Consider the following 55,374-nt stretch of genomic DNA (forward strand, 5'->3'; position numbering starts at 1 on the left):
GCCCGGATCCGTGTGATCCCGGGCGACACACCAGCCCCGAATCCGCTGCCGCAGACACTTACCGCTTAACCTGCAGAAACAGGATCACGCGGAGATCGACTCATACACCACGTGCGTGGACGCGACCCTACAGGATCATCCGCTCTTCCCGGAGCTTCGGTGCACCCCCACCCTGAGGTCATTTGAGGCTGCCCAGGGTGACGCCCGATTGCCAGTAGCGGCGCATCGCGATCATGAAGAAGGCGAGCGGGATGACGGCGAGCAGGGAGCCGGTGAGCACGAGGGCGGTCAGGTCGGTCTCGGCCTCGGTGCGCTGCAGGTTCCAGGCGTACAGGCCGAGGCTGAGCGGCCATTTGTCCTCGCCGCGCAGCATGGTGAGCGGCAGGTAGAAGCCGTTCCAGTTGCTGACGAACGCAAGCAAGAAGACGGTGGCCGCGCCGGTCTTCATCAGCCGGGTGACGATCTTGAAGAAGATCCGCAGCTCGCCGGCACCGTCCACCCTGGCGGCCTCCAGCAGTTCGGGGGGTACAGCGCCATCGACGTAGACCTTGGACAGGTAGACCGAGAACGGGCTGATGAAGGCGGGCAAGAGCACGGCCCACACGGTGTCGACGAGGCCGAGCTTGGCGAACAGCAGGTAGAGCGGCATGGTCAGCATCGCGCCGGGGATCAGGAACGAGCCGATCACCAGCGCCAGCCCCGTGCCCCGGCCGCGGAAGGTGAACCGGGACAGCGAGTAACCCGCGGCCAGCGAGATCAGCGTGCACACGACCGCCCCGACGCCCGCGTACAGGAAGGAGTTGAGCACCCAGCGCAGGAAGATGCCGTCGCCGTAGGTGAAGACCTGTTCCAGGTTGCGGCCCAGGTTGAACTCGCCGAACCACAGGCCGTTCGTGTAGAGCATGTCGGTCTGCGACTTGGTGGCCGCCACGATCAGCCACCAGACCGGGGCGACGGAGTAGAGGGCGAACAGGCCGAGGCCGAACAGGACGAGCACCTGCGAGGTGCGCGACTGGGTGGCGCCGACGGGCAGCCCCTCCGCGGCCCGATCCGCCTTCCGTGCCGATGCGATTGCGGTCATGGTTGCTGGGCCCTGTTCGTGACGCGGTAGAAGAGCATGGAGATGATGCCGACGACGACGGCCAGGATGATCGACAGAGCGGCGGCGTAGTTGTAGTCGTTGCTGTCGAACGCCTCGTAGTAGATCATCATGATCGGGGTGAAGTCCTTGGTGACGACCTCGGGCACGACGTTGCGGAAGAGCAGCGGCTCGTTGAAGATCTGCAGCATGTGGATGATCGACAACATGCCGGTCAGCACGAGCGCGCCCCGCACGTACGGGATCTTGATGGAGAGCGCGATGCGCAGCTCGGAGGCGCCGTCCACGCGGGCCGCGTCGAAGATCTCGCGCGGCACCGACTGCAGCGCGCCATAGACGATGAGCATGTTGAACCCGGCGCCTACCCAGGTGAGCAGATTGCCCATCGACACCCAGATCAGCTCCGAGGCGAAGAAGTTGATCCCGGTCAGCTCGGTGAGCGGGCCCAGCCGAGGACTGTAGATGTACATCCACATGAGCGCCGCCACGATCCCGGGAATCATGTATGGCACCAGGAACGCCAGCCGATAGCGGTGCGCCACGTGCTTGGTGACCGAGTCCAGCAGCAACGCCATCGTGAGCGACAACACCAGCATGACCGGAATCTGCACCGCCGCGAAGGCGCTCACCCTGGCCACAGACGCCCAGAAGGTGCTGTCGGACAGACCGCGGGCGAAGTTGCCGAACCCGGTGAACACCTCCTGACGCGGTCCGATGCCGAGCCCCGAGGTGCGCATAGTGAACAGGCTCTGGTAGACGGCGTACAGGAGCGGGATGACGAAGAGGCAGGCGAAACCGATGAAGAACGGGGCGGAGAAGGCCGCGCCCTTGCGTTGCGTGACAGTAGACATGAGGAGTTTCCCTAATCAGGCGTGAGGGAGGCTGCTGCGGCCTCCCTCACGGCGATCACTCGGCGACCTTGACGCCCTTCTGCTTCAGGTCGTCGACCGTCCACCGCTGCATGTGAGTCAGCACGTCCTCGACCTTCATCTCGCCGTTCATGGCCTTGCCCCACTTGTCGGCCAGTTCCTCGTACATGGCGGTGGAGTTGGGCCCGTAGATCCAGCCGGAGGCGAAGTTGTCCGACTCGGCGATGACCTGCTTGCCCGCCTCGGCGTGCCCGCCCCAGAGCTGCTTGGGCACCACGGCGTCCAGGTACGGGGCCGGGTCGGCGACGGCCGGGTACCAGCCGGAGCCGGCCACCGGGTCGGCCATCGCCGCAACCGGAACGCTCTCGGTAGCCAGCCAGATCGCCGCCTGCGCCGCCTTGGCAGGGTCCTTGCACAGCGACGGCACCGACAGCGCACCGGTGTCGGACGCCGAGACCGGCGTGTTCTGGCCCTTGACCAGCAGGTTCGGCCCGGCCTCCCATTCGCCCACAGAGTCCTTCATGTTGCGCTGGTGGCCGGCGAGCTGCCAGGTGGAGACCTGCCGCATGGCGATCTTGCCTTGGTCATACTCCTGCATCATGGCGGCGTACTCGGCGTAGGAGATTTTCTCCACGAGGTCGTTGTCGAGCAGCTGCTGCATGATGCCCGCCGACCATTTCGACGCGTCGTCGGTGAAGTTGATCTTCCAGGCGTCGCCCTGCACGGTGTACCAACGGGCGCCGGCCTGCCAGGCCAGCCCCATCATGGTCGAGGGGTCCTCACCGGCGAGGTTGAAGATCGCGATGCCGTCCTTCTTCAGGTCCTTCTTGCCGATCTCGATGAGCTCCTCCCACGTCGTGGGGTACTTCAGCCCGCGCGTTTCGAAGATCGGCTTGTAGTACATGCTGAACAGCGGGTCCCGCTTGTCCGGCACGCCATAGGTGATCCCGGCCAGGGTGAGTTCCTCGACGCCGCCCGGGGAGAACTTGGCCGCGCTGCCGCTCACCTCCTGGGTGATGTCCTTGATCACGCCCTCGGCCAGGAGCTGGCCGCCGTTGCGGTTATCCGTCTGGGCGAGGCACGGCATCGTCGCCTTGTCGCCGGCCTTGTGCGCGTTACGCAGGTTCTTGACCAGGTCGGCGGCGGGCACCTTGACATATTTGAGCTGCACGTCCTTGTGGGCGGCGTTGAAGGCGGCGACCGCCGCCTCCGAGCCCTGCTTGTCGGTCCAGTAGTCCAGCGTGACCGGGCCCGCGGCCGCCTGCCCGACCGGCGGGGACGACGTCGCGGGGTCACCACCGCACGCGGCCAGGGTGAGTACCCCGGCCAGGGCGAGCCATCGCAGACTTCTCATGCGTTTCTCCTCGGGGGGTCGTCAGCGCGAAGATCAAAGCGCCTTGTACGTCACGTCGTGGAAGGTGGCCTGGCATCCCTCGCCCGCGAGGTCCTGCACCCACAGGCCGACGAACGCGCCGGTGAAGCCGAAGGAGCGCACCTGGCCGTCGATGATCTCGTCGGCGTTCTCATCGGACAGGATCGTGGCGTCCGGCTCTGCGGGGACGGCCCGGCCGTCGTGGGTGAAGCGCAGGACGGGACCGTCGAACTCGACGCCGAGCCGGCAAGCCGACTCCGCGGTGAAATGCACGGTGCGCACGCCCCGGTCGCTACCGGTCAGGACCAGCCCGTCGGTGGTGAGCGCGAGGTGGTACCAGTTGCGCGAGTTGTAGTAGGCGGTGATCCCGGCGGACTGGTGCACGCTGTCCGGCTCGAACGTGACGCTCGCCTCGAACCTGCACTTCCTGCTGGTCACGGGGCGGCCTACCAGGCTGGGCGCGCGCAGCCCGTAGGGCGACTGTCCGCCCTTGATCGTCAGCCGGCCGTCCTCATCCGCCAGCCAGTCGGGCGAGGCCGGGCGACGCAGGGTGCTCCAGTCGCCGCCGTCCACGGGCTGCCACGGATGCGGCGGCAGGGCGGGCGAGAGCACCTCGACGGCGGGCACTCCCCCGGCCACCCGCGGCCACCCGTCCACCCACTCGACGCGCTGGATCGCGGTCTCCCTGCCCAGCACACACCTTCCCCTCGTGGTGTAGGGGCGGGCGGCCAGGTGCGCGACATACCAGTCGCCGTCCCTGGTCTGCACCAGGCAGCCGTGCCCGGCCTTCTGCAGTTCGAGGTCCGGGTCGTGGCGGGCGGTGAACATCGGCCCGGCCGGGTCGGCCTCGTACGGCCCCTCCAGCGTGGGGGACCGCAGCACCGTGACGCCGTGGTCATAGCCGGTGCCGCCCTCGGCCACCATCAGGTAGTACCAGCCGCCGATCCGGTACAGGTGCGGCCCCTCGGTGACGTGCCGGTTCTCCAGGATGAGTCGAGGCTTCCCGCCACCGAGCGGCTGGATCTCTATTCCGGCGAACCCGTGTCCGGGACGGGAGTCGAAGACCATGTTGAGCAGGTACGTGCTGCCGTCCGCATCGTGAAAGAGCGCAGCGTCGAACCCGCGTCCCGGCAGCCTGACCGGATCGGACCAGGGGCCGTCGATGGAGGGTGCGGTGATCAGGTAGTTCGTGATGTCCTTGAAGCCGTGGGCGTAGTTGTCCATCACCCCGTACACCAGGTGAAACAGCCCGTTCGCGTAGGTCAGGTCCGGCGCCCAGACCCCGCCGGAGTCCGGCACGCCCGTCAGATCGAGCAGCCGGCGCTCTGTGAGGATGCCGCCAAGGGACCGCCAGTGGATCAGATCGCGTGAATGATGAACGCGCACACCCGGATACCACTCGAACGTCGAGGTGGCCAGGTAGTAGTCGTCACCGACCCGCAGGATCGACGGATCGGGGTGGAATCCAGGTAGGACGGGATTAAAGATCATGACCTCGGTCCTGAGAAGTGGCGGCCGTCATTGGATGGAGCCCATGCGGATCCCGCTGCGCCGATACATCTGCAGCGAGAGCATGAACAAGGTCGGCGGGATGATCGAAACTGTGCCCGATGACGACATGTCCCGGGTCGGCAAACCGTCTGCGGCGAAGGTGACCGTGTCATCGCGTCCATGCGGGCTGGGCAGGAGACGTTGCCCGCCTTGATCACCGCGCGCATCGTGTCGCAGACCAGGCTGCCCGCGACGTTCGTATGCGCCACCCGCATCTCGGGATGGGGCGAGCTCCATGCGGCGGCCTGCTTGCCGGCACCCAGTTGTCCGCTTCCCGCGCCGATCTCCACCGGGCCCGCTGGCTTCTGCACGACGGCCGAGGCTTGGTCGGGGTCGGGGTCGGGGTCGGGGTCGGGTCGGGGTCGGAGCAGTCGGCCACAGTGGCCGCCGGGACCACGGCCGCTGTCGTAGCCGTCCGTCTCATTTCTGCCTCCACTTACAGAAACCGATCGCTGCGAACGCTACGGCGGAGAGACGTTCACGACAAGGGCACGTTACATATACGTTACATAAGGCCGATTTTCCTGCACATTTGGCTCAGTTGACCTCAGGCGCACTTCGCTCTTACCGTAGTTACCGGTTTCTACATGTGCCCCGAACGGAGGCTAATGCCTGTGCTAGACCGCCCGAAGGCGCTGTTCGCCATGCGCGCGCGACACCTCGCGTTGCTCTTTCCTGCGCCGCTCATACAGCAGTTGGAGAGGGTCGCCGACATCGATGTGTCGCTGGTCGCCGAGCGCTTCGACGATCCTCGGCTTGCCCAGGTACTCCCCGATGTGGACGTCCTGATCACCGGCTGGGGCTGCCCGCCGCTGGACGAGGCGCTGCTTGTCGCCGCGCCCCGGCTCCGGGCCGTGCTGCACGCGGCGGGTTCGGTGAAGAACCTGCTCGCTCCCGCCTTGTTCGAACGCGGCCTGCTGGTCTCCTCGGCCGCCGATGCCAATGCGGTCCCCGTGGCCGAGTACTCCGTCTCTGCCATCCTGCTGGCCGGCAAGGGGATGTTCACGCTGCGCGAGCGCTACCGGCGGGAGCGGACGTTCACGATCGGCGAGGTCGAGCAAGGAGTGGGGAACTACGGCAGGCGGGTGGGCGTGGTCGGCGCCTCCCGCATCGGGCGCAGGGTGATCGAGCTACTCGCGGCGCACGACCTTGACGTGTGTCTGTATGACCCGTACACACAGGTCGAGGGCGTGCGGCAGGTCGGGCTGGAGGAACTGCTGGGCACGTGCGACGTCGTCAGCCTGCACGCGCCCGGCACCGACGAGACCCGCCACATGCTGGACCGGCGGCGGCTGACGCTGATGCCGGACGGTGCGGTGCTGGTCAACACCGCCAGAGGGTCGCTGGTGGACACCGACGCGCTGGTGGAAGAGTTGCGGACGGGCAGGCTGTCGGCGGTGCTGGACGTGACGGAGCCGGAACCGCTGCCGCGCGACTCGCCGCTGTTCGAGCTGCCGAACGCGTTCCTCACCCCGCACATCGCCGGTTCTCATGGCAACGAGCTGGCGAGAATGGGCGCCGCCGTGCTCGGCGAGTTGGAGCGGCTGACCGCCGGAGTCCCCCTCACCCATCAGGTGAGGCTCGCCGATCTCGACAGGGTGGCGTGACATGGAGATCCATGCCGACGACGTCGGACACCCGCTGGTCCCGTACTGGAACGCCTGCGTGGGCACCGGACGTACCAACGATGGCGGGATGCCCGCCGACGACCGGGCCCTTGCCCTGGGCCGCCCGGAGCCGCTGTCAGGCGAGGACGCCGCCGTCCTGTGCTTCGGAGCACCGCGCCGCGAGGTCGTCCAGGCCTCGCCGGACGGCGGATTGCGCGTTGAACGCCCGATCGAGCCCGGGAGCGTCGTGCTCCTGGAGCAACGGTGAGCGCCCTGCACTGGCGCGGACTGCGCTTCGAGCTCCCCGAGGACGGACCTCCGCGGCTGCTGGCTATCGGCGGGCTCGCGTGCGACGACCGAGCCGCGCTGCCCGTGGTCGAGATCGAGGTCACCGGAATCGGCAGGAGCGGAACCGCGGGCAATCGGCACGTGGACGGTGTCCGCCTTCGTCACGAGGCCCACGAGGCGACCGGCGACCAGCTCGAAATCAGAGCGCGCGGCGACGGCCTGCGGGTCAGCACGTATTACGAAGCCAAGGGCGACGTCGTGCGCTGCTGGTCACGGGTGACCGCCGAACGTGACCTGACCCTCGATCACGTCTCCTCTTTCGCGTTCGCGGGCCTGTCGCACAGCTGCCGCTCGTGGACGGCGAGCAACCCGTGGAGCGGCGAGTTCCGCTGGTCCGGCGGCACTCTACAAGACCTTGGCCTGCCGGACGTCGGCATGACCCGCTATGGCCAGACCGGCACCAAGAATCGTCTCGCCCTCACCAGCACCGGCTCCTGGCCGTCGTCCGAGTACCTGCCCATGGGCTGGATCGACGGCCCGCACGGCACACTGGCCTGGCAGATCGAGCACAACGGTCCCTGGCACGCCGAGCTGGCCGATCGCTACGGTGCGATCTACCTCCTGCTTTCAGGGCCGTCCCAGCGCGAGCACCACTGGTCGGCGCCCTTGGCGCCGGGCCAGTCGTTCACCACCGTCCCTGCCGCCATCGCCCTGGCCGACGACCACGAACAGGCTCTGGCCGCTCTCACCCGGTACCGCCGCGCCATCCGTCGACCGCACCAGGACAATGCCGAATTGCCGGTCGTCTTCAACGACTTCATGAACGGCCTCATGGGAGACCCCACCACCGAACGTCTGCGTCCCCTGATCGCCGCCGCCGCGGAGGCAGGCGCCGAGTACTTCTGCATCGACGCGGGATGGTACGACGACGAGCAGGCGGGCCCTGGGGATGGCGGCGTGCCCGGCTGGTGGGACACCGTGGGCCGGTGGGAGCCCTCGGCGACGCGCTTCCCCGGGGGTCTGGCGGAGATCACCGGCGCGATCAGGGCGGCGGGCATGGTCCCCGGCCTGTGGCTGGAGCCCGAGGTCGTCGGCGTCCGCAGTGACGTCGGTTTCCCCGACGAGGCGTACCTGCGGCGCGACGGCGTGCGCCTGGCCGAATGGGGCCGCCACCAGCTCGACTTCAGTCACCCCAGCGCCACCGCGCACCTGGACACGGTAGTCGACCGGCTGATCTCCGACTTCGGCATCGGCTACTTCAAGCTCGACTACAACATCGACATCGGGCCGGCCGACCGCCTGCTCGAACATAACCGGGCCTACCTGACCTGGGCCGAGCGCGTCATGGAACGCCACCCCGCTCTGGTGCTCGAAGCGTGCGCGGCCGGCGGCATGCGGCTCGACGGCGCGACCCTGCGCACCTTCCCCGTCCAGTCACTCACCGACCAGCAGGACGACCTGCTGCTCCCGGCCATCGCCGCAGCCGCGCCCACGACCGTCCCGCCCGAGCAGGGCGCGGTCTGGGCCTATCCGCACGGCGACCCGACGAGGATCATCTTCGGACTGGTCAACGCGATGCTCGGCCGGATCCACCTCAGCGGCAGGCTCGACCTTCTCGATCCCCCGCGGCTGGCCCTCGTGACCGAGGCGATCGCCATCTACAAGGGCTACCGGAGAGACCTGGCGAGAGGCGTCCCCCGCTGGCCGCTCGGGCTCCCGCGCTGGGATGCTGACACGATCGCGCTGGCCATAGACTGCGATGAGATGGCTTACCTCGCGGTGTGGCGCAGGCACTCCCCCTCGGACATGATCGACGTGCCCTGGCCGGCAGGCTATGATCTCACCCCGCTGCTGCCCGGGACGACGATGGCCCGATGGGAGGCCGGAGTCATCCGCGTCACCCTGCGCGAGCCCTGCTCAGCCGCTCTGCTCCGTCTGTCCAGAACCGTGGAAGGCCAGCCTTGGCGCGAAAAGTGACTATCACCGGAGAGAGCGGCGACGACGAACGCGTCACCGTCCGCGACGTGGCTGCACGGGCCGGGGTGTCGGCCACCACGGTCTCAAGGGTGATCAAGGGTGATTATCCGGTGGCCCAAGCCACCAGGACGCGGGTACTTCGTGCCATGCGCGAGCTCGATTACGTGCTCAATGTGCACGCCCGCGCGCTGTCGGGAGCCAGCACCAAGATGGTGGCGTTCGTGCTCGACGACGTCACCGGGCCTTCCTTCGCCTATGTCGCCAAGGGCGTCGAGCAGCAGGCCACCGCAGAGGGCCGGCTGTGCATGGTGTGCACCACCCACGGCGACCCAGCCCGTGAGCTGGCCGTCGTCGAGGCCATGCGCGAGCAGCGCGCCGACGCGGTCATCCTGGTCGGCGGCGGCTCGCTCGACGACACCTACCGCGAGCGCATGACGCACTTCGCCCACGCCCTCGACAAGGCGGGCTCCAGACTCGTGCTTTGCGGGCGGCCGCCGCTGGGCGACAACGTCCCGACGACCGTGGTGGAGTACGACAACGAGGGCGGTGCGTATGCGATGACCAGCCACCTGCTTTCGCAGGGGCACCGGCGCATCGTCCTACTCGGCGCCGACTGGCAGGGTGACACCAGTACGACCAAACGCGACCGCGTGTACGGATACGTTCGCGCCCACGAGTCCTTCGGCATCACATACGCACCCGACCTGATCATTCCCGCCGGGTTCGGCCGCGCGGACGGTTACGAGCAGACCCGGCGGCTGATCGCGCGCGGTGCCGTTTTCACCGCCGTGTTCGCAGCCACCGATATGGTCGCCATCGGCGTGCTCGCCGCTCTGCGCGAGGCCGGGATCCGGGTGCCGGAGGACGTTTCACTCGCAGGGTACGACGACATCCCGTTCGCCGCCGACTTGGAGCCCGGTCTCACCACGGTGCGCATCCCGACGGAGGAATTGGGCCGAACGGCAGTGCGGCTAGCGCTCAACCGCGGGGAACCCCAGCACGTGGTGCTCGGCACCCACATCGTCGTCCGCGACTCGGTCCGCCCGCCCATCCGCAATCAGGTCAGTTGATCCACGGCATCCGTGTGGCTACAGAGGAACCGCCACGGCAGCGCCAGATGGCGAACGGTTGAGTGTCCGCAGCCCTGAGACAACGCAACAAAGCAGGGGCAATACAAAAGACACTACGAAGCGTCGCCGCTATCCAATGCTGTTATGGCATCGGTGAGCAGGCGACGGGCAGCGGCGCCGTACACGGCGAGATCAATCAAGGCGGTGAAAGCGTTGGTGTATGTGGCGATCTCGCTGGACCGGGTGACCATCAGGTGGCTGGATACAAGTCCTGCAGCGCCTGAACGTCCTCCTCGAATAGGCAACGGACCCGAACGTGGACGAAGAATGATGACCGGGACGGCCGGAACCTCGCTCGGCGGATATCGATCAGGTCAGCGGCCCCACCCGGACAGCACGACGTCGACGAACCTCTCCGGCTGTTCCAGGTGCAGGAAATGCCCGGCCTCCGGCCACACCACGGTCGCGGAGCGGGAGTGTCCGGGCAGGCACGCCTCCCACCGCGCGGCCTCCGGCACGTTGTGGACGGCGAGCACCGGGCAGTTCCGCCTGGCCAGGTAGCGCTCCGACTCCCGGCGCACCCCGAAGGCACCGGGCACCGTGTACATCCCGGCGTAGCACTCGGCCAGCACATGGCCGGGTGTGGCGGCCAGTTGCCCGGCGATCGGCCCGGGCAGCGGCCCGAGCTGCCGCAACGCCGCTCCCGCGCCCTCGGCGCGCAACGCCGCCAGCCGCGCCGGGATGAGCCGCTCCTCCGCCTCGTTCGCGCCGTACGCGGGAGCGATGACCACGAGCGCACGGACCAACTCCGGATACTCGACCGCCAGCGCGGTGACCACCTGGGCGCCCATGGAGTGCCCGATGGCCACCACCGGCCCGTCCAGGAGCGGCACCAGGTCGCGGGCCAGGTCGACGGGCCGGTATCCGCCGTCGGGAGCCGGGGACCTGCCGTGGCCGCGCAGGTCGGGGGCGATCACCCGGTGCTCGCCGAAGTCCAGGGCGCGCCACGTCCGGTGGTCTCCACCCCAGCCGTGCACCAGGAGCAGCGGAGGCCCGTCGTGGCCCCAGGTCTCAACGTGCGGCTTCATACCGGAACCGCTCGAAGTACCGGAACCGCTCGAAGCGCGCCGAGCCAGGCGGGATGGGATTGCGGATCAAGCTCATCCCTCCAGGAAGAGCACTCGCGGGAGTCCGGGGGTTGAGCACGCGGGCGCTCTGGCCCAGTTCCTCCGCCGCGTCGCCGAAGATCACCACGTCCAGTGGCCGACCGGCGCGGGCGGCCGCGGCCGCGGGTCCGGGCGGCAGGTTCCAGCTCGCGACGGCCGCGACGCCGGTGCCGGTCGCGCGCAGCAGGGCACGCCGGACTGGTCAGGCTTCATGAGGGTTGGCCTTTCTCCTATGTACGGCGCCCGAGCCGCCGTCCCGGTGTGCGCTGTCGCCGCTTACTGACCCTTGAGGTACGCGTCGGCCTGCTTGGCCATCTCCGCCTGGAGCTTGGCCAGGCCCGCCCTGTCCAGCGCCTTCTTCAGCTTGTCCAGGCCCTGGTCGACGTCCACCGCGCCGATGAACAGCGGGTAGGCGAACTGCGTCATGGCAGCGGTGAACTGGGTGTTCTCCCGCTTCACCGGCTCAGGGTCGGGGACGAAGCTGGCGTACGGGTCGACAATGAAGTTGTCGATGTCCTGCGCCCAGTCGAACCACTTGGTCTCGGACTCGGTCATGTCCTTGATCCGGCGCTCCAGCTTGGCCCGCCAGGCGAGGGCGAAGCCGGGGAAGGTGTAGGTGGACACCTTCTCGTACTTGTCGTCGCCGACGGGCTTCCAGTCCTTACCGGGGATGCCGTAGTTGAGCAGGTCGTGGTTCTCCTTGATCGACGCCCAGTCCTGCAGTTGCATGGCCTTCTCGTTGCTCTGGCCCTTGGCGTTGAGCACGACGAAGTTGTCGCTCTGGAAAGTCTGGTACGGCTTGGCGTTCTCGCCGCCCTTGAGCGGCATCACGTTCGCGATCATCGCGCCGGGGACGTTCTTGGTCAGCTCGGGCAGGCCCGCGGAGGACAGGCCGTCGGTCATGGCCCAGGCGGTGGCGACGCGGCCGGCCTTGAACTGGGAGTCCAGCGCCTTCGAGTCGAGGGTGAGCGCGTTCTTGTTGAACAGCCCGTCCTGGTAGTACTTCCGGACCAGGCGGAGCGCGTCCATCATGCCCGGGGCCTCCCAGAACGGGATCGGGTTGGACGAGCCGGTCTGCTTGCCGTCGGCGGCCAGCACGAAGTTGAGCGAATCGCCGGTGAAGGAGGCGAGGCTCATGGTGGGGTTGTCCCACATGTAGGGATTGAGCCAGCCGACCGGGTTCCACGCCACCAGCAGCTTGGGCATCCGGGAGCTGAGCCCGATCGGGGTGACGTCCTTGTTCTTCTGCTTGACGTCGTACCAGAACTTCTCCAGCCCGGCGAAGTCCGTGATGTCACTCATGCCGAGCTTCTCGGCCAGGTCCTGGCGGATGCTGAAGTGGTGGAAGCGAGCGACCGAGTTGATCTGGGGGAGGCCGTAGAGCTTGCCGCTCCACCGGTTCAACTCGATGATCTTCGGGTCGATCGTCGCGGTCAGGTTGGGGTACTTGCCGCTGGACAGCAGGCTGCTCAGTTCGACGATCGAGCCGCTGGCCGCGAGCTGGGTCATGTTGAGCCAGCGCGCCTGCAGCGCGGTGTCGAACTTCTCCCCCGCGGTGAACTTCAGCAGCGCCTGCTGGCCGTAGCTGGTCCACGGGATGAACTGCGGCCTGATCGTGAAGCCAAGGTCGGTCTGAAGCTTCTTGTTGACCTCGGCCAGGACAGGGTCCCAGCCGGCCGGCACGTCGCCGGGGAGCAGCAGGCTCAACGCGAGCGCGGCACCGGCCTGGCCACTGGTGGCCTTCGACTGGGGGGAGCCGTCGGAGCAGGCGGCGAGGAAGGCGGCGACAGACAGGCCGCCGCCGGCGGCCAGCAGGCCGCGCCGGGACATGGTGGGGTTGGACACGGAGACTCCAGAAGGTGGGGGGGAGCGGAATCAGCCCTTGGTGGCGCCGAGGGTGATGCCCTTGACGAAATAGCGCTGGGCGAAGGGGTAGGCGAGCAGGATCGGCCCGATGGCGACGGTGGTCAGGGCCAGCCGGAGCTGGTAGACGGGGGTGGCCGACTCGGCCAGCTGCGGCAGCATCGCCGTGAACGAGATGTTGGAGATGAGATTCTGCAGCACCAGCGGGAGCGGGAACTTGTGCACGTCGTCGATGAACAGCAGCGCCATGAACCAGTCGTTCCAGTAGTGCACGGCGTAGAACAGGCCGACGACGGCCAGGATCGGTTTGGACAGCGGCAACGCGATCGTGAAGAACATGCGCAGCTCGCCCGCGCCGTCGATCTTGGCCGATTCGAAGATCGACTCCGGCAGCTGGCGGAAGGCGCTGACCTGGACGAAGACCATGAAGGGCATGACCAGCAGCGGCAGGATGACCGAGAAGTAGCTGTTCTGCAGGTGCAGATACTGCGTGACCAGCAGGTAGAGGGGAACGAGGCCGCCGGAGAACAGCATCGGCAGGTAGGAGAAGATGGTCAGCGGCCGGCTGATGCCGGGCACCCGGCGGGCGATCACCCAGCTCAGGCCCGAGGTCGCCGCCAGGGACAGCGCCGTGCCCACCACGGTGATGAAGACACTGGCGAGGTAGGCGTCCAGCACCGCGGGACCCGTGAAGATCATTTTGTAGGCGGTGAGATCGAAATCGGCCGGGAAAAGGCTGTAGCCGGTCGTGGCCAGCTCGGACTCGCTGGTGAACGATCCCGAGATGATCATCCAGAAGGGGACGGCACAGCCCAGCACGGCCAGGCCGACGCCGATGATGCTGACGACGGTGAACGGTTCCAGCTTTCTGCTGCTCATAGGATGCTGGTCTCCTTGGAGTACTTGCGCTGGATCAGCACCGCGATCACCACGAGGACGAAGCCGACGATCGACTGGAACAGGCCGATCGCGGCGGTGGTGCCGAAGTCGCCGAGCTGACGCAGCGCGCGGAAGACGTAGGTATCGATGACGTCGGTGTTCTCGAACAGGGTGCCGTTGTCCCCGATGATCGCGTAGATGGTGCCGAAGTCGCCGTAGAAGATCCGGCCGACCCCCAGGACCAGCAGCACCGCGGCGGTGGGCTTGAGCAGCGGCAGAGTGATGCGCCAGGCCATCTGGGCCCGCGAGGCTCCATCGATCATCCCGGCCTCGTAGACCTCCTCGGGGATGCCGGTGATCGCGGCCAGGAAGATGACGCTGAGGTAGCCGCCGAGCTGCCAGATCTTCACCACGGTGAGGATCCACGGCCACGGCCCCGGCTCGGTGTACCAGTCCACCGTGGGCAGCCCGAAACCGGCCATGGCGTCGTTGACCGCCCCTCCCCCGCCGGAGGCCCCGGCGAGCAGCACCTGCAGGATGATGCTGATCACGACAGGGGAGACGAAGTAAGGGAAGAAGACCACGGACTGGGAGGCCCGCTTGAAGAAGGTGCCGCGGATCTCGTTCAGCATGATCGCCAGGATGATCCCGGCGGCGAGCGTCGCGCCCAGGAACAGCACGTTGAGGAAGAGCGTGTTGAACAGGATCCGCGCCGCGTCCCCGGACTCCAGGAAGTAGGCGAAGTTCTCCAGCCCGTTCCACGGGCTCCCGAAGATGCCCAGGTTGACGTCGAACTCCTTGAACGCCACCACCAGCCCGGCCATCGGCAGGTAGTTGAAGATCAGGAAGAAGACCACCGCCGGCAGCGCGAGCAGCCCGAGCGACCAACTCGTACGGGCCGCCACCTTGCCACGGGTACGGCGTCTGCGGGCGGGCGGCCCGGAAGGCGGACTCGTCTGAGACTCATGCCTCGTCTGTAGCGTGCTCATCACCTAGGTCCCGTCTGAGGGGCAGCAGCTGACTCTCGAAGTCCGATAGAAACCGATCGCTGCGAACGCTACGACTGAGTGACGCTTGCCTGCAAGGTTGCGTTACAGAGACGTTACATATTGATGGATTTCCTGCTGCAACGTCGCCCGTTGACCGGACGCGGCCGTGCTTCTACGGTAGAAACCGGTAACTATCGAATGGAGGGCTTCCCCCGTGTCCCCACGCCCGAAGGCGCTGTTCGCCATGCGAGAGGAACACCTCGCACTGCTCTTCCCCGCGCCCTTGCTGCGGCGGCTGGACACGCTGGCCGACATCGACGTGACGCTGGTCGCCGAGCATTTCGACGATCCGCCGCCGGCTCTGGCCGACACCGAGATCCTCATCACCGGCTGGGGCTGCCCGCCGCTCGACGAGGCCGTGCTGGCCGCCGCCCCCCGCCTGCGGGCCGTGCTGCACTCCGCCGGCTCGGTGAAGGGTCTGGTCACCCCCGCTTGCTGGGAACGTGGCCTGCTGGTCTCCTCGGCGGCCGCGGCCAACGCCGTCCCGGTGGCGGAGTACACCGTCGGCACGATCCTGCTGGCCGGCAAGGGGGTCTTCGCCCTGGGCGAGCGCTACCGGCGGGCACGCGGCTTCACCCTGGCCAAGATCGAGCCGCTGGTCGGCAACAACGGCCGCAGAGTCGGCATCGTGGGAGCCTCGCAAATCGGGCGCCGGGTGATCGAGCTGCTGGCGCCGTACGATCTGGACCTGTGCCTGTACGACCCGTACACCCAGGTTCCCGGCGTGCGGCGGGCGTCGCTCGAGGAGGTGCTGCGCCGCAGCGACATCGTCAGCCTGCACGCGCCCGCCACCCCGGAGACCCGGCACATGCTGGATCGCACCCGGCTGGCGCTGATGCCGGACGGCGCGGTGCTGATCAACACCGCCCGTGGATCGCTGGTCGACACCGACGCGCTGGTCGCCGAGCTGAAGTCCGGACGGCTGTCGGCGATCCTCGACGTCACCGAGCCCGAGCCACTGCCGCCCGGCTCGCCCCTGTTCGACCTGCCCAACGTCTTTCTCACTCCGCACATCGCCGGCTCGCACGGTAACGAGCTGGCGCGGATGGGGACCTTGGTCCTGGACGAGCTGGAACGCCTGACCGCTGGGCTGCCTCTGGCACACCGGGTGACCGATGACGACCTGGACCGGGTGGCTTGATGGAGTCCGGTCGTGCCACCGTCCGCGATGTGGCCGCGCGGGCCGGCGTATCGGCCACCACCGTGTCCAGGGTGATCAAGGGCGACTACCCGGTCGCCCAGGCCACCAGGACACGGGTGCTGCGGGCCATACGCGAGCTCGACTATGTGCTCAACGCCCACGCCCGCGCCCTGTCCGGGGCCGGCACCAAAATGGTGGCGTTCGTGCTGGACGACGTCACCGGCCCGTCCTTCGCCTACGTGGCCAAGGGCGTGGAGCAGCAGGCCACCGCCGAGGGACGCCTGTGCATGGTGTGCACCACCCACGGCGACCCCGCCCGGGAGCTGGCCGTCGTCGAGGCCATGCGCGAGCAGCGCGCCGACGCGGTCATCCTGGTCGGCGGTGGCACGCTGGACGACGCCTACCGCGAACGCATGTCCCACTTCGCCCACGCCCTGGACAAGGCCGGCTCCCGGCTCGTGCTGTGCGGGCGGCCGCCGCTGGGTGACGACGTGCCCAGCACCGTGGTCGAGTACGACAACGAGGGCGGCGCCTACGCCATGACCAGTCACCTGCTCTCCCAGGGACACCGGCACATCGCCCTGATCGGCGCCGACCATCCCGGCCAGGCGAGCACCACCAAGATCGACCGGCTCCGCGGGTTCGTCCGGGCCCACGAGTCGTTCGGGGTGCCCTACGACCCGGCCCTGATCGTCCCGGCAGGCTTCGGCCGCGCCGACGGACACGCCGCCGCCCGCCGGCTGATCACCCTCGGCGCCCGGTTCACCGCCGTCTTCGCCGCCACCGACATGGTCGCCATCGGTGTGCTCGCCGCGCTGCGCGAGGCCGGACTACGCGTACCCGAGGACGTGTCGCTGGCCGGCTACGACGACATCCCGCTCGCCGCCGACCTCTCCCCCGGTCTCACCACCGTACGCATCCCCACCGACGAGCTGGGCAGGACCGCGGTCAGGCTCGCACTCGACCGCCGGCAACCCCAGCACGTCGTCCTGGGCACCCACATCGTGGTCCGAGACTCGGTCGGGCCCGCCCGTACGCTCAGCGAGCGGTGAGGTCAATGAACGCGCTGCCGCTCTTCGGACCCGCAGAGCGCGAGATGACCTTCGACGAGCTCAGCGAGAAGGTCGAGGAGTTCATGCTGGAGACCGGTGGCGGGGATGGTGGCGGGTACGTCGGTGTCGCCCCCGTCGGTGAGTGGAGCGTGGCCCTGGAACTGTCGGGCTGGAGGACGATGCTGTCCGATACGGCGGCTGGGCTGTCAACAGGGTGCGAGTTGGTGGCCGTAGGGCGGCACGACTACGCCGAGCACGGCTTCGTCTATGCGGTCGACGGCCAGATCGTCACCAGCTTCGCCCCGCACCAGCCGAACATTCGATGGGGCGACGACCCGGATCAAATCAACGAGCTCATGCGGGAAGCCGGCTTCCCGCCGGAAGCACTGGCCGACGATGCGGAACAGGCGGCATGGGATGACCTATACGCCAACGGGATCTCACGGGCGTTCTGTCTGGCAGCCAAGATCACCGGCGTAGTGCTCACCCCTGACATCCTCAGCCGGCCCCTGCTCGTCGGCTCCATCAGTCAGTGAGCACGAGAGGCGTTTGCCACCAGCCCAGCGCCTTTACATTGTAGATCGTGGCCGCAGTCTTCTCCCGACGGGAGCCGATCTCACAGCGTCAAGACCACTTATGGCGGTTCAACTCCACGACCACGCCGATGCCGGAACAACCCGATCCAGCGGCCCCGCTGACGACCCGGGATGGCGAGTGACGTCTGGTCCCGGGGTCAAATGGGGGTCAGATAATCAAGAAGGCCGGACCCGCGACACGCGGTCCGGCCTGTGACCTGGAGATATATGGTGGGCGATACTGGGGATCAAACCAGTGACCTCTTCGGTGTGAAGCAACTCTGAGATCAGCCCGACCATTGGCGCACGCACCTGGCAACGAAGGCCGCAAAAGTCCGCCGTTGTCCGGGCACGTCCACAGTGGGTGTCACCCAGTTAGTCACTCGACATCACCCCGTGTACAGCAAGGCGAGACGACCTGGGACGTCATTCAAGACGACTCGCGCAGGTCCGCCGAATGGGGGAAACACGTGTTGGCCAGCTGACCGCGCGGGAGGTTGTCCATCGCGCGGAGCGCGTAGAGAGCGTGCGAAGCGACCTTCTGAATTGATCCTCACGCCTCTAGGTCTAGACCCTGACGCCTCTAGACCTAGAGGGTTCTCTAGAGCCTGATTCCGTGATTCACCTGCGGTCTAGGGCCTAGAGGCCCGACGGCGATTACTGCCGTGAACGCCCGACGTGGCGCTCTCGTGGGGGGCTGGGGGTGCCACGCGAGGGAGGGTTACAGGTCAGACCGTCGTTGCACCCTCCTGGCACCCCCCTCTGCACCCCTGGCAGCAAGATCAAAAGCTTTAGCGGTTGCATCCCACGCGAACCCTGACCGTCCCGCGCGAGCCTCGCGCGTACACGGCTGCATGGGCCCCCTCCCCCAGCACACGCCGCGCCGGCGGAGTTAGGCCGTCCGATGGGAGTTAGATCCCTAACTCCGGCCGCGAGAGCCCCGTAACCCATGCCGACCTCGGGAAGTGAGCGAGTTACCTGGGTTAGGTCGGGTTCCTCACGCAACTGCGGGCCCCCTGAGGGCGCTGATTTGGGCGGGCTGGGGGGAGATAACTCAGCCGCTACCAGGTAGCGGCGCCGCTACCTCAGCCGCTACCAGAGCGACGACACGGAACCATCCCCTGGCCCTCCTTCGAGTGATGGCGCTCCCGCTACCGCTACCCCACCTGCACGCCCGTGTGCGTGTTCGCGGACGCCTGAGCATGATCATTCGGGGACGCGCGCACGGGCGCAATCCCTCCCGGTCCTGCGGCTGTATGAACGCGGTGTCCAACGGCTTCGACGGGCACACGCAGGGCCCTCGCCTGATACGGAACCAACTTGAGGCGGTGCACTACTGACAAATTTCCCTGCACGAATGACAAAGTCCGAAGCCCACGACGATCCTAAGGTCTATGGGCGAGGCCAGAGAAAGAGGAGTCACATGTTCCCCACTACCGGGTCTCACTGTCAATCAGGGTTGTGAACCAAGCCCAGGTCGGGGCGCTGTTGAAACCAACCGAAACATCTCTGCTGGAGGACTGTTGAAGACACGCATTCTGGGCGCCGTGATGGGAATCGCAGTATTGAGCGGAGGGCTGCTGGTGCCAAGCCCGGCGCAGGCGAGAGACGGAGTGTCCTCCGCCCTCGTCCGCGTGGACACCGGGATCGACGGCGGTGGCGCGCTCGTCCGGACGACCGTCGACTTCGTCAACCGGAAGAAGGTCATCTTTCGGAACTTCACGGTGCGCGACCTCTGTCCCGGCGACAACAGGCCGGTGCAGGCCCGGGCTTGGTGGAACTACGCCGACGGAACCACCGGGGCCAGCGCCGTGAGGAAGGACACCAACGGCTGCGGCGACGACGGCACCAACTTTGGAAACATCACCTACACCGGCTCCAAGGCCATATCGAGCGTCTACCTGGAGGTGTGGCTCTACACCGGATCAGGCTATAAGCGTCGCGACTTCAGCCTGTACCGATACAACCAGTACGTACACCCGGGCCGCTGACGCTCAGGCTTTCAGCTGGTCGGCGTACCAGGACTTGATGACGTTGCCGATGATGGGCAGGCGTTCGTCGAAGGGGATGAAGGCGGAGTTCATCGCGTTGATGGCGAACCCGCGGAAGCCGGGCAGGCCGAAGGCTTCGGCGAGCAGGGCGAGTTCGCGAGTCATCGAGGTTCCGCTCATCAGGCGGTTGTCGGTGTTGACGGTGACCCGGAAGCGAAGCTTGGTGAGCAGGCCGATCGGGTGGTCGGCGATCGACGGGGCGGCCCCGGTCTGGAGGTTGCTGCTCGGGCACATCTCCAGCGAGATCCGGCGGTCGCGGACGTACGCCGCCAACCTGCCGAGCTCGGCCTCGCCGTCGGAGGAGAAGGCGATGTCGTCGATGATCCGGACGCCGTGGCCGAGCCGCTCAAAGTGCCGCTAGACCTAGCACCCCGAACCGCTAGGTCTAGCACCCGCGCTAGCGCCTAAACCGGCCGTTGACCTGGCATCTAGCACCTAGCAGCTCCCCGTCAGGATGGCCCCATAGGGGACTTTCCGCCGCGCTCGCCGATGAAGGTTCCTTTGGCGGGCAGCGTCACGATCAGACCGCGCTCACGGAGTTCCACCATCGCGCGTCGTACGGTGCCGAGCGCTACGCCGTACTCCTGGGCCAGAGCACGCTCACCCGGTAGACGCGAGGCTGGGCGGAGTTCGCCGGCGTCGATGCGTACGGCGATGTGGTCGGCCATCGCTGCGTAGACGTACACCGCGCCCTCGGGGTCGAACGGTGGAACGCCCTGGTCATCTCCCATGCAGATCACGTTAGAGCGGCCTTGAGCTACACAAACAGGCAGGTAGCGGCATGCCGCTGTACACCGCTGCGTTGGGTTCGAACGCTGCTGGTCCGGCTGTTCAGGCGAAGGCTGGGGACTGGGTTGCGTGGGTGTGGGGCGCTCGCTGGTGCAGTACCCGTACAGGCAATGGTCTGGACGTGGCCGTCGAGTTCGATGCCGGTGATGGGGTTGCCGCCGGTGAAGCGCGTTGCGCTTCACCCCAGCGCGCATTGACGAAAGGACTTCCTACGCAGTTTCTGCGTCTACGGAATCGGCACACTACTCCGCAGTGCGTCGCCAGGAACGAAGAATCGATCGCGCACTATGTCGAACGTCCTGAGAAGCTACTTTCGACCTTTCTACGGCTTCCAGGAAAGCCTCAAGCTCCGAAGACCGCGGCATTTCACAAATCCATTGCAAGGCCAACCGATGCCAGTACGTACTAGGTCGCTCGACGGCAAGGCGAAATATGGCAACCAGAGGAAGACGTTCCAGTAACCACTCTTGTCTGAGCCCAAGATCTTGACTTCGCCACTTGAGCTCATCTTCGAAAACACTATAAGGGTGCTCTAAAAGTGGGAGCAACCCAATTGGCGATTGGGGGTCAACCTCCCGCCCAGGAACCTCGCGATCGCCGACCCATAGTGTTGTGTCATCCAGGACACCTAACCATCCACCCTCGTTGATCGGCAGGATGGGAAGCCAAGTCATCGGCGCCTCTCCGACGTGCTAGATACGGGATGGCCATCCTACTACATCCCGTATTTTTACTTCGATACCGTAACTACGCATGGTCTCGACAAAACTTCTTCTGGACTTCGTCGTTCCGATTCCTCCAGTAGTGTCCACTTAATTCGTCGGTGATGAACTCACCGTTGGAGCCTCGCCGGAACATGCCACCAACGACCGTAGATGTGTCGGCGTTGATGCTTTTGCCAGTCGCTGGTGTGGACTTAACGCCGTCGCCGGTATCTCATGTGCCGCAGGATTACCGACTGCGAACCTGCCAGTCTTCGGATCGAAAACGAATTCGATCATAACCTTTTGGGAAAGTAATTCTGTAGCGCTGCTACCGATTTCACGTGACCGCTGGCCTCGATTACTCCAGAAACAGGCCCGCTGCCGACCCTGCTTACGCCTCCCGCAGGCGACCCCCATCAGGAAAAGCAGTTCACAGACATTTCTGGAAGCCCTCAGCCGGAGAAATGACTCCCCGGGGGCGCAATATCTCTGGTGAGCTCGCTATATCGGCTTCCCGGGAACCGCGCCGTTTGTAGCGCCATCCGAGTCGAGTGCTACACCATGCGAGCTGCCTCGTAAGCGTCGACGCTTACATCTCCGCTTTCGTCCATTCCCTCCCTATACCTAGGGTCGGCATTGGAGATGGCCATGTCGGGGACTTTAACGGCTGCCCCCCGACAGGAACGATCAGAGCACCCTGAACGTATCAAAATCAGCGCGGTTTCTTATCTTCCGAAAGGCCAATTTGTATAGCTTCCAGTTGCCTCTCCGTGAGTTCGGGGCATTTTCCGTTCCGTCGCTCTATGATGCTGACGAACTCTAGTGGAAGCTGGACCTTATACTTCGATATATAATAGGAGAGATAGCTAGGCCACAGCCATTCTCCGTCTGTGAGAGTGGCCACCGGGCCAATGGCACAGCCGCTCTCAGTCAGCACATCATGCGCGAGTTGACCCGATACGGCGAGGATAGCTCCCCCATTAAGATATCTCTCGATGAGTGATGTATCCCCCTCTAGTTTTCCCACTAGTTCGTGCAGACTCGGATAATCGTCTGACGAACCGCTTGCCGTCTCCTGAAAATATCCTACTTTCTTCATTTTATTTCCCGCCTCGAAAGAAGCTCTTCCGTGTACCCAATGGAGTGAATTCGCCTGGTCCGACAGCCATGCGCCCATTGTCCCATACCCAGACGATGTCGGTTGGCGCCAACACCTCCACGTCTATTTTGTTAGCCAGATTCTGGGCGGCCGATGTATTACAGGCTCCGATCTTACAGGAGATAAGTCTGATAGGACCGCCTTTGTACTCCGAATCTCTCTTGATTAGGTTCGCCAATGTTCGGTGATCTATGTTGGTGCCGTTCATCCACGAATCCGGCCGAGCGCCTAAGCCTGTTGGACTCCCATAAATCGCCACATCATGGTAACCTTAAGGGGGTTAACCCTTTGAACATAGTCCCGAAGAGGTCGCCCGGGCCGTGAATTTTGACTGGGCTCCCTCAGCTGCCTTCCCTCCGCCCTTGAGAAGCTTCTTGGCAAGGGTTCCGAGTTTACCGAACGGAATGAAACCGATCGTTGCCCACCCACATGCCCCAGCGTCTCCGCCTCCGCATTCGACATAGTCGGAAGCGAACACATCATAGAGCGCCGCTATTTCAGATTTGCCCCAGTTGCACTTTTCGTGGTCGATTCCTTCGCAGTACCTGAAGTACTGGTTGATGTTTTTCGCCGGATTTAGGACTGGGGGTCGGCGACGTGGTTGGCGTTTGGGTTCGAGCGCTGCTGGTCCGGCTGTTCAGGCGAAGGCTGAGGACTGGGTTTGGGCGTGGGTGTGGGGTTGCTGGTGCAGTACCCGTACAGGCAATGGTCTGGGACGTGGCCGTCGAGTTCGATGCCGGTGATGGGGTTGCCGCCGGTGAAGGCGTAGCGGTTGGCGGTCCAGGGGTCGAGGCCGAGGTTGGCGAGGGCGCCGTTGTATCTGTCGAGGGTGAGGAAGCGGTTGAGGCCGGGGTTGTAGTCGCGGAACCCCATGTCGTACATGCCGGTGGAGTTGTCCCACCGTTTGGCGTTGTAGCGGCAGATCGGGCTGTCCGACCTCGGCGCGGGGATAGGGCTACGGGGATATGTGGCCTATCCGAGATGGGTGCGGCTCTCTCTGAGGGAGCCGCACCCGTCGAGCGTTCTGGGTGGCGGCGGAGCGTTTGTGCGTGTCAGGTCTGTTGGTAGATCGTGGCGGCAAGACCGCAGGACGCGTCGAGGAATAGGTAGGTGGTGCCTTCGGCGATGGGGTCGCCTTCTGGGTCCTGTGCTTCCTCTAGCCCCATGTAGTCCATGGTTCGCGCGCAGAGGGGGCAGGTGGGGTACTGCGCGTCGTCGATCCATTCGGGGTGCCCGCCGATGGACGGGGTCGTCATGTCCCAGCCGCCGGCGGACATGTCGGGGTTGGTGAGGAGTTCTCCCGGCACCTTGCGGAGGGTGGCGGGTGGGCTTTGGTCGTCGATGATGCGGACGGGTTCCGCGGAGTGGTCGGAGAGACTGGATCTGCCGTCGGGGCTTACCGTGGAGTAGAGGGTTGTGTAGGCGTAACATCCCTGGCAGGTGACGATCCTGAGCCGACCGGACCAGCCGGTGTGGGCGAGCGCTTCCGCGACTCGCCGGTCGCCGGTGTCGATGTCAAGAACCGTCCACAGCGGGGCACGGCACCAGGGGCACGCGCCTTGAGCCGGGGGCTCCACCGTCCTGTCAGGATCGGGCTCCAGCGAGTAGGCGGTTCGCCCGCACAGTTCGCGGGCACGGCCGTTCTCCAGGGTCCAGCCTCCTTCCTGCATGTAGTCGGCCGGGCCGATGCAGAGTTCATCGGCCCCGGGTGGCAGTTGTTCCTGCCAGCGGCGGAACGCGTTCTCGGCGACGGGGCCTCGCGTGTGCGCCAGGATGAGCAACAGCGCGTTCAGTTTCGATGCGCCATCGTCGATCATTGTGGCGATGGCCCGTTGCATGTCGTCGCCGGCCGTGCGGTAAAGCTTCGCCGGGTGCAGGACACCGGCCGCGAGCAGGTCCGGCAGGTGCGGGGTGAGCATTGACGGGGTCTCGTCGGCCAGCCGCTCGAGTTCGTACTCGGCGTCGAACTCCTCCGCCGCCGCGCGGAGTATCAGATTCTTGATCATCTGCGGGATGCTAGCCGCTGGGGCCGACACCTCCTTCGATGGACCTTTCGTGACACGTAGGAGCCTCAGGTGGCAATTCGACGTGGGTGCAACCCGAACGGGGTGCGGCCCCCTGAAGCGAGCCTGTCGGTCAGGCTGTAAGGGCGTATCCGTCCTGGTAGCGGGTTTGGTGGACACGGTTGTGTTGTCGGGCGAGGTGGTAGCGCCAGTAATCGTCGAGATGACCGTTGGCGGTCACGGCGCGTAGCTTCAATACCGCTTCGGCTCCGGTCAGGCCCCATCTGGCTCCGGCCAGGTCGAATCTGTCGGCGATCAGATGGCGGCATGCGTCTTCGATCACGCCGGTCGCTATCGGCCATCCCTCCTGAAGCGCTTGGTCGTAGCGCAGGTGTTCGGCGTTGTTGGTCAGGTAGCGGATGCAGGCGTCGATGCTGTCGCGGCGCCGGGAGGGTAAGGCGGTGGCTTGGGCGGTCAACGCGGTGATGACCTGGTCGGTGTGCCCGGCCAGCAGCGCCAGGGCGTGGGCGGCGACCCAGTCTTCGGCGGCTGGGGCGGCGGGCGGGTGCAGGCTCCAAGCCGCAGCCCACAACTTCTCGATCACATGGACGAAGTCGATGACGATGTGCACGGCCATGCCGCGGCGGGCGGCTTCGGCGGTGATCAGATCGAGCTGGTGCCGGGCTCCGTCGACGAGCACGACCCAGGGACGGGCATGGGTAGGGTCGCGGGCTTCGGCGTGGTCGAAGACCTTGGCGATCACAGTACCGGGGTCGGTGATGATGGAGCCGCACAGCCACTTGCGCGCCGCGCGTGGCCTGGGCCGCGGCCGGCGGCTGCCCGCCGCGTCCGCCGGGGACGGCGGTCACATCGTGGGGGCGCCGGGGTGCGGGTTCGGAGTCGTAGACCACGCCGAGGGTGGCCATTCTTTTGCGAGCCGGTTTCTCCCCAGAGGCCAGCCGGGTGCGGAAGGGCGCCCTGGCGCGGGCGGCGGCCTTGGCGGTTGCGGGCCGGGAGCTTCCGGGCAGCTGGTCACCACCCGCATCCGCGCCACCAAGCTCGGCCTGCCGCATCTGTTGGATGCCCTATGAAAATCAAGTGCCTGACGTCGACACGGCGATCAAAGCCGATCGAAAGCCGGTCGAAAGCAGCCCTAGCTACGTTGACGCGACCTGGTTCAACTGATCGGAGAATCCGATGCGTCACCATCAGCTCGAAAGCGAGGCCTGTCAGGCTCCGCCTACAACCCGCTGACCTGCACTGGCAGCGCCAAATGTTTTGTCGGTAAGAAGCGATTCACGCGGTCGTAAACGGGTTGGTCCACGGGAGGACGGCCGTCGCGAGCAAGACCGAAGTCCTGGTCCTGGTTCGCATGCGGCACGGTATGCCCTGGGTTGTTGAGCTCCTACTCAATGCGGGACAACACGGAGACAACAGCCAGCCAACCGCCGTCGCGAGAGTCCTCCCGACTCATCTCCTGGAGAGGGAACACCATGCAAAAGACAGGCCTCCGCCTGCTAGCACTCTCGTTCGTGGTCGCGGGCATCACCGCGGCACTTCCAGTCACCGCCGCCAACGCTGAACTGCGGTGCTCGGCCCTATCTGACAAGGCGCACACCTACTACAAGGTTTCCTGCGACGACCTCTGGAAGCCCATCCGCAACTACCGCGCATGGGTGAAGTGTGGCTCCACGACCTACTGGGGCGAGTTGGCCACCAACTGGCACAACGTCTCCACGGCCAGGTGTCCTTCTGGTAAGACCTACAGCTCGAGGGGCTGGAGCTGGGCGTAAAGCTCGTGGTATATGGGGTGCCGGTAGGAATCAGGCCGCACGGCCCAGAGCGACTGCGCGTAACCGGGAACTCCCGGACGGCTTGAAATAAAGGCATGACACGTGAAGAGCCCGGTGCCTTGAGAGAGGCACGCCGGAATCGGCGAATTCGGCTGATCTGACATTTTCCAAGCGAACAGGCCGGCGGAACTTCCGTTCTAGTGGTCGTCGCAACACCCCAGCTGAAGGGGTGCGATGGACTTCGAGATCCGGAAAGATCGGAAACCGCAGGGGCGACGGGCCCTGGTCCGTGAGCAGGAGGAATACTTCCGGCTCATGGATCAGGGCTTCAGTACGCGTGAGGCGGCCCAGCTGGTGGATGCCGACTACTCCCGGATGCTGAATCAGTCGCAACAGTTCCACCTGATCGGCCCATCTGCTACGCCAGACTTGCCCATGCGTATTGGTGTAGACATGTGATCATGGAAGACCCAATGCGGTCCAGATCTGGTCGGGCATGGCGCTACTGGCTGATGGTCTTCTCGGGCATTGCTTTGATTCTCGTAGTCGGAGTCCATCTGGCCAGTCGCGGCAGTCCGGAGAAGGCGAGTCGATCGGTCACTGAGCCGACCGAGGAGGACGCGTCGAACGCGAAGATCATCGACAAAGATCAGCGCATAGATATCGACACCTTCAACCAGAAGGACAGCCCGCTGTGGCCAGTGATCGAAAAGTTTCGAAGCGCTGTCCCTCAGGACGACTCCATGCCTACGAACTCCAAGGGAGAGGAGTGATCGGCCTGCCGAGCAGTTGCATTTCCCGTTGCAGTGCAGGATCGTTCAGAGCCGTTCAGGATGGACCGCGCATGCCCTCCGACCTGCATTGAACCATCCAGAACGGTCCGAGGGCGATCTTTTCAATCTGTAGGTTCAGGGTTCGAGCCCCTGGCGCCCCACCCCTCATATCCAATCTGACCTGCGGGTTCTCGGTTTAGATGGGGCGTGCGCGAGCAGATGATCTTGTTTGGTTGCTCGCTGGCTGCTCTTGGGCACAGTCTGGACACATTGAAGATCGTTTAGACGCCGATCGTCACGTCAGACCCGAGAGAAGCGCAATGGAAGGCCACGGTCGAAGGTCATGCCGCGTCGCCGCGTCTGATGAAGATGGGCGCTCGGCCAAGTGTCGATCAAGCCGCTTCAGTCGAAGTGGCCGGCCGAGAACACGACTGGTTTGAAGGACGTAACGAGACTCGGTGCAATTCAGACCCCTAAATGGCTCGAGCGTGCTGGGTTCCGGCAGCCGCTAAGGTCAGGAGTCGCTCGCCGCCTCGATCGCGCGCATGAGAAGAGCGCGTAGTTCGACCAGTTCCTGAACTGACGCGTTATCCGTGCCGGTCTGCTCAGCGAGGGCAAGTTCTTGACGAGTCTGCCGCCAGGAGCGCTGTGGTTGTGGCTTGTCATCTGCGGGCTCTGTAACGCGAAACAGCGGCCCCGGGACCGGACGACCCAATAAGCCGAGAAAGTAGCGGTTGACGAGGGCTTCACGTTCGATGGCCCGATCCTCGCTGAACGGCTCCCGCACGAGGAGGGTAAGCGTGAATTTCTCGCGCTGTATCGTGATCTGAGCACCGGTCAGCGGGTCGGTAGCATGCCATCCATCGGGAAATGTGTGGACGGCTTCCCATATTTCACGAATCAACTGGCGGGTGGGCCATGGTGTGCCAGCTCTGACGCCAGTCTGCGGCCCTTGCCGGATGGGGATCAGCAAGACCACGCCGATCGCGGCCAAGCCAAGAGCGGTGATTAGGAGCAGGAGGGCGCTGGCGTTCTGTGCGACGGCAGCTATGACGGCGCCTACCAGGGCCGCCACGGCCACGGTGACCAGTCCCCGTCCCACCTTATTCGACCACATGTGCACCCTCCTGGAGGATGGTGGCTGCTGATAGCGGCGGGCTGTTGACGTATGAAGCGTCGCTAGATCCAAGTGGCGGTGATTCATGGAACAAGAATCGGAATCGCAGGGAGGCTAAAGGGAATTTTGCGATCAGCCGACCAGTTCTGTTTCCAGATACCTGTCGAACTCCTTCACCAGGCGGTTAGCGCGGTGGGGTTGCAATTGGATGTGAAAATCCCGGACAAAGGTGATCGCTCGGGTGGAGGTGAGTTCCTTAGCGCCGCGGGCGGCGGCGCGGGCGCTGTCCAGTGCCTGTTCCAGCTCGCCCATGGCCAGCTGTGACTTGGCCGCGCTGATATGGGTGAGCTGTACCGAGCGGGGGTGATCCGCTCCGAATCCGTCGAGAGCCTGTTGCGCGGCTGCGGCGGTGATCACCAATTGCGTGCCAGCACAGGCTGCCTTCCCCCGCGAGTTCAGCTTGGCTGAAGTCCGTGATCCAAGCCGGGTTGACCTCGCTTGGCCCAGCAGCGAACAATGCGTCAGCCTCAGCCAGCAAAGTGCTGACCCGGCGATTGGTGTGCGGGTCGGCTGACTCGGCGTCGGCCGCTTGTGCGGCCAGCGTGTGGGCCTGTCGCAGCAGCAGCATCGCCATCACCCGGGGCGGTGCCTTGGCTTCATGCCCGGCATCGACAGCGGCTTGGGAAAGCCGCACCGCCCACCGCGGCTGATTGAGATCACGTGCTTGGTGGGCAAGGGTGGCCAGCTCCGAAGCGGCCACGAGCGGGCTGTGCGCCGCCTTCGCCAGTTTGAGCGCCTGGCCGTAGTGGTGCTGGGCTTGGCCGTGATGGCCGAGGTCGAAGGCCATCCATCCGGCGAACTGGGTCATCGTCGCCGCCGCAGTCAGCAACTCGGCCCCGACCCGGTCGGTGTAGGAGCCGCGCAGGAGCGGCGCGAGCGTGTAGTGCATGAAGTCGGTTACGGCTGGGCGCACCAGCCCGGCACCCACACCGTTCCCTCCAGCGCACCCGCACCGGCGGCCTGACCGTCCTGCACACCAAGACCCGCTCCTCCGAACGTCGCATCGTCCTCCCCACCGAATGCGTCAACTCCCTCAAGACTCACCGGGAACAGCAGGAGGAAGCACGCCGGGCCGCGGGGAGGAACTGGTTGGACAACGGCCTCGTGTTCACCACCCTCACCGGCGGCCCTCTCGAACCCGCCAACCTCACCCGTAGCTTCAGCCGACTCCTCAACGGCGCAGGACTTCGCCGCATCCGGTTTCACGACCTACGGCACACGACCGCCACCCTGCTCCTGGAGCAGGGTGTGGACCTCGTCGTCATCAAGGAACTCCTCGGCCACGCCCACATCGGCGTCACCGCCGGCGTCTACGCTCACGTCCGACTCCGCCTCCAGCGCCAGGCCATCGAAACCCTGGGCGACGCCCTTGGCCCGGCCGACGACGCCCCAGACGGACCGCCCGCCGCAGCCGTCGTCCGCTGACGTTGCCGTCACCGTTGCCGTCAAGAACGGCAGAAGCCTCGCCAGAAAACTCTGGCGAGGCTTCTCTCTTTTCTCATGCCGCCGCCCGGATCCCGGTGGCGGATCTGTCCGGCGGGCAGCCGAAGGTCCCGGGATGCGGGCCGTACCCGACTTGTCGGGTACGGCCCTTGGACTTGGCGCAGGCCGTCGCAGCGGCGCCGAGCGCGCCAGGCAGCCATCGGTTGGCTTGCCGGCCCCGACACCATCCGCCGTGCACCCGGTCACCGCGCTGCCAACCGAATATTCCCTGTGGAGCCGTGACCCCGAGGCTGAGCTGCTACCGCTGCTGTGTGAGCTGGGCATCGGCTTCGTTCCCTACTCACCGCTGGGCCACGGCTTCCTCACCGGAAAAATCCGCACCGTCGACGACTTCGCCGACGACGACTGGCGCAAGACCAACCCACGCTTCACCGGCGGGAACTTCCAGCACAACCTGCGCATCGTCGAGGCCGTCGCCGCCGAGATGGGCAAGCTTCGGACGAGCGACCCGATCAGCACGTACCTCCGGCTGATCCCCGTCGGCAAACGCCAGATCGTCCTGCATTACCTGCTGACGCGCACAGCAGGCCTGGTCAAAAGCGCTCGGCGACGACGAATTCGGTCTGATCGGCATGTATGGAATCGTCGTCTCGCCCAGGCCAGTCAAGGACTGGCGGGTGAGGCCGAATGCCGGTGGTGAACGTCGTCGGTGAGCCGGGTGCGGGAGAACCGCATGCCCGGTTCGAGGTGGCGGGGGTTGGAGACGGAGCGAAGAACCTGGCCATGGTCACTGGGGTGGCACACCCGTCCGGGAAACCGGCGGAAGACAGGCCCCGGGTCCTACCGTCAGGAAGCCACCGCGCCAGCCCCCGACGCTACAGCGGCTGGGCCGTTTCGCCAAAGCCCGCGAGGTGCCGCCCGTGGTGGTGGAGCACGTACGGCCCTTGGGCACCGACCGCCGGGCAGCCGAGTGCCCGTCGCCACCTACCGGCTCACATTCGATGGGATCACCGTGCCAACCCTTCCAGCACGACCCGAACAACTCTCGTTGGACGACATCATCGTGTAACCGATGTCATGGAACACCACAGGTAGGACTCGATCCTCTGAAGGAATCGAGGCCGGAGCTTCTCATCTCGCTGGAATGGTGTCGTAGCGGTGCCGGGATCTCGCCACATATTCCCGGTGGTCGTCGGCCCATTGGATGAGAGTGCTGACCTGGCTGGAGAGTGTCTGGCCGACCTCGGTCAGCGCGTAGTCGACGCGGGGCGGCGAGGTGGGGGTGACGGTGCGGTTCACCAGGCCGTCGCGCTCCAGGCTGCGCAGGGTCAGGGTGAGCATGCGCTGGGAGATGCCGTCGATGGAGCGCTGGAGTTCGGAGTAGCGCTTCGGCCCGGATCCGAGCAGGTTCATGACCAGGACGCTCCACTTGTCACCGACCCGGTCGAGGATGTCGCGTAACTGGCAGACCGGGTGGTCTTCGCCGATCGGCTTGCGAACATCGGTGTGCCCAACGCTGGTCAAGGTGCCTTCTTCCGCCATATGGGCATTGTGGAACAGACTCCAGGTACGCACAAGAAGTAACCACCATACAGAAAGTGCCGTACCTATGAATCTCACAGCTCCACAGCCCCGATCCGGCCCCCGGCCGGCCACCACCGGCCGGGAGATCCCGCATGACCAGCTCGACCAGTTCTCCCCGCCGGAGATCCGGGCCGCACTGGTCGAGGCGGCGCAGGCGCTGCCCGGCGTGTTCACCGGGCCGAGCCACGTGTCTGAGCCCTCCTCGCTCGCGCTGCGGCTGCGCCGGCCGACCGGGCCGTGGGAGGCGTTCCTGCACCCCAGCCGCGACGAGTTCGGGCACATCCATCGCGTCGGCTTTCTGCACCTGACGTTGCCGCGGCCGCTCATCACGCCACTGGTGGAAGCCGGCTGGGCCGAGCCGCACCCGATCAGCCTGCGCCCGGAGTGGCCGGACACGATCGTGATGCTGTATGCCCCCCGCGACGAGGCCGAACTGGCCCTCACCGTAGCCGCCCTGCGCATCTCCTGGCAGCAGGCGTCACCGACGACCACTGAACCGCTTTCGACGGAGGACTGACCGATGATGCGTGCACTGGCGTTCCCCGACTTCGGCGCGACTCCCGTTCTCACCGAGCTCACCAGGCCCGAGCCGGATCCCGGGGAGGTGTTGGTTCGGGTGCGGGCCTCGTCGGTCAACGGCTTCGACCTCGGGGTGCTCGGCGGGTTCCTCAAGGGCGTGTACGAGTACGAGTTCCCGGTGGTGCTCGGCAAGGACTTGGCGGGCGAGGTCGCCGCCATCGGCGCCGGGGTGACCGGCGTGGACGTGGGCGACCGCGTGTTCGGCGTGGTGATGCGGCCGACCCTCGGCCAGGGCGGCTTCGCCGAGTACGTGGTGGTCAGCGAGCAGTACGGGCTGGCCCGGACGCCCGACGGGCTGGACCACGCCCGAGCGGGTGCACTCGGCCTGGCCGCGACCGCCGCGCTCAACGCGGTGGACGCCATCGCTCCCGAACCCGGCGAGACCGTTCTCATCTCGGGCGCGACCGGCGGCGTGGGAGCGTACGCGATCCAGCTCGCCGCGGCCCGTGGCGCCACCGTGATCGCCACCGCCGAACCCGGAGCGCAGGCCGCCTTCGTTACCGGCCTCGGCGCCATCTGGGCCATCGACCACACCGACCTTGAAACGCACGTCCGCGCCGTAGCGCCTGACGGAGTACGGGCCGCGCTGCATCTGGCAGGCGACGGCCCGACCGTAGCCAGACTGCTCGCCCGAGGCGGGCGCATGGCCTCCACCCTGCATTTCACCCCGGACGAGCCCGCTGAACGCGACATCAAGGCCACGACCGTGATGGCAGACCCCAGCCCCCCGACCTTGGCCAGGCTCGCGGCGGACGTCGTCGAGGGACGGCTGCGCGTGCCGCGTGCCCGCACTTACCCCCTCGCCGACAGCGCCCAGGCCATCGCCGATTTCACCGGCGGAACCGTCGGCAAGCTCGCCATCACGATCTGAGGAGGGACGATACCGGCGCGCTGGCCCGCGCCTTCTTGGCGATGCTGAGCGAGCACGGTGCGGATGCGGTCGACCGCATCCGCACCGCGGACTACATCAATCACCACCGTTCGTCGCCGACGGGGTGGACGGTTCGTCGGCCAGACCGTGTGCGGATCCGCGCGGCAGGAACGCCACGTCGCCCGGCACGCGTGCGTGCGTGAGGGGCCGGCGGCCTGCCGCCCACTGTTCCGATGCGGATCAGCGGGGCCTGCGCGGGGCAGGGCGGCGTGGGCGGCAGCCCGGAGATCGGCGCCGCGTTATCGGAAGCGGTCGAGCGCGTCGGCGTGGGCCATCGGACTGGACCTGGAGGTACCCCCGTTCGGCCGCACGATCTCTGGCTTAGGCGATTACCACGATGCGGCCTGCGGTGTCGCTATGCCGGAAGCTCTGAGTCGCTGAGGCTCCGCCTACCGCCGATGTGGGAGGGCTGAAAGCTGAAGGCAGCCGTGCGAGGCAAGATCTCGGAGCCGGGGCGACGGTGAGGTAGATGATTCATTTCGAGATAGTCCAAATTCCGCTGGCACTTTCTGGTGAAAAGAGTCCGCCGGATCCACGGTGAATCCATCTGATGTTCACCTCGTCAGCCTGCCTGTTCATGTGAAACGGCAGGTTTAGGCGGATCGGCCGCCTCCCATGCACATGCACCGACGGAGTACAGTCATGATCAAAACCATTCCATGCGCCACCACGTTCTTGGCGGCCGTCGTGCTGCTCGCCGGGTGCGGCGGCGGAACCGGCCCGGCGGCCACCGATCGATCCGTTGTCTTCGTCGGGACCGGCGGCGCCTATCAGGCCGCGCAGCGGGAGGCGTTCGTCAAGCCGTTCGCCGCGTCCTCCGGCATCAAGGTCGTCGAGGACCAGCCGGTGACCTACGCCAAGCTCAAGACCATGGTCGACAGCGGCCGCGTCACCTGGGACATCGTCGAGGCCGATCCGTTCTACGCGATCGCCAACTGCGGGCGGTACGTCGAGAAGATCGACCTGACCGTCGTCGACGTCTCGAGGATCGACAAGAAGCTTGTGTCGGAATGCGGGATCCCCGACATGAAGTCGGCCTTTCTTTTGGTCTACAACACCGAGAAGTTCGGCCAGAACCCGCCCGCGTCCTGGCGAGACTTCTTCGATACCAAGAAGTTTCCCGGTAAGCGCGGGATGATGAACGACGCGAAGGAGGGCGGTCTGGAGATCGCGCTCGTCGCCGACGGCGTGCTGACGGACAAGCTCTATCCGATCGACTACACGCGGGCCTTCCGCAAGCTCGACACCATCAGGAACGATCTGAAGTTCTTCACCACCGGTGCGGAGCAACAGCAGGCGATGGAGACCGGGCAGGTCGACATGGTGCTCGCATGGCCGGGCAGAGCGAGCCAGGCTGCGCACAACGGCGCGAAGATCGCGCCGGTGTGGAACCAGCCGATGTTCTTCTGGGACGTGCTCGTGGTGCCGAAGGGAACGGCGCACAAGGCCGAGGCGATGAAGTTCATCGCGCACGCGATTACTCCCGCGGCTCAGGCCACGCTGACCGAGCACATCGCCTACGCGCCGATTCACCCCGACGCGAAGCTGCCGGCGGACGAGGTGACACGGCAATACCTGCCACTCGGTCAGGACAAGGGAACCGGCTTCCTGCGGGACATGTCCTGGTGGGCGCAGAACCTGGACACCGCCACGCAGAAGTGGACGGCCTGGATCTCCCGCTGAGACCCCGTCGGGTCCGCCCCACTCAGGAGGTCGGACTCGACGGTGCCTATGGAGCCAAAACGCGAAGAAAGTCATGTTTCGGAGGTAAGGGCGTCATGCCCATTTCGTCCACTCCCATCATGTCCGCTTCAGCACCTGAACGGCCTGTACGCCGTCTGCTGTGGCTGAGCGCCAGGCCCTGGTACGGCGTTCTTCTCGTCGTGCCCGCGGTTTGTCTTCTTGCCACTGTCTTCGCTTATCCGGTGGCGGCCCTTATATGGCTGAGCTTCGCTGATCCGTCTCTCGGGCTCGAGAACTATCATCGGCTGCTCACCGACGGGGTCAGCCTGCTGGTCTTGCTGCGGACCCTGCGCATGGCCACCATCGTCACGCTGGTCACCTTGCTGTTGGCATATCCGTACGCCTACCTCATGACATTGGTTGGTCGACGTGCCCGTTCGGTGATGGTCGCCCTGGTGCTGCTGCCGTTCTGGACGAGTCTCATGGCACGTACGTTCGCCTGGATCGTCCTGCTTCAGGACAACGGACCCATTAACGACCTGCTTGCGATGGTCGGACTCGGGCCGCTGGAACTCGCCGGGACAGAGGCCGGCGTGACGATCGGGATGACGCAAGTGCTGCTGCCCTTCATGACCCTGCCTTTGTACGGCACGCTGCGAACCATCGATCGACGCCTCCTCGACGCGGCTATCGGCTTGGGCGCGCGGCCGCTTACCGCATTCCGCCGCGTTTACCTGCCCCTTTCCATGCCGGGGGTCGTGGCGGGCGCGATGATGGTGTATATCCTCGCGCTGGGCTTCTACGTCACGCCGGCGATGCTCGGCTCGCCAAGCGAGTCGATGATCTCCCAGTTGATGACGGTGCGGATCACTCAACTGCTGGACTTCGGCGCAGGCGGAGCCCTCGCCACGGTGCTGTTCTTGCTCACGCTCCTGCTCTTGGCCCTGGTCTCGCGCTTCCTCTCCCCGAGTGCCGCCCTCGGCATGTCAACGAGGGGGGAGCGTTGATGGGCGTCAATCGGCACGCGAATCCGGCGCTGCGGCTGTTCAGCGTCCTGGTCGGATCGTTCCTCATCGCGCCAATCCTCGTCGTGGTGCCTCTGAGCTTCACCGACAAGGACAGTTTCGAGTTTCCGCCGCGCGGCTGGTCGCTGCACTACTACGAGCGGTTCTTCACCGACCCGGCGTGGAGAGAACCACTGCTGGCCTCGCTGAAAGTCGCCATCATGGTCACGCTGATGGCAACGATCATCGGAACACTGGCGTCATTCGCGATCACGCGAAGCCGCCGCCGTGGAGTAGCCGTCCTTCAAGGGCTCCTTCTGGCGCCCATGATCGTGCCGAACGTCATCGTCGCTCTGGCGATCTATACGGCGTTCCTTCGATGGGGCCTCGTGGGCACGGTGGAAGGCCTCGTACTCGCCCATGTCGTGCTGGCCCTGCCGTTCGTCGTGATCACCGTGAGCGCTGGCCTGCGTACCCTCGATCCTCGGCTGGAGCGTGCGGCGGCGAGCCTTGGAGCCTCGCCGCTGGCCACCTTCCGGCTCGTCACGTTGCCGTTGATCGCGCCGGGCGTGATGTCCGGAGCGGTGTTCGCGTTCGTCACCTCCTTCGACGAAGCGGTCATCTCGCTGTACCTGCAGTCCCCGCACCTGCGCACGCTGCCGGTGCAGATGTTCACCAGCGTTACCTCTGACGTCGACCCGACCATCGCCGCGGGATCGACGGTGATCCTCGTCGTTACCACCGCGCTCATCCTCCTTCCTGACTTCCTGAAACGGAGGGCTCCCCAATGACCGACATGCGAGGGGCCGCTATTCGGCTCTCCAGCGTTACCAAACGGTATTCGGAGCACCAGCCACCAGTAGTGAACGATGTCTGCTTGGAGATCGCCGCCGGTGAGTTCATCACGCTGCTTGGTCCCAGTGGTTCGGGCAAGTCGACCACGCTCAACATGATCGCCGGGTTCGAACAGCTCACCGCCGGGGACATCCTCATCGACGGCGTGAGCGTGGCGTCTCTGCCGCCGTACAAGCGCGGCCTCGGCATGGTGTTTCAGCACTATGCGCTGTTCCCGCACATGACGATCGCACAAAACGTCGCCTTTCCCCTCCAGCAGCGCAAGATGCGCAAGCGCGACATCCAGCGGCGCGTGGACGACGTGCTCGATCTTGTCGGTCTGGCACATCTGCGCGACAGGTTGCCCGGTCAGATCTCGGGTGGCCAGGCACAGCGGGTGGCCCTGGCCCGCGCCGTCGTCTTCGAACCCCACGTGCTACTCATGGATGAGCCGCTTGGCGCGCTGGACAAGAAGCTGCGGGAGCAACTCCAGGGCGAGATCGCCCGTATGCACCGCGAGTTGGGGATCACTTTCATTTTCGTCACCCATGACCAGGAGGAGGCGCTTGCCCTGTCCGACCGCATCGCGGTCTTCGAGGGCGGCCGGATCGAGCAGGTCGGCACCGCGCAGGAACTGTACGCACGCCCTGCTTCTCTGTTCGCCGCGGAGTTCCTGGGAGAGTCCAACGTGTTCCACGGGATGATCACCGAACGGCGAGGCCGCGTGTCCCTCGTCGGTGAAGGATTCGAGGTGCTGACGGATGACGGCCGCGCGGGGCTCGTAGGCACGGCCGGCGTTGTCGTGGTGCGCCCGGAACGTATCCGTCTGACGGTCGGGGACGTCGCCGTCGAGCACGACGTCAACGCGATGACCGCCACCGTCACCCACATCGTTTACCAGGGTTCGTACCGCAAAGTGGCATTCCGGACCGACGCCGGTACGACGGGAAGCGCGCGCGAACCAGCCGGAGCGGAGTCCTCCGCCATGCCTGGTGACCGGGTGACGCTGTGCTGGCGAGTCGGCGACGGGGTGATCGTACCCGCGCAGAGCGTGCCGGTGGTCGGCCTGCCTGGCGATGCGCTCGTCGAATCCACGTCATGAGCGACGGCGGCTCGCTCCTAGCGGCCTCTTCCCGTTTCGGCGGCCTGGGTGTGGCTGCGACCGCACCGTAGGACCAACCCAAGAAAGGTGGACGACTTGTCCTCTCTCCCTACCGAAGCAGCACTAGCCGATCTGACGAACCTGTGGCGGATTCGATGCTTCGAAGAAGAAGTCACCCGGATGCGGATCGAGGAGCAGATCGTCGGTTCCGTCCATCTGTGCATCGGCCAGGAAGCCATACCGGTCGGCGCCTGTGCGGCGCTCGACCTGACCCGCGACGCCGTGTTCGCCACCTACCGCGGCCACGGCTGGGCGCTGGCCTGCGGTACCGATCCGGTAGCGCTGTTCTCCGAACTTCTCGGCCGTGAGACCGGCACCAACGGCGGCCGGGCCGGCTCGGCGTACCTGTCGGATCCGGATCACGGGTTCTACGGCGAGAACTCGATCGTGGGAGCGGGAGCCCCCATCGCGATGGGGGCCGCGCTGGCTGCCAGGTACGACGGCTCCGGACGCGTCGCGCTCACCGTGTTCGGTGATGGAGCGATGAACCAGGGCGCGGTTCACGAGGCCATGAACATGGCCAGCGCCTTCGACCTGCCCGTCGTCTTCCTGGTCGAGAACAACCGCTATTCCGAGCTCACGCCGATCGCCGCGATGGTGCGCCGCGACGACCTCGTCTCGCGGGCCGGCCCATACGACATGCGGGCATCGCGAATCGACGGTAACGACGTCAACGCCGTCCGAGAGACCATCTCCGAGGCTGTCGCCACCTGCAGGGCCGGCCAAGGGCCGGTACTCATCGAAGCTCTCACTCAGCGCCTGGTCGGCCACTACATCGGAGATGCACAGGTTTACCGGCCACACGCTGAGGTGGAGCAAGCCCGGGCCAAGGAGCCGATCATCGTCCTGTCCGCGACCCTGCGCGCCGACGGCGTCTCTGAACACGAACTCGCCGGAATCGAGACCCGAGTCCGCGCCGAAGTCGCCGCGGCCGCGACCGCGGCCCTGGCGGCGCCGCCGGCCGACCCCACTGCTGTGAAGGAGCACCTCTATGGGTGAGATCACCTATGCCCAGGCCATCAACGCCGCGCTGCGTCGCGCTCTGGCCGAAGACCCCAAGACCCTGCTGTTCGGCGAGGACGTCGCCCTGCCGGGAGGCGTCCACGGAGTGACCCGCCGCCTGCGCCGGGAGTTCGGCGACCGGGTATTCGACACACCGATTTCTGAGTCCGCCATCCTTGGCGGAGCCGTGGGCGCCGCCATGATGGGACTGCGTCCCATCGTCGAGATCATGTGGGCGGACTTCGCTTTCGTCGCGTTCGACCAGTTGATCAACCAGGCGGCCAATGTCCGTTACGTTTCCCGCAGCCGCCTGAAGGCGCCGATGACCATCCGCACCCAGCAAGGCGCGACCCCCGGCTCCTGCGCCCAGCACTCCCAGTGCGTGGAGGCGTTGTTCGCGCACATCCCGGGCCTGCGGGTATGCCTGCCCGCCACACCGCAGGACGCTTACGACCTGCTGCTGGCCGCGATCGAGTGCGACGATCCCGTCGTCGTCATCGAGAGCCGGGCGCTCTACCACTCGCTGAAGGACACGGTGGACCTCGACGCACCCCGGTCGCCGATCGGCGGCGCGCGCATCGTCCGGCCGGGGTCCGACATCTCCGTGGTGACCTGGGGGCCTATGCTGCACACCGTTCTGGAGGCCGCCCATGTCCTGGAGGGCGACGGCATCGACATCGAGGTGATCGACGCCCGCTGGCTCAATCCCTTCGACACCGACACCGTCACGGAGAGCGTCTCCCGTACCGGCCGGCTGGCCGTGATCCACGAGGCGAATCTCACCGGCGGGTTCGGCGCGGAGATCGTCGCCCGCGTCGTCGAGCGTGGCGTCCCGCTGTCGGCGCCGCCGCTGCGTGTCGCGACCGATGACCTGCGGATCCCCGCCGCGCCGGGGCTGCAGAGGGCCGCGATCCCCGGCTCTGACCTGGTGGCCGGTCGGCTGCTGTCGCTGTTGAAGCCCGGGAACGACTGATGGACGGCCGCGCACGGGTGGCCGTCGTCACCGGCGGCGCCAACGGCATCGGTCTGGCCTGCGCACAACGGCTCTCCGACGACGGCTTCCGCGTCGTCGTGGCCGACGTTGATGCCGATGCCGAGCCCCAGGTGACCGCGAAAGTGCCGGGTGCCGAGTTCGTGCCCTGCGACGTGCGGTCACCCACGGATGTCCAGCGGGTCATCGACAGAGCCCTGGAGATCGGCCAGGGGCGGCTCCATGCTCTGGTGAACAACGCGGGCCAGACCGCCCGCGTCCACTTCGCCGACTGCGACGAGGCGACGTGGCAGCGACTCCACGATGTCAATCTCCGCAGCGTCTTCTTCTTCACCCAGGCCTGTCTGGAGGGGCTCACCGCCGGACACGGTGCTGTGGTGAGCGTGGCCTCCGTGGCTGGCCTCGTCGGCGCGGAGGATCTGTCCATCTACAGCGCCACCAAGGCCGCGATCATCGCTCTGACCAGGTCGCTCGCCCTGGAACTCGGCCACGTCATCCGCTTCAACGCCGTCTGCCCGGGGCAGATCGCCACGAGGATGATGGCGAGAGTGCAGGCCGACGACGGCTTGCGCGCAGCCGTGACAGCGCAGATCCCCGCAGCCCGGCTCGGCCGGCCCGAAGAGGTCGCCAACGTGATCGCCTGGCTGCTCGGCGACGAGGCGAGTTACGTGAACGGCGTGGCGATCCCGGTAGACGGCGGGGAGAGCGCCGGCTTCCTCCAGCCGAAGCCGTCCGGCATAACCGGCGACTGAGTCAGTCCCGGCAAGGCACCGTGAGGCGATGAGTGCGCAGGAGGTTCGTCGCGATCGCGGCGGCCTCCTGCACCGCAGCGACCAGCTCACGCTGAGAGGTCCTGAACCTCGTCACGGGCACCGAGACCGTGTACGAGCCGGCGGGAGCGCCGTCATGATCGAAGTAAGCGGCCGACGCGCAGCAGATGCCGTCGCTGAACTCCTCCAAGTCGAGGGCGTAGCCCTGCCTGCGGACATTGCCCAGCTCCACTGTCAAGCCGTCGGCGTCCCAGTGGGTGTGGGCGGTCAGCCGTCGGAGGTCGACCCCGCGGAACATGATGTCGATCTGCTCATGCGGCAGATGGGCGAGCACCGCTTTGCAGGAGGCCCGAGCGTGCATGTTGCCGGTGTAGCCCACGTCGAGCCCGCGCACACTGAGCGCCTGCTCGCCGACGATGAACTGCAAGAGCGTGATGACGCCATGGTGCCACCCACTGACATAGGAGGTTTCCCGCGTCCGGCTGTGCAGCCGGGACAGGACCGCGAACAGCTCGGGCAGCGGCTCGAACCGCGCACGCAGCTGCCGTCCCAGCGAGGCGCCCTGCGCACCGATGTCGACTCTTCCACCAGGCAGCCGCACGATGTAACCCGCCGTCTTAAGCGTCCTCAAGATGTGGTAGCAGCGGCCCATACTGAGGTCGAGGTGTCGGCTGAGGCTCTTGGCCGTGGCCCCGCCGCCCATGTCCGCGACGGCATACAACACATCGAGCCCACGTACCAAGGTCTGCAGGACGCCATCCTCGTCGTCCTCGGTGGCCGTACTCGATACGACTGGGTCGGTCATGATGCGCTCCCAGAGAAGACTGGCCCATAGAAGGGGCACCGCCGGGTGCCCTTCGCGAAGGGCCGCCACCATGGTCGGCCCCCTATGGTCACACGCTAAGCCGCAGGCCAGGCACGCCTTAGGACTGTCGATCCAATTTTTCGACTATAGCGAAAAGACTCGCCGCCAACTGGGGCTGGTGCCCACGAAAGGGTCATGCTGCGAAGCACCGAACAGGTGTCGCAGCCATCATCCAGTCAGAAAGGATCACATGCTCACCTCGGAGCAGTTTCGCGCGCACTTTCCCTCGTTGCAGCGCCACGTCTGGCTGGACACGCCAGCCAGCCCGCCGGCCGCGCTCAGTGTCGTGCGAGCGCTGCAGTCCGCCATGGACGCGTGGCTGTACGGGGAGTTCGACTGGACGGAGTGGGACCGCGCACCCGCCGCGAGCAAGAGTTCCATCGCCAGGCTGCTGGGTATCGCCGAGGAGCAGATCGCCCTCATGGGATCGGTCGCCGAAGCAGCCGCGACTGTCGCCAAGTCACTGCCGCCCGGCAGGATCATCGTGCCCGCCCAAGAGTTCCGCAGCAACCTCTTTCCCTGGCAGCAACTGGAGCGGACCGGCCACGAGATAGTCCTGATACCGGCCCGGGACGGCCACACCCGAACCGAGGACATCGTGGCCGCTCTCGACACGCGCACCGTCCTCCTCGCCATCAGCGATGTGCTGTCGGTCGACGGCCACCGAGCCGACCTCATGGCGCTGCGCCAAGCCACGAACGATGTGGGTGCCCGCCTGTTCGTCGATGCGACCCAGTCACTGGGTGCGCTCCACTTCGACATGGGCAAGATATCTCCCGACTACCTCGCAGTGCACGGCTACAAGTGGATGCTGTGCCCCCGCGGCACCGCCTGGCTGGCGACCACGCCGGAGCTGACCGAGGAACTCATCCCCCTGCTGCCGAGCTGGAAGTCGACCGACCCGCCGCATCGATACTTCGGCGGACCGTTCGTCCCCGCCCGCGGCTCCGCCCGCTGTGACACCTCGCCGGCCTGGCTGTCCTGGATCGGTGCCCTGCCCGCGCTCGACCTCCTGCTCGACCTCGACGCCGAGCAGGTCGAACGGCACTGCGTACAGCTCGCCGCCGACTTTCGCGCCCGCGCGATCGACGCCGGCGCCGCCGTCGGCAGCGGCCAGAGCCACATCGCCGTGGTGCACGTGACCAATCCAGCCGCGGTCAGCGCCCAACTGGCACGAGACGGTGTACGGGCGACCTTGCTCGGCGACCGACTCCGAGTCGGCTTCCACTACTTCAACAACAACTCCGATGTCGAGAGGGCCGCGAGCGCCCTGCGAGGTGAAACCACGCTGTGATGAGGTTCCCTGCTCCCACCGAATCCCTCAAGGACACCATCGCCATGGCGGCCGCCACCCGGCGCGCCCACCTGCGCGACCACCTCGCCCGACTGGGCTTGCGCGGAGCCCTGGTGTACTCCCGCCGACGGTCGGCCGTCACCTGGCTGACCGGATACGCGCCAGGATTCATCTCCAACAGCGCGGCACTGTGGATGCCCACCGCAGGTGAGCCCGTGCTGGGCGTGGAATTCCCCTTCGAGGTGGAGCGCGCCCAACACAGCGGGCTGCACACGGTCCCCATGTCCTCGCCGCTCGAGCTGATCCCGGCCGACGTCGAAAGGATCGGCCTGCTGGCCGGCGACCTCGTCATCGACGAGAGAACCCCCGCCCTGCTGGAGGGGCTGAGGAGTCGGAACATCGACCCTGTCGACCTGGTCGCGTGGGCCACAGAAGCACGCCAGCACAAGACCGACCCCGAACGCGAGCTCCTCACACACGCCGCACACATCGGCGACCTGGCGCTACGCGCCGCGGGAGACGTGGCGGTTCCCGGCGTAAGCGACTACGAGATCGCCGCAGAGGTCGAGGCGGCGGCCCGCGCCGCAGGGGCGCTGCGCTGCCTGTGCCTGGTCGGCATCGGAGACGGCGCAGTGATCACCGAGGCGACCGGCGCCGTGGTCGCTCCAGGCCAGCCAGTCGGCCTGGAGGTCAGCCTGTACGCCGCGGGCGCGTTCATGCACGTCAACACCACCCTTCCCCCGGTCCTGTCCCGCCCTGTGGATCACCGGGCAATCGCCGCGTGCCGGGCGGCACGGACGGCGCTGATCGACGCGCTGCGCCCCGGCAACACCGTGGACGCGGTCGTCACGGCCGGCGACTCCATCTTGGCCGAACATGAGCTACTCGCCTTCAAGGAATACGACTTCGGCCACGGCCTGGGCTGCGACACCCCCGAGCATCCACGCCTGCTCCACGGCACAGGCCGGACGGTCAGCGCGGGTGCCGTCGTCGCCATCCACGTAGCAGTGCGTCGTCCTGGCGGGGAGACCGCGATGATCGGCGGCCCCGTCTTCATCACCGAGGACGGAGCATGCGAACTCTGTCCGGGCGCGGTCTGGACATGAAGCGTTCCCCCTCCGTGCAAGTTCCGTACGTCATCAGTGATGAGGTGATCATGTTGTCAAGGCGCTGGACTCCGGCTGCCATGCCCGCACCTGTCGGCCGATACAGCCATCTGGCCGAGGTACCCGAGGGCTACACGCTGGTTTTCGTATCAGGACAGGTGGGGAATTGCCGGGACGGCTCGCTCGCAGGCCCGGATGCTCTGTCCCAGACCCGCCAGGTGTTCGCCAACCTGCAGACCGCCTTCGAGGAACTGGGGGCGACACCGCGCGATCTGGTCAAGCTGTTGACCTTCGTGGCCGGCACCAACCACCTGCCCGGCTTCTACACCGCCCGGGAGGAGGCCTTCGCGGATTGGTATCCCGATGGCGACGTCCCGGCGCACTCTCTCGCCGTCGTCTCCGCGCTCGCCTCCCCGGAGCTCACCGTAGAAGTCGAGGCCGTCGTCGCGTTGCGGAACGGTAGCACGCGATCCGCCGCCGAGAGAGGCGACGAATCTGCTGTATGAGCGTGCCGGGCTTCCACCAGGGCCGTTCTTGAGACGGCTGGGCTGAAGCTCCTCAGCGACGACCAAAAGATGGCGGCTACCGAGCCGATGGACGTACGTAGTGTCGACGAATCGAATGGAGCTGATGTGGCAATGGAGCGAACGGCGGTCAACCCGTGGGCGTGGTCGGTGGAGCTGGGGTACAACCAGGGTGAGATCGTCTCCGGGCACACCCGGACGCTGTACTGCGCCGGGCAGACCGCGATGAGCGGCGACGGCAAGCCCCAGCATGCCGATGACATGGCGGCGCAGTTGGCGCTGAGCCTCGACAACCTGGAGGCCGTGCTCGGCGAGGCCGGCATGTCCCTCGCGAACCTCGTCCGGCTCAACGTCTACACCACCGACGTCGATCGGCTCTTCGAGCACTACGGCGTGCTGGCGTCGCGGTTGGGCGCCGCCGGGGTGGCACCGTCCGGCACGATGCTCGGAGTGGCACGGCTGGCGATCCCTGACCTGATGGTCGAGCTTGAGGGGACCGCCGTCGCGTGATGCGACCTCGCCGCCTCCGGCAGGCTGCCGGAGGCGGCACGAGTAGTAGGCAGGTGGGCGATTTCCGGTGCTCAGGATGGTGACAATCGGCGTCTATGGCTTCGGCGGCGAGTCCTTTCTGCAACGACCGCGGCACGCGGACGTTCGTCTGCTGCTCGACGTACGCCAGCGCCGCGGTGTCCGCGGACCCGAGTACACCTGGGCGAACTCACGCCGGCTGCAGGCGGCTCTCGCCCACAACTTGGACCCGCTGCACACAGTGGCGAACCCCCACACCGGGGTGCCCGCGGGCGGCCACCGCGATCTCGTGGCTCATCCCGCCCCGGTACTTGCCGAAGGCCTGGTTGTCGCGCTTGATCTTCTTGGCGGTCAACTGCAGGAACGGCACCTCGTCCTCGATGACCTCCTGCTCGCCGATGTCCGCCATGAACCCGAAGAACGGGGCCACCGCGTTCTCCCCGTCGCGGTAGGCGCGGGCGCCGCCGCCGGCGGCGTTGAGGTCGGCGCACACGTTGCCGGCGAACTCGCCGTGCTGGGTGATCCCGCCGTAGAGGAACGTGCCCGTCGCCGTCGCGCACGCCTACGGTGGTCGTCCACCCAGTACTTGCGGATGAACCGCACGGGGTAGTGCAGCACCGCGGCGAAGGCCAGCACGCCGCCGGTGCTCATGTGCACCAGATCCCCGGAGGCGGTGTAGATCGCCGCGGTGAGGTCGCCCCACTTCGCGCCCGGCGCGGCCCCGGTCTGCTCCAGCATCTCGAAGGCCTCGTCCAGGCCGGCCACCAGGCGCCGCCATGCGCGCTCCAGCGCCTGCCCGTCGATCTCGCCGGACAGCAGTCGGTCCTCTTCGAGGGTCCGGAGGCAGGACCGGTGATCGCGCATGATCTCCGGGTCGGGCGCGAGGAACAGCGTGGTCCTGGCCAGGAACCTGTCGATCGTCTCGGTCATCGGGAGTCTCCAGCGTCGGTGAGGAACCAGATCGCGCCGTGTGCGCCGGTCTGCAATCGCCAGCCTGGCTCGACCAGGTAGGTCGGCGCCGCCGCGGTGACCACGGCGGGTCCGTGGACGACCAGCCCGGGGCGCAGCGCGTTCTCGTCGTAGACGGGGGTGTCGACCGCGGTGTCGAATCCGACGAAATGGCACCGCCGTGACGACACGGGGACGGCAGGCTCCGGCGTGCCGTCGGGCAGTGCGGCATCGAACTTCACGGTGCCGGTGGGCACGTGGGAGGCCACCCGGATGGTGGAGATGCGGATGCCGGCCTCCGGGGACTGGCTGCCCTCGCCGTACCGCCTGCCGTAGTCCTGGGCGAACAGTTCGATCAGCGCCATGACGTCCACCGGCCCGGAGAGCCGGGTGCGGTCGGCGACGACGGCCACGGTCACCATCTGGTCGCCGTAGCGCATGTCCAGTTCGAGGCGATGCCGGACGGCGTCGGCGGGAAGTCCCTGCCGCAGCAGGTCGGCCCGTCCCTTGTCCTCCAACTCCTCGACGATCAGGTTGAACCTTTCGTAGTCGTCGAACAACCGGCGCGCCATCGCGTCGTACAAGGCCATCGGCGCAGTGCGTTCGTGGATGTGCATCTGCGGGGTGTTGCCGGCGCCGAGGGCGGAGAAGACCGGGCTGTAGGGCGGCACCAGGACCCGACCCGAGCGTCAGGCGCAGAGGCGCGACCCTTCAGGCGGGCAGGAGACGCATGAGGAGGTTGCGTGGTCCTGCCAGGCGGTGGCCGGCCAAGCCGGTCATGCGGCGCGACAACATCACGATGCGCTGGGCGGGTTTCCTGCGTCGGGCGTCGTAGACGTGCAGCCCGGACTCCACGTCTCCGGCGGTCTGCAGGCAGTCGGTGAGCGCGGCCGCATCCAGCAGCGCTTGACACGCCCCCTGCCCGAGTGAGGGTGTCATGGCGTGCGCCGCGTCGCCGACCAGAGCGACGTTGCCTGCCACGAACGACTCCAGGTGGGGAGACAGGTCGTAGATCTCGTGCCGCAGCACCGCATCCTCGCCGGCTTCGGCGAGGATGCGTGGGATGGGGTCGTGCCAGCCCGCGTAGCGGGCGCGCAGGTCGTCAAGGGTTTCGCGGTGGCCCTCAGGGGTGGACACGGCGGCGTACCAGTTGGTGGAGCCAGGCTCTTGAGGTGTGATGCCGAACACCTGGCCGGGCCCCCACGTCTCGCCGTGCTCGGGTGGCTCGAATCCGGCGACGCCCCGCCAGGCCACGATCCCGGTGTAGCGAGGTTGGGTGGCGGTGCCGAAGTAGGCGGTGCGAACCACGCTGCGCAGTCCGTCCGCCCCGACCACCAGGTCGTAGTCCTTGCGCAGCGACTCCGGGTCGGTGATATTTGTCCCGGTCACGATCGCGGTATCTCCCACGGCGCTGAGCAGCAGGTCCATCAGTGAGATCCGGGACAGCATCAAGACCGGTGCGCCGCCCTTGCGCTCGATACGTTCCAGTGGCAGATCGGCGATCCGGCGACCGGCAGGCGTGCGGATCCGGGCCTTGCGGTAGGGGACCGTACGGTGGCGTAGTTCCTCGGCGAGGCCGAGTCGCGCGAGCGCGGCTTGTGCGTCGGGACGTAGGCCGAGCGCGGTGCCCTCCGGTCTGATCTGCGGCCAGCGTTCGAGCATGGTCACCTCCCAGCCGATGCTGCGCAGCCCGATGGCGGTGGCCAGTCCGCCGATGCCGGCACCGACGACGGCCGCGGTTCTCTTCATGTCACATCTCCTTCGTTCACCACAAATGTGGTACCACGGTTGTGGTACCACGGTTGTGGTACCACGGTTGTGGTAGATGAGGCAAGTCGCGATAATGAGGGCCATGGCGGAGAACCGGGATCGGCGCGACCAACTGCGTGACTCAGCGATCGAAGTGCTGGCCCATCAGGGCGGCAGAGGGCTGACCCACAGAGCCGTGGATCGCCAAGCAGGACTGCCGGAGGGCACGGCCAAGAACTACTTCGCCAGCCGCGACGCGCTGCTGCAGGCTGCCGCCGAGCGGTGCGTCGAGCGCTACTGGGCCGACCTGAAACGAGCGCAGGCAACCCGGATCGAGGGGCGCGACGGGCTCGTCGCACTGCTGAGCGACCTGCTCGCCCGTGCGCTCACGGCCAACAGATCCAGAGTGCTGGCCTACCTCGAGTTACATGCCGAGGCCGCACGAAGGCCGGCCCTGCGGCAGACGCTGGCCGAACTCACCAAGGCCGACTTGGCGCTGCACCTGGAGTCCCAACGGGCGGCGGGCCTACCCGCGACGCAGGCGGCCGCCGCCATGGTGACCATGTGTGTCAACACGGCCCTGACCTACCTGCTCACTCAGACCCCTCAGACGCTCAAGGCCTACGGTCTAGACGATCTCGACACCTTTCTGCGCGACCTCATTGACACCGCCTATTCCCCGAACCGGTAATGACGGCCCAGGAGGCCGAGCGCTTCGCCGCCGGGTGCGGCGGCGTGGTGCGGTGGTCAGTGCAGCGGCGTTTGACCTGGATCGCCGCAGGCGAACACGACGGGCAACCGTGCTCAGCGCGACGTCGACCTGCTTCTCCTCGTGCGTGAAGTCCGTACACCTCCGCGCCGACGGCGGTCAGCTCCGCGTGATGGTCGCGAAACCCGCAGGACTCGGGCGTGCAGCACCGTACGCCGGGAATCAGGTCCCATCCGTCCGGGGACGGTATGCCGGGGCGGCCCGTCATCGGGTAAACGTACAGCACCATGCGAGGCCGGCCGGCCGAGCGTGGCGAGGTCGACCGTACGCCGATCGGTGGTGGGCAGAGTCACCGAAGGGATGCCGGCGCCGGGCAGGTGGTCGGCGCCGACATCATCGAGCGGCACCCGCAGGTTGGCAGGCAGTTCTTCCCAGTTCATCGGTCTCCCATCGAACACCATCGGGGCTGGTGCCCGCGGGCGCCCATGACAAGGCGGCTCCACTATCGAGGACTCACGTGCCCATTCCCATCGTCGCGGACTGGTACATGGCAAGGCGGGACTGACCACGTCTCCCCGGTCGCGGGAAACCGGTCCGGGATCGCCCTGCCGATGATGACCGGCTACGTCAAGGCCGTGACCGACCCGGCCACCTCGTAGGCGTTGACCCGGTTCAGCACGTCCGGCGCGACCTGCGTCTGCACGCTGGTCGCCCACATCACCGACCAGAACGCCCACGCGCACCTCCCGAGCAGGTGCCGGCCATCAGCAGCGGCAGCGGCCTGTCAGTAGCTGTGTGTGACCAGTGTCGTCACTAACGCGGCGGCCTGACGGCAGCCACCTGGTGATGCCAGCAACAGCTACGAGGGCGTTGGCGGGGCACGAGCCAAGTAGGAACTCCTACCAATTGCTGGAGTAGTCCAGACACGTACGCAAGGTTGTGTGCTCCGTTGCCGATCCTCAAGGACCGGTTCGGCGGATCGGAGGTGGACCGATCAGGCTCTCGGAACAACGTGTGCGTTGGAGGGGTCCTGGGGGTCGTACCTCACGAGGACCCGGCCGTTCAGGGTGTGCTTCCGCTCCGTCGGCACGGTGCAGGACACGAGGTAGTCGCCCCTCCCCGGGACGGGGAAGGCGACGTTCGCCGTCTGGTACATGCCGATGACCACGTTCTGGCTGTTCCTGCTGTACTCCACGGGGCCCCAGCCGACAACGCCGCCCGTCGCCTCGGCGGTGCGGCGGGTGCGGGCAGCCTTCGAGCCGGAGCCACCTGACCTGGAGACGATCAGGTGACGATCGCTGCAGAGATGACGATGAAGATCACCGCGATGCGCGGCTGGTCTCGTCGGTGACCTCGGCGAGAGCGGTTTTGGTCTCGGCGAACCGCTCGGCCACCCGCGCCCGCTTGCCGCTTTCCTGCTGCAGTTCGCTCGCCAGGCGCTGGATGTCGGCACGGGTAGCGGTCAAGTCGCGGTCGCGCCCGGTCAGGGTTGCGGTGAGCGCATCGTTGGCGTCGGCCAACTCCTGCATTCTGAGGCGTGCCTGAGTGAGCGGCCAGGTGCTGCGCATCGCGTTCGGCCGCGGCGCGCGCTTCACGATGCTCACCGACCTCGCGCAGCGTGGCCCGCTCGGCGACCGCGGCTCGCCGCAGCCGGGCGATCTCGACACGGCCGTGGTTGATCGCGTCGTACAGGGCGCCGTGGCCACGGTCGAGATCCACCCCCAACTCCGCACCGAACTGCAGCTCTGGCTCGACGAACGCCCCAACTGGCCCCACGCCGGCGACAACCGGGCCCTGTTCCTCAACGCCAAGGGCGGACGACTGACCGCCCGCGCCGCCGGCGGCATCATCACCGAAATCGCCCAGACCGCCGGGCTGGACGATCCCACCACCGCGCATGTCCTGCGCCACACGCTCGCCACCACGCTGGTCCGCGGCAAGACCGACCTGGTCCTGGTCGCCGAGATCCTTGGCCACGCCCGCCTGGAGACCACCCGCCGGTACAGCTTGCCGTCCGACAAGGACAAGGAAGAGGCCCTCAAGCTGACCAACCGGATCGTCCGGGAGATGGGCCCGCTGCCTCAGTGACCGCCCGCAAGGTGAGGTCGCGCTCCCCTTTCATGACCGTCCAGCACTCGACCAGCCCGTCGATGCGCATCTGGGATGCGTCATGCCCGACTAGCCCAACCCTCCCGGACAGGGCGGGCGGGTTAGGGGATAACGAAAGTTATCTTTAGCGCGGATGCTGATCATGGCTGCGATCTGCACTGGTTCGTCGACATGACTTCGACGAGCCGGCTCTACGTGTGGCGACTGCCGTCAGCAAGGGCCGATCGTTACCGAAGAGCGATGTCCGAGCTGGGTGGGCGAGGGCTCGGGTTCCCGGTAGAGGAGACCAGCGGCTCGGAGCTGGCCGAGGGCGTGGAGTTCTGATCGTGCTCCGGTACGGATGGTCAGCGACCAACGGTGTCTCCGGCCAAGTCGTCGTCGGTTCCGATCAGGGCCATGTGACCGCCCTCCTCGAAGGGTGTGGGCAGGTCGAGTGTACGCAGATCCGTACCGGCCGAGACGTCGAGAAGGTGGATCTGGCCGTGGCCGCCGCGGGTGACCGCGACCAAAGGGGCGGCTGGTGAGGCGGCGACGGCGCGGCGTTGTACGCCGTCCCAGGGCGTGCCGCCCTTGCGGGGAGCGCCCTCCATCGGCGGTAGCGGAACGCGAGCGAGGACGGCAGGGTCCTCCGCGCCGACCACAATAAGTTCGTCTCCGTCTGGATGGATCCGGGTGAAGACCACTCCACCGGCACAGAAGGCCAGCCGGAAGACAAGGCCCGAGCCGAGGGGCACCCGCCCGATGGTGGCATCGTCGAGCCGGTGCCACCACGCGTCGTTGGTCCACATCGGCCACTCGCCAGGGTCGTCCGGTCCGCCGCGCACGGTACTCCACAGGGTCCGGCGCGCCGGGTCCAATCGCAGGTAGTAGCCCCGCCCCCCGTTCTGCCCTGGGGTGTCCCAGGCCAATGGCCGCTCGGCGAGCAGACCGGAGCTGCCGAGGCGGGCGCGATGCACACCAGTGCCGGTGGCGGCGAACACCTGCCCGGTCGCGGGGTCCGCGGCGTCTCCGTGCCCGTCGTCGGGCAGGGGGAGTCGGAGGAGCGGTTCGACCGTGGGGCAGCCAGGAGGCGCGTCCAGCAGGTGGGAGAGCCGGTAGGCGTCCAATGCCCCGGGCATGCGGTGCCGCAGAAGGACTAGCAAGTCACTCGCACCGGCCGGGCCTCCGGCGTTCGCCGGGGAAGCGCGGTCGGGGAGTACGGTGACACCCGGTTCGCCGACGCGAGTCCGTACCCGTACCGAACGGGGCCGGACGGCTTCGCCTGTCCCCATGCCCGTCTGCGGGTTCAGGTCGACGATGGTGAGTAGGTCACTCCACGGTTCCCAGGAGCGGCCGCAGCCGCTGGTCACCGCCACATACTGACCGCCGGGATCGGCGGCCAGATGTTCGGCGGGAACCGCGACCGCCGCCTTCGCCACCACCACCGGATTACCGGTTCCGGCGGCGAACGGGTCGAGGACGACCAATTCTCCGGCGAGGTCGTCGACGAAGGCGAGCTTTCCTCCGCCCAAGTGCAGGAAACCGGCGTGCTCGGCGAGATGGTGTCCATTGAGCCGGGCCAGCCGGCGGCCGGTGCGCGGCTCGATGACGTAGATGACGCCGGCGACGTGGTCGGCCGCGACGAGTCGCAGAGATGTCACGAATGCTCCAAGGGCATTGAATGTACAGAAACAATGAAAACCATTATCATGCCGGACAATGTGTGCAAGGTCGACCCACGGCCGATCGCCCGCCTCGACCCGACTTGTCACCCTCCCCCGATGAGAGAGAGCAATGACCATGCCGCGCACCCAGAGCCGCCTGCTGCGGCCTACCGTCGCGCTCGCCGCCGCCGGGGCCCTGTTGGTCGGCTGTGGAAACGCCAACGACGACCCCGGCGTGGGCGTCGGCGTCGGCGTCAAGAACGAAGCCGTCGCGAGTTTGCCGCCCGTCCAGCCGGTAGCCGACGCCGACAGCATCACCGACGTACGAGGGAAGAAGATCTCCCTCGAGCGCGCTCCAGAACGCGTTGTCTGCCTGGTCGCCCTGTGCGATGACATGCTGACCGAGCTCGGCATGGTGCCGACCGCCACCAACTCCTCGCTCCTCGCCCACCCTCAGTTCCTTGGTAAGGAGAAGGCACAGGAGGTCTCGGTCATCCCGGGCGGTTTCATCAGTCCCGAGATAGAGGCGATCCTGTCCCACAAGCCGGACCTGGTCATCGGCCTGGAGGACACGCACGGAAAACTTGCGCCCGCACTACAAGGCGCCACCACCTTCTGGCCGGTGCAGCCCACGACGTGGCAGGACAGTGTCGCCTACCTACGCGACCTCGCCGCGCTCACCCACCGCGGAGACAAGGCGGTCGCCGCCGAGCAACGGCTGCGGGACAAACTGGCCCGCGCCGAGAAGGCCAGGAGTGACAAGACAGCGCTGATCGTGTTCGGCAGCGATGAGAACTTCGGCGTGGCCACGCCGGCCGGAGACGTGGCGGCCGGACTGTTCCCGCGGATCTGTGACTATCCGTGGCAGAACCGGGGCGTCGAGGGCACCTACAGTCTGGAGGAGATCCTGGCCCAAAACGTCGACGTGCTCTTCGTGGAGACCATCGCGTTCGGCGCGCCAAGTAGGAAGCTGTCGGAGAAGATGGCCGGCAACCCTCTGTGGTCCCAGATACCGGCAGTCAAGGACGGCAAGGTAATCGAGGTCGACCCGGAAGTGTGGGCCAAGGGCCGGGGCACTAGATCCCTTGGCATCGTCCTGGATGAAGCTGCGGCCGCCCTCCGATGACGCGGACGGCCGTGCTGGCGGCTGGGCTGCTGGCCGCCGCCGCGCTGTGCGCGCTCTGCCTCGGCACGCTCACCGTCCCGCCGTCCCGACTGCTTGGCGTGCTGCCCGGCGGCACGGCGGACGGGCTGGAGGCGGTGGTGGTACGGGAAGTCCGGCTGCCCAGGCTACTGCTGGCGCTGATCGCCGGGGCTTGCCTGGGAGCCGCCGGGCTCATCATGCAGGAGGCGCTGCGCAACCCGCTGGCCGTTCCGGAGATGCTCGGCGTCTCCTCAGGGGCGGCACTGGGCGTCGCCGCTCCCTTGGTGCTCACGCTCACCCTGCCCGCCTGGTCTTATCCGCTGTTGGCGTTACTGGGAGCCGGTCTCGGCGGGGTCGTGACGCTCGTCGCCGCCGGTTTCGGCCGGAGCCCATCCGCGGTGCTGCTGACCGGGGCCGCGGTGGCGGCTGCGCTGCAGGCTGCGCTGCTGGTGCTGATGGTGATGGCCGATCAGCTCGATCTTCAGGTGATCTTCCGTTACCTGTTGGGCAGCCTGTCCGGCCGCACCTGGGATGCCTGGAACGGTGTCTGGCCATGGCTGTTGGTGACCGTCCCGCTTCTGGTGCTGTGCGCTCCGATTTTGTCGGTGCTGCGGCTCGGCGACGAGGACGCGAGTGCCCTCGGACTGCGGGCTCGACACGCCCGGCTGGGGGCGCTGGCCGTCTCCGTACTGCTCATCGCCCCTGTGGTGGCGGTGTGCGGCCCGATCGCCTGGGTGGGGTTCCTCGCCCCGCATCTGGCGCGGCGGCTACGTCCGGATGCCGACGTGGCCCGGTTGCTGCCTTGGGCGGTGGTGTGGGGCGCGGTGATCACCGTGTGGGCCGATCAGGCCGCACGTCTGGTTCTCATGCCGGTGGAGACCCCCGTCGGAGCATGGACAGCGTTGGTAGGGGTACCCGCGGGGGTGGCGCTGCTACGCGGCATCCGCACCGAGCAGAGGACCGGTGCCTGATGATGCTCACGAGACGGTCCGCGTCCACGGCCTTCACCGCGCCTCGCGCGGCATCTCCTACACGAAGCCGGCGCCGACCCGCGCTCATCCTCGGTGTGCTGCTGCTCGCCGTGCCCCTGGCGGCCATGACCGATCTAGCAGCGGGACGCGCACTTGCGGTGGGGGAACTGTGGCAGGCGCTCACGGGCGGCGCGGTGGACCCGATCGCCCACCACCTGGTCTGGCACGTTCGGCTGCCGAGGGTGCTGGTCGCGCTCGGAGCCGGGGCCAGTCTCGGGCTCGCGGGGCTGATCCTGCAGGCAGCGCTGCGCAACCCGTTGGCGGCGCCAGAGGTCACGGGGGTCACCCCGGGCGCGGTGCTCGGCGCGGTCGCCGCCACGGGAGCCGGCTTGGCCAACTGGGCATCGCCGGCCGTCGTCGTGGTCGCCGCGGTCGTCGGTGGCTGCGGCGGGGCGGGGCTGTTGTGGCTGTTGACCGCCCGGGCGCGCGATCCGGACTCCATGGCGGTGCACGGCGTGCTGGTTTCCGCGGCTCTGGGCGGGCTGACGGCGGTGATTCTGCTGGCCGTACCGGGCGAGCTCGGCAGTTTCGTGCAGTGGATGGTCGGAACCACGGAGGCGCGGACCTGGGAGCACTGGACGCTGCTGTGGCCGTGGGCGCTGTGCTGGGGTGTCGTCGCCTGCCTGACCGCGAGCCCGCTGATGTTGTTGCGCTGCGGCGAGCGGGTGGCGGAGGCGGCCGGTCTTGTTCCGGCTCGGGCGCGCGGGTTCGCGCTGCTCTGCGCGGTGGCCCTGACGGCGGGCGCGGTGGCCTCGGTGGGGGCACTCGGGTTCGTCGGACTCGTCGTGCCGCACGCGGCGCTCGCCCTGCTTGGGGCCGATCTGCGGATCACACTGCCGGGAGCGGCGCTCGGCGGCGCCGTCGCGGTGTGTGGAGCGGACGCGGCCGCACAGTTGATCTCGCGGGCGGTCACCGCCTGGGGAGCCGAGCATCTCAGCGTCCCGGTCGGCGCAGTGACCACCTGCGTGGGCGCGGCAGTGCTGCTGTTTGTCGCTCGCCGGCATGCCGTCGAGCCGTGATCCGGCGCCCGGGTGTCCCCCACGCGAACGAGGAGTACAGACCGTGTCCGAACTGATCGGCCATTCCGACACCACGACGACGAGTACGGGAGCCGCCGTGCTGGACATCGATCGGGTGAGTTTCGGCTATCCCGGGCAACGTGTGCTCGACAAGACGAGCCTGCGGGTCGAAACCGGCGAACTCATCGCCCTTGTCGGTTTGAACGGCTGCGGCAAGAGCACCCTGCTGCGGCTTGCGGCGGGCGTGCTGCGTCCTGAGTCGGGACGGGTGTCGGTGGACGGCGCCGACATGGCGCGGACCTCCCGCCGCGCCGCCGCCCGCAAGGTGGCCCTGCTACACCAGTCCGCCCCTGCCGTGCCGGGCCTGACGGTGCGGCAGATGGTCCGGCAGGGCCGCTACGCCGCGCGGGGTCCGCTGGGCATGCTCCGCGTCGGCGACGACGCTGTGACCGTCCGGGCGATGCTGGACGTCGGTGTGGAGCAGTGGGCGGACCGGCCGGTGGAGACGCTTTCCGGCGGTGAGCGGCAGCGGGTACGCCTCGCCCTGGCCTTGGCCCAGGACACGCCCGTCCTGCTGCTCGACGAGCCGACCACCTACCTCGATTTGCGGCACCAACTGGAAGTGCTGCAATTGGTCGCCCGGCTGCGCGAGGAGCGGCGGCTGACCGTGCTGATGGTGCTGCACGATCTGAACCTGGCTGCCCGCTTCGCCGAG

At 66.8% G+C, this 55,374-nt stretch carries 56 protein-coding genes and 3 pseudogenes (1 of these 59 only partly in view); 35 read left to right on the top strand and 24 right to left on the bottom strand.

Annotation, left to right across the window (positions count from 1 at the left end):
• Positions 1-178: 178 nt before the first annotated feature.
• Genes MBA17_RS32835 through MBA17_RS32850 form a run of 4 tightly spaced genes read right to left on the bottom strand, consistent with a single transcriptional unit; the run spans position 179 to position 4,831 of the window.
• A complete protein-coding gene (locus MBA17_RS32835) occupies positions 179-1,081 on the bottom strand; it encodes a carbohydrate ABC transporter permease (RefSeq protein ID WP_238500863.1) in 903 nt (300 codons plus the stop codon).
• Complete coding sequence (locus tag MBA17_RS32840; protein ID WP_238500869.1) at positions 1,078-1,950, bottom strand: carbohydrate ABC transporter permease; 873 nt, start codon at positions 1,948-1,950, stop codon at positions 1,078-1,080. The genes MBA17_RS32835 and MBA17_RS32840 overlap by 4 nt, the downstream gene beginning before the upstream one ends.
• 55 nt (positions 1,951-2,005) lie before the next feature.
• The gene (locus MBA17_RS32845; RefSeq protein WP_238500872.1) at positions 2,006-3,322 is read right to left on the bottom strand and encodes an ABC transporter substrate-binding protein; all 1,317 of its coding nucleotides are present in this window, start codon (positions 3,320-3,322) and stop codon (positions 2,006-2,008) included.
• A gap of 33 nt (positions 3,323-3,355) precedes the next feature.
• Positions 3,356-4,831: a glycoside hydrolase family 43 protein gene (locus tag MBA17_RS32850; protein WP_238500873.1), complete on the bottom strand. Its 1,476-nt coding sequence runs from the start codon at positions 4,829-4,831 to the stop codon at positions 3,356-3,358.
• A gap of 668 nt (positions 4,832-5,499) precedes the next feature.
• On the opposite strand from MBA17_RS32850, the gene MBA17_RS32855 reads away from it, so the two are divergent.
• The 4 genes from MBA17_RS32855 to MBA17_RS32870 are packed head-to-tail and all read left to right on the top strand — an operon-like array spanning position 5,500 to position 9,833.
• Entirely contained in the window at positions 5,500-6,498 is a 999-nt protein-coding gene (locus MBA17_RS32855) for a hydroxyacid dehydrogenase (protein ID WP_238500876.1), read from the top strand.
• A gap of 1 nt (position 6,499) precedes the next feature.
• Positions 6,500-6,766 carry a hypothetical protein gene (locus MBA17_RS32860; RefSeq protein ID WP_238500878.1) on the top strand — a complete coding sequence of 89 codons (267 nt, stop codon included), beginning with the start codon at positions 6,500-6,502 and terminating at the stop codon, positions 6,764-6,766.
• Positions 6,763-8,763, top strand: a complete 2,001-nt coding sequence (locus MBA17_RS32865; protein WP_238500879.1) for a glycoside hydrolase family 36 protein — start codon at positions 6,763-6,765, stop codon at positions 8,761-8,763. Before MBA17_RS32860 ends, MBA17_RS32865 begins: the two co-directional genes overlap by 4 nt.
• The gene (locus MBA17_RS32870) at positions 8,760-9,833 is read left to right on the top strand and encodes a LacI family DNA-binding transcriptional regulator (protein WP_238500881.1); all 1,074 of its coding nucleotides are present in this window, start codon (positions 8,760-8,762) and stop codon (positions 9,831-9,833) included. Before MBA17_RS32865 ends, MBA17_RS32870 begins: the two co-directional genes overlap by 4 nt.
• Before the next feature lie 113 nt (positions 9,834-9,946).
• On the opposite strand, the gene MBA17_RS32875 is transcribed toward MBA17_RS32870, so the two are convergent.
• The 5 genes from MBA17_RS32875 to MBA17_RS32895 form a co-directional block, all read right to left on the bottom strand.
• On the bottom strand, positions 9,947-10,084 hold the full coding sequence (locus MBA17_RS32875; RefSeq protein ID WP_238500885.1) for a hypothetical protein: 138 nt from the start codon (positions 10,082-10,084) through the stop codon (positions 9,947-9,949).
• 123 nt (positions 10,085-10,207) lie between these two features.
• Complete coding sequence (locus MBA17_RS32880) at positions 10,208-10,921, bottom strand: alpha/beta fold hydrolase (RefSeq protein ID WP_238500886.1); 714 nt, start codon at positions 10,919-10,921, stop codon at positions 10,208-10,210.
• A gap of 354 nt (positions 10,922-11,275) precedes the next feature.
• Positions 11,276-12,844 carry a DUF3502 domain-containing protein gene (locus tag MBA17_RS50635; RefSeq protein WP_455432903.1) on the bottom strand — a complete coding sequence of 523 codons (1,569 nt, stop codon included), beginning with the start codon at positions 12,842-12,844 and terminating at the stop codon, positions 11,276-11,278.
• A gap of 30 nt (positions 12,845-12,874) precedes the next feature.
• Entirely contained in the window at positions 12,875-13,741 is an 867-nt protein-coding gene (locus MBA17_RS32890; RefSeq protein WP_238500888.1) for a carbohydrate ABC transporter permease, read from the bottom strand.
• The gene (locus MBA17_RS32895; protein ID WP_238500889.1) at positions 13,738-14,646 is read right to left on the bottom strand and encodes an ABC transporter permease; all 909 of its coding nucleotides are present in this window, start codon (positions 14,644-14,646) and stop codon (positions 13,738-13,740) included. The genes MBA17_RS32890 and MBA17_RS32895 overlap by 4 nt, the downstream gene beginning before the upstream one ends.
• 298 nt (positions 14,647-14,944) lie before the next feature.
• Here MBA17_RS32895 and MBA17_RS32900 point away from each other — a divergent pair, with 298 nt between their 5' ends.
• From MBA17_RS32900 to MBA17_RS32915, 4 genes are all read left to right on the top strand, one after another.
• Positions 14,945-15,931 (top strand): hydroxyacid dehydrogenase, encoded by a 987-nt coding sequence (locus MBA17_RS32900; RefSeq protein WP_238500892.1) that lies wholly within the window; start codon positions 14,945-14,947, stop codon positions 15,929-15,931.
• Positions 15,931-16,983, top strand: coding sequence for a LacI family DNA-binding transcriptional regulator (locus MBA17_RS32905; RefSeq protein WP_238500895.1), 1,053 nt, complete (start codon positions 15,931-15,933; stop codon positions 16,981-16,983). Before MBA17_RS32900 ends, MBA17_RS32905 begins: the two co-directional genes overlap by 1 nt.
• A 5-nt stretch (positions 16,984-16,988) precedes the next feature.
• Complete coding sequence (locus tag MBA17_RS32910; RefSeq protein WP_238500898.1) at positions 16,989-17,519, top strand: DUF6461 domain-containing protein; 531 nt, start codon at positions 16,989-16,991, stop codon at positions 17,517-17,519.
• Between the two features lie 1,586 nt (positions 17,520-19,105).
• Positions 19,106-19,549 (top strand): hypothetical protein, encoded by a 444-nt coding sequence (locus MBA17_RS32915; RefSeq protein ID WP_238500900.1) that lies wholly within the window; start codon positions 19,106-19,108, stop codon positions 19,547-19,549.
• A gap of 3 nt (positions 19,550-19,552) precedes the next feature.
• Here the strand turns inward: MBA17_RS32915 and MBA17_RS32920 are convergent.
• The 6 genes and pseudogenes from MBA17_RS32920 to MBA17_RS32945 form a co-directional block, all read right to left on the bottom strand.
• Positions 19,553-19,957 (bottom strand): annotated as a pseudogene (locus MBA17_RS32920) (adenosine deaminase); the annotation flags it as partial.
• A gap of 101 nt (positions 19,958-20,058) precedes the next feature.
• Complete coding sequence (locus MBA17_RS32925; protein ID WP_238500902.1) at positions 20,059-20,340, bottom strand: winged helix-turn-helix domain-containing protein; 282 nt, start codon at positions 20,338-20,340, stop codon at positions 20,059-20,061.
• A gap of 1,474 nt (positions 20,341-21,814) precedes the next feature.
• Positions 21,815-22,201, bottom strand: a complete 387-nt coding sequence (locus tag MBA17_RS32930; protein ID WP_238500914.1) for a hypothetical protein — start codon at positions 22,199-22,201, stop codon at positions 21,815-21,817.
• 636 nt (positions 22,202-22,837) lie between these two features.
• Positions 22,838-23,212, bottom strand: a complete 375-nt coding sequence (locus tag MBA17_RS32935) for an RHS repeat-associated core domain-containing protein (RefSeq protein ID WP_455432906.1) — start codon at positions 23,210-23,212, stop codon at positions 22,838-22,840.
• 101 nt (positions 23,213-23,313) lie between these two features.
• Positions 23,314-24,267: a hypothetical protein gene (locus MBA17_RS32940; RefSeq protein ID WP_238500918.1), complete on the bottom strand. Its 954-nt coding sequence runs from the start codon at positions 24,265-24,267 to the stop codon at positions 23,314-23,316.
• 130 nt (positions 24,268-24,397) lie between these two features.
• Positions 24,398-25,027, bottom strand: coding sequence for a hypothetical protein (locus tag MBA17_RS32945; protein WP_238500921.1), 630 nt, complete (start codon positions 25,025-25,027; stop codon positions 24,398-24,400).
• Positions 25,028-25,757: 730 nt separating this feature from the next.
• On the opposite strand from MBA17_RS32945, the gene MBA17_RS32950 reads away from it, so the two are divergent.
• The 3 genes and pseudogenes from MBA17_RS32950 (at position 25,758) to MBA17_RS32960 (ending at position 26,830) form a co-directional block, all read left to right on the top strand.
• Positions 25,758-26,057, top strand: coding sequence for a hypothetical protein (locus tag MBA17_RS32950; protein WP_238500924.1), 300 nt, complete (start codon positions 25,758-25,760; stop codon positions 26,055-26,057).
• Positions 26,058-26,291: 234 nt separating this feature from the next.
• A pseudogene (locus MBA17_RS50640) lies at positions 26,292-26,414 on the top strand (IS30 family transposase); the annotation flags it as partial.
• A gap of 104 nt (positions 26,415-26,518) precedes the next feature.
• Positions 26,519-26,830, top strand: coding sequence for a hypothetical protein (locus MBA17_RS32960; RefSeq protein WP_238500930.1), 312 nt, complete (start codon positions 26,519-26,521; stop codon positions 26,828-26,830).
• Between the two features lie 514 nt (positions 26,831-27,344).
• Here MBA17_RS32960 and MBA17_RS32965 read toward each other — a convergent pair.
• The gene (locus MBA17_RS32965; RefSeq protein WP_238500933.1) at positions 27,345-27,947 is read right to left on the bottom strand and encodes a hypothetical protein; all 603 of its coding nucleotides are present in this window, start codon (positions 27,945-27,947) and stop codon (positions 27,345-27,347) included.
• Between the two features lie 132 nt (positions 27,948-28,079).
• Positions 28,080-28,364, bottom strand: a complete 285-nt coding sequence (locus MBA17_RS32970; protein WP_238500934.1) for a hypothetical protein — start codon at positions 28,362-28,364, stop codon at positions 28,080-28,082.
• A gap of 241 nt (positions 28,365-28,605) precedes the next feature.
• Here MBA17_RS32970 and MBA17_RS32975 point away from each other — a divergent pair, with 241 nt between their 5' ends.
• The 3 genes from MBA17_RS32975 to MBA17_RS32985 all read left to right on the top strand — a co-directional run bounded on the left by MBA17_RS32975 (position 28,606) and on the right by MBA17_RS32985 (position 30,150).
• Positions 28,606-28,971 (top strand): hypothetical protein, encoded by a 366-nt coding sequence (locus tag MBA17_RS32975; protein ID WP_238500935.1) that lies wholly within the window; start codon positions 28,606-28,608, stop codon positions 28,969-28,971.
• 38 nt (positions 28,972-29,009) lie between these two features.
• Complete coding sequence (locus MBA17_RS32980; RefSeq protein ID WP_238501153.1) at positions 29,010-29,432, top strand: tyrosine-type recombinase/integrase; 423 nt, start codon at positions 29,010-29,012, stop codon at positions 29,430-29,432.
• A gap of 250 nt (positions 29,433-29,682) precedes the next feature.
• Complete coding sequence (locus tag MBA17_RS32985) at positions 29,683-30,150, top strand: aldo/keto reductase (RefSeq protein WP_238500946.1); 468 nt, start codon at positions 29,683-29,685, stop codon at positions 30,148-30,150.
• A 431-nt stretch (positions 30,151-30,581) separates the two neighbouring features.
• On the opposite strand, the gene MBA17_RS32990 is transcribed toward MBA17_RS32985, so the two are convergent.
• Positions 30,582-30,992, bottom strand: a complete 411-nt coding sequence (locus MBA17_RS32990) for a winged helix-turn-helix transcriptional regulator (protein WP_238500950.1) — start codon at positions 30,990-30,992, stop codon at positions 30,582-30,584.
• Positions 30,993-31,059: 67 nt separating this feature from the next.
• On the opposite strand from MBA17_RS32990, the gene MBA17_RS32995 reads away from it, so the two are divergent.
• From MBA17_RS32995 to MBA17_RS33035, 9 genes are all read left to right on the top strand, one after another.
• On the top strand, positions 31,060-31,551 hold the full coding sequence (locus MBA17_RS32995) for a luciferase domain-containing protein (RefSeq protein WP_238500951.1): 492 nt from the start codon (positions 31,060-31,062) through the stop codon (positions 31,549-31,551).
• Positions 31,552-31,554: 3 nt separating this feature from the next.
• The gene (locus MBA17_RS33000; protein WP_238500952.1) at positions 31,555-32,484 is read left to right on the top strand and encodes an NADP-dependent oxidoreductase; all 930 of its coding nucleotides are present in this window, start codon (positions 31,555-31,557) and stop codon (positions 32,482-32,484) included.
• Between the two features lie 702 nt (positions 32,485-33,186).
• Positions 33,187-34,227, top strand: a complete 1,041-nt coding sequence (locus MBA17_RS33005) for an ABC transporter substrate-binding protein (protein ID WP_238500953.1) — start codon at positions 33,187-33,189, stop codon at positions 34,225-34,227.
• Positions 34,228-34,346: 119 nt separating this feature from the next.
• Complete coding sequence (locus MBA17_RS33010; RefSeq protein ID WP_238500956.1) at positions 34,347-35,234, top strand: ABC transporter permease; 888 nt, start codon at positions 34,347-34,349, stop codon at positions 35,232-35,234.
• A complete protein-coding gene (locus MBA17_RS33015; RefSeq protein ID WP_238500958.1) occupies positions 35,234-36,022 on the top strand; it encodes an ABC transporter permease in 789 nt (262 codons plus the stop codon). Before MBA17_RS33010 ends, MBA17_RS33015 begins: the two co-directional genes overlap by 1 nt.
• An 86-nt stretch (positions 36,023-36,108) precedes the next feature.
• Positions 36,109-37,167, top strand: a complete 1,059-nt coding sequence (locus MBA17_RS33020) for an ABC transporter ATP-binding protein (RefSeq protein ID WP_238500962.1) — start codon at positions 36,109-36,111, stop codon at positions 37,165-37,167.
• Positions 37,168-37,263: 96 nt separating this feature from the next.
• Positions 37,264-38,226, top strand: a complete 963-nt coding sequence (locus tag MBA17_RS33025) for a thiamine pyrophosphate-dependent dehydrogenase E1 component subunit alpha (RefSeq protein ID WP_238500964.1) — start codon at positions 37,264-37,266, stop codon at positions 38,224-38,226.
• A complete protein-coding gene (locus MBA17_RS33030; protein WP_238500965.1) occupies positions 38,219-39,202 on the top strand; it encodes an alpha-ketoacid dehydrogenase subunit beta in 984 nt (327 codons plus the stop codon). Before MBA17_RS33025 ends, MBA17_RS33030 begins: the two co-directional genes overlap by 8 nt.
• Positions 39,202-39,972 (top strand): SDR family NAD(P)-dependent oxidoreductase, encoded by a 771-nt coding sequence (locus MBA17_RS33035; RefSeq protein ID WP_238500966.1) that lies wholly within the window; start codon positions 39,202-39,204, stop codon positions 39,970-39,972. The genes MBA17_RS33030 and MBA17_RS33035 overlap by 1 nt, the downstream gene beginning before the upstream one ends.
• 1 nt (position 39,973) lies before the next feature.
• On the opposite strand, the gene MBA17_RS33040 is transcribed toward MBA17_RS33035, so the two are convergent.
• Complete coding sequence (locus MBA17_RS33040) at positions 39,974-40,867, bottom strand: IclR family transcriptional regulator (RefSeq protein ID WP_238500967.1); 894 nt, start codon at positions 40,865-40,867, stop codon at positions 39,974-39,976.
• A 178-nt stretch (positions 40,868-41,045) separates the two neighbouring features.
• Here MBA17_RS33040 and MBA17_RS33045 point away from each other — a divergent pair, with 178 nt between their 5' ends.
• The 4 genes from MBA17_RS33045 to MBA17_RS33060 all read left to right on the top strand — a co-directional run bounded on the left by MBA17_RS33045 (position 41,046) and on the right by MBA17_RS33060 (position 44,289).
• Positions 41,046-42,149, top strand: a complete 1,104-nt coding sequence (locus MBA17_RS33045) for an aminotransferase class V-fold PLP-dependent enzyme (protein WP_238500968.1) — start codon at positions 41,046-41,048, stop codon at positions 42,147-42,149.
• Positions 42,149-43,255, top strand: a complete 1,107-nt coding sequence (locus MBA17_RS33050) for a M24 family metallopeptidase (protein ID WP_238500969.1) — start codon at positions 42,149-42,151, stop codon at positions 43,253-43,255. Before MBA17_RS33045 ends, MBA17_RS33050 begins: the two co-directional genes overlap by 1 nt.
• A complete protein-coding gene (locus MBA17_RS33055; RefSeq protein ID WP_238500971.1) occupies positions 43,252-43,761 on the top strand; it encodes a RidA family protein in 510 nt (169 codons plus the stop codon). The genes MBA17_RS33050 and MBA17_RS33055 overlap by 4 nt, the downstream gene beginning before the upstream one ends.
• Positions 43,762-43,893: 132 nt before the next feature.
• Entirely contained in the window at positions 43,894-44,289 is a 396-nt protein-coding gene (locus tag MBA17_RS33060) for a RidA family protein (protein WP_238501155.1), read from the top strand.
• A 208-nt stretch (positions 44,290-44,497) separates the two neighbouring features.
• On the opposite strand, the pseudogene MBA17_RS33065 reads toward MBA17_RS33060, so the two are convergent.
• From MBA17_RS33065 to MBA17_RS33075, 3 genes and pseudogenes are all read right to left on the bottom strand, one after another.
• Positions 44,498-44,842, bottom strand: a pseudogene (locus MBA17_RS33065) (hydantoinase B/oxoprolinase family protein); the annotation flags it as partial.
• A 391-nt stretch (positions 44,843-45,233) separates the two neighbouring features.
• Positions 45,234-45,926: a hydantoinase/oxoprolinase family protein gene (locus MBA17_RS33070; protein ID WP_238500975.1), complete on the bottom strand. Its 693-nt coding sequence runs from the start codon at positions 45,924-45,926 to the stop codon at positions 45,234-45,236.
• 40 nt (positions 45,927-45,966) lie between these two features.
• Positions 45,967-47,004 (bottom strand): FAD-dependent monooxygenase, encoded by a 1,038-nt coding sequence (locus tag MBA17_RS33075; protein WP_238500978.1) that lies wholly within the window; start codon positions 47,002-47,004, stop codon positions 45,967-45,969.
• Between the two features lie 103 nt (positions 47,005-47,107).
• Here MBA17_RS33075 and MBA17_RS33080 point away from each other — a divergent pair, with 103 nt between their 5' ends.
• Positions 47,108-47,695: a TetR/AcrR family transcriptional regulator gene (locus MBA17_RS33080; RefSeq protein WP_238500979.1), complete on the top strand. Its 588-nt coding sequence runs from the start codon at positions 47,108-47,110 to the stop codon at positions 47,693-47,695.
• Between the two features lie 1,172 nt (positions 47,696-48,867).
• Positions 48,868-49,005 (top strand): hypothetical protein, encoded by a 138-nt coding sequence (locus MBA17_RS33085; protein ID WP_238500981.1) that lies wholly within the window; start codon positions 48,868-48,870, stop codon positions 49,003-49,005.
• Positions 49,006-49,032: 27 nt separating this feature from the next.
• Here MBA17_RS33085 and MBA17_RS33090 read toward each other — a convergent pair whose 3' ends face one another.
• Complete coding sequence (locus tag MBA17_RS33090; protein WP_238500983.1) at positions 49,033-49,233, bottom strand: hypothetical protein; 201 nt, start codon at positions 49,231-49,233, stop codon at positions 49,033-49,035.
• Positions 49,234-49,258: 25 nt separating this feature from the next.
• Between MBA17_RS33090 and MBA17_RS33095 the strand changes: the two genes are divergently transcribed.
• Positions 49,259-49,801 carry a tyrosine-type recombinase/integrase gene (locus MBA17_RS33095; RefSeq protein WP_238500985.1) on the top strand — a complete coding sequence of 181 codons (543 nt, stop codon included), beginning with the start codon at positions 49,259-49,261 and terminating at the stop codon, positions 49,799-49,801.
• A 192-nt stretch (positions 49,802-49,993) separates the two neighbouring features.
• Positions 49,994-50,146, top strand: a complete 153-nt coding sequence (locus MBA17_RS33100; protein ID WP_238500987.1) for a hypothetical protein — start codon at positions 49,994-49,996, stop codon at positions 50,144-50,146.
• Positions 50,147-50,166: 20 nt separating this feature from the next.
• On the opposite strand, the gene MBA17_RS33105 is transcribed toward MBA17_RS33100, so the two are convergent.
• A complete protein-coding gene (locus MBA17_RS33105) occupies positions 50,167-51,462 on the bottom strand; it encodes a hypothetical protein (RefSeq protein WP_238500989.1) in 1,296 nt (431 codons plus the stop codon).
• A gap of 133 nt (positions 51,463-51,595) precedes the next feature.
• Between MBA17_RS33105 and MBA17_RS33110 the strand changes: the two genes are divergently transcribed.
• From MBA17_RS33110 to MBA17_RS33125, 4 genes are all read left to right on the top strand, one after another.
• Positions 51,596-52,591: an ABC transporter substrate-binding protein gene (locus MBA17_RS33110; RefSeq protein WP_238500998.1), complete on the top strand. Its 996-nt coding sequence runs from the start codon at positions 51,596-51,598 to the stop codon at positions 52,589-52,591.
• Entirely contained in the window at positions 52,588-53,580 is a 993-nt protein-coding gene (locus tag MBA17_RS33115) for a FecCD family ABC transporter permease (RefSeq protein WP_238500999.1), read from the top strand. The genes MBA17_RS33110 and MBA17_RS33115 overlap by 4 nt, the downstream gene beginning before the upstream one ends.
• Positions 53,581-53,705: 125 nt before the next feature.
• Positions 53,706-54,659 carry a FecCD family ABC transporter permease gene (locus tag MBA17_RS33120; RefSeq protein WP_238501000.1) on the top strand — a complete coding sequence of 318 codons (954 nt, stop codon included), beginning with the start codon at positions 53,706-53,708 and terminating at the stop codon, positions 54,657-54,659.
• Positions 54,660-54,702: 43 nt separating this feature from the next.
• A protein-coding gene (locus tag MBA17_RS33125) for an ABC transporter ATP-binding protein (RefSeq protein ID WP_238501001.1) crosses the window boundary here: on the top strand, positions 54,703-55,374 show its 5' portion. Its footprint extends 192 nt past the window's final position; only the first 672 of its 864 coding nucleotides appear in the window; it begins with the start codon at positions 54,703-54,705; the stop codon falls past the right edge of the window.

Source organism: Dolomitihabitans soli, assembly GCF_022213955.1.
In the GTDB taxonomy this organism is placed as follows: Bacteria; Actinomycetota; Actinomycetes; order Streptosporangiales; family Streptosporangiaceae; genus Streptosporangium_A; species Streptosporangium_A soli.

What these genes read in the sequence shown, in the direction of transcription:
- MBA17_RS32835 (WP_238500863.1), bottom strand. Translation starts at nt 1,081, where the DNA reads ATGACCGCAATCGCATCGGCACGGAAGGCGGATCGGGCCGCGGAGGGG.
- MBA17_RS32840 (WP_238500869.1), bottom strand. Translation starts at nt 1,950, where the DNA reads ATGTCTACTGTCACGCAACGCAAGGGCGCGGCCTTCTCCGCCCCGTTC.
- MBA17_RS32845 (WP_238500872.1), bottom strand. Translation starts at nt 3,322, where the DNA reads ATGAGAAGTCTGCGATGGCTCGCCCTGGCCGGGGTACTCACCCTGGCC.
- MBA17_RS32850 (WP_238500873.1), bottom strand. Translation starts at nt 4,831, where the DNA reads ATGATCTTTAATCCCGTCCTACCTGGATTCCACCCCGATCCGTCGATC.
- MBA17_RS32855 (WP_238500876.1), top strand. Translation starts at nt 5,500, where the DNA reads ATGCCTGTGCTAGACCGCCCGAAGGCGCTGTTCGCCATGCGCGCGCGA.
- MBA17_RS32860 (WP_238500878.1), top strand. Translation starts at nt 6,500, where the DNA reads ATGGAGATCCATGCCGACGACGTCGGACACCCGCTGGTCCCGTACTGG.
- MBA17_RS32875 (WP_238500885.1), bottom strand. Translation starts at nt 10,084, where the DNA reads ATGGTCACCCGGTCCAGCGAGATCGCCACATACACCAACGCTTTCACC.
- MBA17_RS32880 (WP_238500886.1), bottom strand. Translation starts at nt 10,921, where the DNA reads ATGAAGCCGCACGTTGAGACCTGGGGCCACGACGGGCCTCCGCTGCTC.
- MBA17_RS32890 (WP_238500888.1), bottom strand. Translation starts at nt 13,741, where the DNA reads ATGAGCAGCAGAAAGCTGGAACCGTTCACCGTCGTCAGCATCATCGGC.
- MBA17_RS32905 (WP_238500895.1), top strand. Translation starts at nt 15,931, where the DNA reads ATGGAGTCCGGTCGTGCCACCGTCCGCGATGTGGCCGCGCGGGCCGGC.
- MBA17_RS32910 (WP_238500898.1), top strand. Translation starts at nt 16,989, where the DNA reads ATGAACGCGCTGCCGCTCTTCGGACCCGCAGAGCGCGAGATGACCTTC.
- MBA17_RS32925 (WP_238500902.1), bottom strand. Translation starts at nt 20,340, where the DNA reads ATGGGAGATGACCAGGGCGTTCCACCGTTCGACCCCGAGGGCGCGGTG.
- MBA17_RS32930 (WP_238500914.1), bottom strand. Translation starts at nt 22,201, where the DNA reads ATGAAGAAAGTAGGATATTTTCAGGAGACGGCAAGCGGTTCGTCAGAC.
- MBA17_RS32940 (WP_238500918.1), bottom strand. Translation starts at nt 24,267, where the DNA reads ATGATCAAGAATCTGATACTCCGCGCGGCGGCGGAGGAGTTCGACGCC.
- MBA17_RS32950 (WP_238500924.1), top strand. Translation starts at nt 25,758, where the DNA reads ATGCAAAAGACAGGCCTCCGCCTGCTAGCACTCTCGTTCGTGGTCGCG.
- MBA17_RS32960 (WP_238500930.1), top strand. Translation starts at nt 26,519, where the DNA reads ATGGAAGACCCAATGCGGTCCAGATCTGGTCGGGCATGGCGCTACTGG.
- MBA17_RS32965 (WP_238500933.1), bottom strand. Translation starts at nt 27,947, where the DNA reads ATGTGGTCGAATAAGGTGGGACGGGGACTGGTCACCGTGGCCGTGGCG.
- MBA17_RS32975 (WP_238500935.1), top strand. Translation starts at nt 28,606, where the DNA reads ATGCCCGGCATCGACAGCGGCTTGGGAAAGCCGCACCGCCCACCGCGG.
- MBA17_RS32990 (WP_238500950.1), bottom strand. Translation starts at nt 30,992, where the DNA reads ATGGCGGAAGAAGGCACCTTGACCAGCGTTGGGCACACCGATGTTCGC.
- MBA17_RS32995 (WP_238500951.1), top strand. Translation starts at nt 31,060, where the DNA reads ATGAATCTCACAGCTCCACAGCCCCGATCCGGCCCCCGGCCGGCCACC.
- MBA17_RS33000 (WP_238500952.1), top strand. Translation starts at nt 31,555, where the DNA reads ATGATGCGTGCACTGGCGTTCCCCGACTTCGGCGCGACTCCCGTTCTC.
- MBA17_RS33005 (WP_238500953.1), top strand. Translation starts at nt 33,187, where the DNA reads ATGATCAAAACCATTCCATGCGCCACCACGTTCTTGGCGGCCGTCGTG.
- MBA17_RS33010 (WP_238500956.1), top strand. Translation starts at nt 34,347, where the DNA reads ATGTCCGCTTCAGCACCTGAACGGCCTGTACGCCGTCTGCTGTGGCTG.
- MBA17_RS33015 (WP_238500958.1), top strand. Translation starts at nt 35,234, where the DNA reads ATGGGCGTCAATCGGCACGCGAATCCGGCGCTGCGGCTGTTCAGCGTC.
- MBA17_RS33030 (WP_238500965.1), top strand. Translation starts at nt 38,219, where the DNA reads ATGGGTGAGATCACCTATGCCCAGGCCATCAACGCCGCGCTGCGTCGC.
- MBA17_RS33035 (WP_238500966.1), top strand. Translation starts at nt 39,202, where the DNA reads ATGGACGGCCGCGCACGGGTGGCCGTCGTCACCGGCGGCGCCAACGGC.
- MBA17_RS33040 (WP_238500967.1), bottom strand. Translation starts at nt 40,867, where the DNA reads ATGGTGGCGGCCCTTCGCGAAGGGCACCCGGCGGTGCCCCTTCTATGG.
- MBA17_RS33045 (WP_238500968.1), top strand. Translation starts at nt 41,046, where the DNA reads ATGCTCACCTCGGAGCAGTTTCGCGCGCACTTTCCCTCGTTGCAGCGC.
- MBA17_RS33050 (WP_238500969.1), top strand. Translation starts at nt 42,149, where the DNA reads ATGAGGTTCCCTGCTCCCACCGAATCCCTCAAGGACACCATCGCCATG.
- MBA17_RS33055 (WP_238500971.1), top strand. Translation starts at nt 43,252, where the DNA reads ATGAAGCGTTCCCCCTCCGTGCAAGTTCCGTACGTCATCAGTGATGAG.
- MBA17_RS33060 (WP_238501155.1), top strand. Translation starts at nt 43,894, where the DNA reads ATGGAGCGAACGGCGGTCAACCCGTGGGCGTGGTCGGTGGAGCTGGGG.
- MBA17_RS33075 (WP_238500978.1), bottom strand. Translation starts at nt 47,004, where the DNA reads ATGAAGAGAACCGCGGCCGTCGTCGGTGCCGGCATCGGCGGACTGGCC.
- MBA17_RS33080 (WP_238500979.1), top strand. Translation starts at nt 47,108, where the DNA reads ATGGCGGAGAACCGGGATCGGCGCGACCAACTGCGTGACTCAGCGATC.
- MBA17_RS33085 (WP_238500981.1), top strand. Translation starts at nt 48,868, where the DNA reads ATGCCGATGACCACGTTCTGGCTGTTCCTGCTGTACTCCACGGGGCCC.
- MBA17_RS33100 (WP_238500987.1), top strand. Translation starts at nt 49,994, where the DNA reads ATGACTTCGACGAGCCGGCTCTACGTGTGGCGACTGCCGTCAGCAAGG.
- MBA17_RS33110 (WP_238500998.1), top strand. Translation starts at nt 51,596, where the DNA reads ATGACCATGCCGCGCACCCAGAGCCGCCTGCTGCGGCCTACCGTCGCG.
- MBA17_RS33115 (WP_238500999.1), top strand. Translation starts at nt 52,588, where the DNA reads ATGACGCGGACGGCCGTGCTGGCGGCTGGGCTGCTGGCCGCCGCCGCG.
- MBA17_RS33120 (WP_238501000.1), top strand. Translation starts at nt 53,706, where the DNA reads ATGACCGATCTAGCAGCGGGACGCGCACTTGCGGTGGGGGAACTGTGG.